General features: G+C 68.0%; 53 protein-coding genes and 3 pseudogenes (1 of these 56 cut by a window edge). 24 read left to right on the forward strand and 32 right to left on the reverse strand.

Annotated features, from left to right (window positions below):
• Window positions 1-76: 76 nt before the first annotated feature.
• The 3 genes from ABL843_RS30870 to ABL843_RS30880 are packed head-to-tail and all read left to right on the forward strand — an operon-like array spanning window position 77 to window position 2723.
• Window positions 77-412 (forward strand): hypothetical protein, encoded by a 336-nt coding sequence (locus ABL843_RS30870; RefSeq protein ID WP_354423735.1) that lies wholly within the window; start codon window positions 77-79, stop codon window positions 410-412.
• A 22-nt stretch (window positions 413-434) separates the two neighbouring features.
• On the forward strand, window positions 435-1451 hold the full coding sequence (locus ABL843_RS30875; protein WP_418118507.1) for a MerR family transcriptional regulator: 1017 nt from the start codon (window positions 435-437) through the stop codon (window positions 1449-1451).
• A 33-nt stretch (window positions 1452-1484) separates the two neighbouring features.
• Window positions 1485-2723, forward strand: coding sequence for an acyltransferase family protein (locus ABL843_RS30880; RefSeq protein WP_418118508.1), 1239 nt, complete (start codon window positions 1485-1487; stop codon window positions 2721-2723).
• Here ABL843_RS30880 and ABL843_RS30885 read toward each other — a convergent pair.
• The gene (locus ABL843_RS30885; protein ID WP_418118509.1) at window positions 2660-3547 is read right to left on the reverse strand and encodes a LysR family transcriptional regulator; all 888 of its coding nucleotides are present in this window, start codon (window positions 3545-3547) and stop codon (window positions 2660-2662) included. The two genes, ABL843_RS30880 and ABL843_RS30885, sit on opposite strands and share 64 nt — an antisense overlap.
• Before the next feature lie 81 nt (window positions 3548-3628).
• Between ABL843_RS30885 and ABL843_RS30890 the strand changes: the two genes are divergently transcribed.
• Complete coding sequence (locus ABL843_RS30890) at window positions 3629-4522, forward strand: EamA family transporter (RefSeq protein ID WP_418118510.1); 894 nt, start codon at window positions 3629-3631, stop codon at window positions 4520-4522.
• A gap of 90 nt (window positions 4523-4612) precedes the next feature.
• On the opposite strand, the gene ABL843_RS30895 is transcribed toward ABL843_RS30890, so the two are convergent.
• The 9 genes from ABL843_RS30895 to ABL843_RS30935 all read right to left on the reverse strand — a co-directional run bounded on the left by ABL843_RS30895 (window position 4613) and on the right by ABL843_RS30935 (window position 12865).
• Entirely contained in the window at window positions 4613-5287 is a 675-nt protein-coding gene (locus ABL843_RS30895; RefSeq protein WP_126021001.1) for a GntR family transcriptional regulator, read from the reverse strand.
• Window positions 5288-5313: 26 nt separating this feature from the next.
• Window positions 5314-6609 carry an FAD-dependent oxidoreductase gene (locus ABL843_RS30900; RefSeq protein ID WP_418118511.1) on the reverse strand — a complete coding sequence of 432 codons (1296 nt, stop codon included), beginning with the start codon at window positions 6607-6609 and terminating at the stop codon, window positions 5314-5316.
• On the reverse strand, window positions 6606-6857 hold the full coding sequence (locus tag ABL843_RS30905; RefSeq protein ID WP_369660322.1) for a (2Fe-2S)-binding protein: 252 nt from the start codon (window positions 6855-6857) through the stop codon (window positions 6606-6608). Before ABL843_RS30905 ends, ABL843_RS30900 begins: the two co-directional genes overlap by 4 nt.
• Window positions 6854-7957: an NAD(P)/FAD-dependent oxidoreductase gene (locus tag ABL843_RS30910; protein ID WP_418118512.1), complete on the reverse strand. Its 1104-nt coding sequence runs from the start codon at window positions 7955-7957 to the stop codon at window positions 6854-6856. Before ABL843_RS30910 ends, ABL843_RS30905 begins: the two co-directional genes overlap by 4 nt.
• A 20-nt stretch (window positions 7958-7977) precedes the next feature.
• A complete protein-coding gene (locus tag ABL843_RS30915) occupies window positions 7978-8916 on the reverse strand; it encodes a 4-hydroxyproline epimerase (protein WP_418118513.1) in 939 nt (312 codons plus the stop codon).
• Window positions 8917-8940: 24 nt separating this feature from the next.
• A complete protein-coding gene (locus ABL843_RS30920) occupies window positions 8941-10074 on the reverse strand; it encodes a branched-chain amino acid ABC transporter substrate-binding protein (protein WP_126020994.1) in 1134 nt (377 codons plus the stop codon).
• 84 nt (window positions 10075-10158) lie between these two features.
• The gene (locus ABL843_RS30925) at window positions 10159-11073 is read right to left on the reverse strand and encodes a dihydrodipicolinate synthase family protein (protein WP_369660319.1); all 915 of its coding nucleotides are present in this window, start codon (window positions 11071-11073) and stop codon (window positions 10159-10161) included.
• Window positions 11074-11240: 167 nt separating this feature from the next.
• On the reverse strand, window positions 11241-11963 hold the full coding sequence (locus ABL843_RS30930) for a glycine zipper 2TM domain-containing protein (RefSeq protein ID WP_418118514.1): 723 nt from the start codon (window positions 11961-11963) through the stop codon (window positions 11241-11243).
• Window positions 11964-12091: 128 nt separating this feature from the next.
• Window positions 12092-12865: a Crp/Fnr family transcriptional regulator gene (locus tag ABL843_RS30935; RefSeq protein WP_418118515.1), complete on the reverse strand. Its 774-nt coding sequence runs from the start codon at window positions 12863-12865 to the stop codon at window positions 12092-12094.
• Between the two features lie 111 nt (window positions 12866-12976).
• On the opposite strand from ABL843_RS30935, the gene ABL843_RS30940 reads away from it, so the two are divergent.
• Both ABL843_RS30940 and ABL843_RS30945 read left to right on the forward strand, forming a co-directional pair.
• Complete coding sequence (locus ABL843_RS30940) at window positions 12977-14974, forward strand: acetoacetate--CoA ligase (RefSeq protein WP_418118516.1); 1998 nt, start codon at window positions 12977-12979, stop codon at window positions 14972-14974.
• A 78-nt stretch (window positions 14975-15052) separates the two neighbouring features.
• Window positions 15053-16039 (forward strand): Bug family tripartite tricarboxylate transporter substrate binding protein, encoded by a 987-nt coding sequence (locus ABL843_RS30945; protein ID WP_418118517.1) that lies wholly within the window; start codon window positions 15053-15055, stop codon window positions 16037-16039.
• Here ABL843_RS30945 and ABL843_RS30950 read toward each other — a convergent pair.
• The 7 genes and pseudogenes from ABL843_RS30950 to ABL843_RS30980 form a co-directional block, all read right to left on the reverse strand.
• On the reverse strand, window positions 16023-17387 hold the full coding sequence (locus ABL843_RS30950) for a HipA domain-containing protein (RefSeq protein WP_418118518.1): 1365 nt from the start codon (window positions 17385-17387) through the stop codon (window positions 16023-16025). The two genes, ABL843_RS30945 and ABL843_RS30950, sit on opposite strands and share 17 nt — an antisense overlap.
• Window positions 17381-17839, reverse strand: a complete 459-nt coding sequence (locus ABL843_RS30955; RefSeq protein WP_418118519.1) for a helix-turn-helix domain-containing protein — start codon at window positions 17837-17839, stop codon at window positions 17381-17383. The genes ABL843_RS30950 and ABL843_RS30955 overlap by 7 nt, the downstream gene beginning before the upstream one ends.
• Window positions 17840-17935: 96 nt before the next feature.
• Window positions 17936-18916: a tripartite tricarboxylate transporter substrate-binding protein gene (locus ABL843_RS30960; protein WP_126020981.1), complete on the reverse strand. Its 981-nt coding sequence runs from the start codon at window positions 18914-18916 to the stop codon at window positions 17936-17938.
• Between the two features lie 43 nt (window positions 18917-18959).
• Complete coding sequence (locus ABL843_RS30965) at window positions 18960-20165, reverse strand: M20 aminoacylase family protein (RefSeq protein WP_184639227.1); 1206 nt, start codon at window positions 20163-20165, stop codon at window positions 18960-18962.
• Window positions 20166-20279: 114 nt separating this feature from the next.
• Window positions 20280-21134, reverse strand: a pseudogene (locus ABL843_RS30970) (pirin family protein).
• A complete protein-coding gene (locus ABL843_RS30975; protein WP_418118520.1) occupies window positions 21131-21715 on the reverse strand; it encodes an NADPH-dependent FMN reductase in 585 nt (194 codons plus the stop codon). Before ABL843_RS30975 ends, ABL843_RS30970 begins: the two are co-directional and overlap by 4 nt.
• 56 nt (window positions 21716-21771) lie before the next feature.
• On the reverse strand, window positions 21772-22155 hold the full coding sequence (locus ABL843_RS30980; RefSeq protein WP_126020973.1) for a DoxX family protein: 384 nt from the start codon (window positions 22153-22155) through the stop codon (window positions 21772-21774).
• Window positions 22156-22241: 86 nt separating this feature from the next.
• Between ABL843_RS30980 and ABL843_RS30985 the strand changes: the two genes are divergently transcribed.
• The 4 genes from ABL843_RS30985 to ABL843_RS31000 all read left to right on the forward strand — a co-directional run bounded on the left by ABL843_RS30985 (window position 22242) and on the right by ABL843_RS31000 (window position 26502).
• Entirely contained in the window at window positions 22242-23147 is a 906-nt protein-coding gene (locus ABL843_RS30985) for a LysR family transcriptional regulator (protein WP_418118521.1), read from the forward strand.
• A gap of 206 nt (window positions 23148-23353) precedes the next feature.
• The gene (locus ABL843_RS30990; protein ID WP_418118522.1) at window positions 23354-25126 is read left to right on the forward strand and encodes an NACHT domain-containing protein; all 1773 of its coding nucleotides are present in this window, start codon (window positions 23354-23356) and stop codon (window positions 25124-25126) included.
• 39 nt (window positions 25127-25165) lie between these two features.
• Window positions 25166-25642 (forward strand): FKBP-type peptidyl-prolyl cis-trans isomerase, encoded by a 477-nt coding sequence (locus ABL843_RS30995; protein ID WP_418118523.1) that lies wholly within the window; start codon window positions 25166-25168, stop codon window positions 25640-25642.
• Window positions 25643-25656: 14 nt separating this feature from the next.
• Window positions 25657-26502 carry a DUF6216 family protein gene (locus ABL843_RS31000; RefSeq protein WP_418118524.1) on the forward strand — a complete coding sequence of 282 codons (846 nt, stop codon included), beginning with the start codon at window positions 25657-25659 and terminating at the stop codon, window positions 26500-26502.
• Here the strand turns inward: ABL843_RS31000 and ABL843_RS31005 are convergent.
• From ABL843_RS31005 to ABL843_RS31020, 4 genes and pseudogenes are all read right to left on the reverse strand, one after another.
• A complete protein-coding gene (locus ABL843_RS31005; RefSeq protein WP_418118525.1) occupies window positions 26499-28079 on the reverse strand; it encodes a CHAD domain-containing protein in 1581 nt (526 codons plus the stop codon). The two genes, ABL843_RS31000 and ABL843_RS31005, sit on opposite strands and share 4 nt — an antisense overlap.
• A 349-nt stretch (window positions 28080-28428) precedes the next feature.
• A pseudogene (locus ABL843_RS31010) lies at window positions 28429-28952 on the reverse strand (NAD(P)/FAD-dependent oxidoreductase); the annotation flags it as partial.
• A gap of 31 nt (window positions 28953-28983) precedes the next feature.
• Window positions 28984-29703, reverse strand: coding sequence for a cupin domain-containing protein (locus tag ABL843_RS31015; RefSeq protein ID WP_418118526.1), 720 nt, complete (start codon window positions 29701-29703; stop codon window positions 28984-28986).
• A gap of 190 nt (window positions 29704-29893) precedes the next feature.
• A complete protein-coding gene (locus ABL843_RS31020) occupies window positions 29894-30562 on the reverse strand; it encodes a haloacid dehalogenase type II (protein ID WP_418118527.1) in 669 nt (222 codons plus the stop codon).
• A 383-nt stretch (window positions 30563-30945) separates the two neighbouring features.
• Here ABL843_RS31020 and ABL843_RS31025 point away from each other — a divergent pair, with 383 nt between their 5' ends.
• Together ABL843_RS31025 and ABL843_RS31030 are read left to right on the forward strand one after the other, a co-directional pair.
• Window positions 30946-32700, forward strand: coding sequence for a dihydroxy-acid dehydratase (locus tag ABL843_RS31025; protein WP_418118528.1), 1755 nt, complete (start codon window positions 30946-30948; stop codon window positions 32698-32700).
• 3 nt (window positions 32701-32703) lie between these two features.
• On the forward strand, window positions 32704-33630 hold the full coding sequence (locus ABL843_RS31030; RefSeq protein ID WP_418120539.1) for a 2-hydroxyacid dehydrogenase: 927 nt from the start codon (window positions 32704-32706) through the stop codon (window positions 33628-33630).
• A gap of 180 nt (window positions 33631-33810) precedes the next feature.
• On the opposite strand, the pseudogene ABL843_RS31035 reads toward ABL843_RS31030, so the two are convergent.
• Window positions 33811-34705, reverse strand: a pseudogene (locus ABL843_RS31035) (IS630 family transposase); the annotation flags it as partial.
• Between the two features lie 173 nt (window positions 34706-34878).
• Here ABL843_RS31035 and ABL843_RS31040 point away from each other — a divergent pair.
• Together ABL843_RS31040 and ABL843_RS31045 are read left to right on the forward strand one after the other, a co-directional pair.
• Window positions 34879-35295, forward strand: coding sequence for a VOC family protein (locus ABL843_RS31040; RefSeq protein ID WP_184639211.1), 417 nt, complete (start codon window positions 34879-34881; stop codon window positions 35293-35295).
• 167 nt (window positions 35296-35462) lie between these two features.
• Window positions 35463-36536 carry a pirin family protein gene (locus ABL843_RS31045; RefSeq protein WP_418118529.1) on the forward strand — a complete coding sequence of 358 codons (1074 nt, stop codon included), beginning with the start codon at window positions 35463-35465 and terminating at the stop codon, window positions 36534-36536.
• On the opposite strand, the gene ABL843_RS31050 is transcribed toward ABL843_RS31045, so the two are convergent.
• The 3 genes from ABL843_RS31050 to ABL843_RS31060 all read right to left on the reverse strand — a co-directional run bounded on the left by ABL843_RS31050 (window position 36533) and on the right by ABL843_RS31060 (window position 39127).
• Window positions 36533-36823 (reverse strand): YciI family protein, encoded by a 291-nt coding sequence (locus ABL843_RS31050; RefSeq protein ID WP_184639207.1) that lies wholly within the window; start codon window positions 36821-36823, stop codon window positions 36533-36535. The genes ABL843_RS31045 and ABL843_RS31050 overlap by 4 nt on opposite strands.
• A 117-nt stretch (window positions 36824-36940) precedes the next feature.
• Window positions 36941-37948: a tripartite tricarboxylate transporter substrate binding protein gene (locus ABL843_RS31055; RefSeq protein ID WP_418118530.1), complete on the reverse strand. Its 1008-nt coding sequence runs from the start codon at window positions 37946-37948 to the stop codon at window positions 36941-36943.
• An 87-nt stretch (window positions 37949-38035) separates the two neighbouring features.
• On the reverse strand, window positions 38036-39127 hold the full coding sequence (locus ABL843_RS31060) for a tartrate dehydrogenase (protein WP_418118531.1): 1092 nt from the start codon (window positions 39125-39127) through the stop codon (window positions 38036-38038).
• Window positions 39128-39249: 122 nt separating this feature from the next.
• Here ABL843_RS31060 and ABL843_RS31065 point away from each other — a divergent pair, with 122 nt between their 5' ends.
• The 3 genes from ABL843_RS31065 (at window position 39250) to ABL843_RS31075 (ending at window position 41683) form a co-directional block, all read left to right on the forward strand.
• Complete coding sequence (locus ABL843_RS31065) at window positions 39250-40179, forward strand: LysR family transcriptional regulator (protein WP_418118532.1); 930 nt, start codon at window positions 39250-39252, stop codon at window positions 40177-40179.
• A gap of 101 nt (window positions 40180-40280) precedes the next feature.
• On the forward strand, window positions 40281-41357 hold the full coding sequence (locus ABL843_RS31070) for a M4 family metallopeptidase (RefSeq protein ID WP_418118533.1): 1077 nt from the start codon (window positions 40281-40283) through the stop codon (window positions 41355-41357).
• Window positions 41354-41683, forward strand: a complete 330-nt coding sequence (locus ABL843_RS31075; RefSeq protein WP_418118534.1) for a protealysin inhibitor emfourin — start codon at window positions 41354-41356, stop codon at window positions 41681-41683. Before ABL843_RS31070 ends, ABL843_RS31075 begins: the two co-directional genes overlap by 4 nt.
• A gap of 7 nt (window positions 41684-41690) precedes the next feature.
• Here ABL843_RS31075 and ABL843_RS31080 read toward each other — a convergent pair whose 3' ends face one another.
• Window positions 41691-43016 carry an Nramp family divalent metal transporter gene (locus ABL843_RS31080; protein ID WP_418118535.1) on the reverse strand — a complete coding sequence of 442 codons (1326 nt, stop codon included), beginning with the start codon at window positions 43014-43016 and terminating at the stop codon, window positions 41691-41693.
• A 117-nt stretch (window positions 43017-43133) separates the two neighbouring features.
• Between ABL843_RS31080 and ABL843_RS31085 the strand changes: the two genes are divergently transcribed.
• From ABL843_RS31085 to ABL843_RS31095, 3 genes are all read left to right on the forward strand, one after another.
• A complete protein-coding gene (locus tag ABL843_RS31085; RefSeq protein WP_126020947.1) occupies window positions 43134-43442 on the forward strand; it encodes a putative quinol monooxygenase in 309 nt (102 codons plus the stop codon).
• A gap of 174 nt (window positions 43443-43616) precedes the next feature.
• Window positions 43617-44210 (forward strand): hypothetical protein, encoded by a 594-nt coding sequence (locus ABL843_RS31090; protein WP_418118536.1) that lies wholly within the window; start codon window positions 43617-43619, stop codon window positions 44208-44210.
• Window positions 44211-44235: 25 nt separating this feature from the next.
• On the forward strand, window positions 44236-44832 hold the full coding sequence (locus ABL843_RS31095) for a hypothetical protein (protein ID WP_418118537.1): 597 nt from the start codon (window positions 44236-44238) through the stop codon (window positions 44830-44832).
• A 65-nt stretch (window positions 44833-44897) separates the two neighbouring features.
• On the opposite strand, the gene gap is transcribed toward ABL843_RS31095, so the two are convergent.
• Window positions 44898-45899: a type I glyceraldehyde-3-phosphate dehydrogenase gene (gap, locus tag ABL843_RS31100; protein WP_176665341.1), complete on the reverse strand. Its 1002-nt coding sequence runs from the start codon at window positions 45897-45899 to the stop codon at window positions 44898-44900.
• A gap of 51 nt (window positions 45900-45950) precedes the next feature.
• A complete protein-coding gene (locus tag ABL843_RS31105) occupies window positions 45951-48053 on the reverse strand; it encodes a transketolase family protein (protein WP_418118538.1) in 2103 nt (700 codons plus the stop codon).
• A 144-nt stretch (window positions 48054-48197) separates the two neighbouring features.
• Between ABL843_RS31105 and speD the strand changes: the two genes are divergently transcribed.
• From speD to ABL843_RS31120, 3 genes are read left to right on the forward strand one after another with little or no spacing between them, the layout of a single operon-like run.
• Window positions 48198-48578 (forward strand): adenosylmethionine decarboxylase, encoded by a 381-nt coding sequence (gene speD, locus ABL843_RS31110; protein ID WP_019653741.1) that lies wholly within the window; start codon window positions 48198-48200, stop codon window positions 48576-48578.
• A 20-nt stretch (window positions 48579-48598) separates the two neighbouring features.
• A complete protein-coding gene (locus tag ABL843_RS31115; RefSeq protein WP_418120540.1) occupies window positions 48599-49312 on the forward strand; it encodes a nucleotidyltransferase family protein in 714 nt (237 codons plus the stop codon).
• Window positions 49309-50709 carry an aminopeptidase P N-terminal domain-containing protein gene (locus ABL843_RS31120; RefSeq protein WP_418118539.1) on the forward strand — a complete coding sequence of 467 codons (1401 nt, stop codon included), beginning with the start codon at window positions 49309-49311 and terminating at the stop codon, window positions 50707-50709. The genes ABL843_RS31115 and ABL843_RS31120 overlap by 4 nt, the downstream gene beginning before the upstream one ends.
• Here the strand turns inward: ABL843_RS31120 and ABL843_RS31125 are convergent.
• On the reverse strand, window positions 50651-51625 hold the full coding sequence (locus ABL843_RS31125) for a LysR family transcriptional regulator (RefSeq protein WP_418118540.1): 975 nt from the start codon (window positions 51623-51625) through the stop codon (window positions 50651-50653). The genes ABL843_RS31120 and ABL843_RS31125 overlap by 59 nt on opposite strands.
• 150 nt (window positions 51626-51775) lie before the next feature.
• Between ABL843_RS31125 and ABL843_RS31130 the strand changes: the two genes are divergently transcribed.
• Window positions 51776-52843, forward strand: coding sequence for an aldo/keto reductase (locus ABL843_RS31130; RefSeq protein WP_418118541.1), 1068 nt, complete (start codon window positions 51776-51778; stop codon window positions 52841-52843).
• 68 nt (window positions 52844-52911) lie between these two features.
• On the opposite strand, the gene ABL843_RS31135 is transcribed toward ABL843_RS31130, so the two are convergent.
• The 3 genes in view from ABL843_RS31135 to ABL843_RS31145 are tightly spaced (at most 5 nt apart) and all read right to left on the reverse strand, a layout consistent with a single transcriptional unit that may run on beyond the window.
• A complete protein-coding gene (locus tag ABL843_RS31135; RefSeq protein WP_418118542.1) occupies window positions 52912-53286 on the reverse strand; it encodes a DUF3325 domain-containing protein in 375 nt (124 codons plus the stop codon).
• Between the two features lie 5 nt (window positions 53287-53291).
• Window positions 53292-54971 carry a PepSY-associated TM helix domain-containing protein gene (locus ABL843_RS31140; RefSeq protein ID WP_418118543.1) on the reverse strand — a complete coding sequence of 560 codons (1680 nt, stop codon included), beginning with the start codon at window positions 54969-54971 and terminating at the stop codon, window positions 53292-53294.
• On the reverse strand, window positions 54968-55169 hold the 3' portion of the coding sequence (locus ABL843_RS31145) for a DUF3649 domain-containing protein (protein ID WP_418118544.1). The gene runs 104 nt beyond the window's last position; 202 of the gene's 306 nt are visible here — the last part of the coding sequence; the start codon falls outside the window, past its right edge — the gene reads right to left on this strand; the stop codon is at window positions 54968-54970. The genes ABL843_RS31140 and ABL843_RS31145 overlap by 4 nt, the downstream gene beginning before the upstream one ends.

Genomic DNA, 55169 nt, shown 5'->3' on the forward strand with positions numbered 1-55169 from the left:
AGCCACGACGAACGCGCCCCAGGGCGCGTTTTGTCATTGGGGCCGCCGCTGCCACCAGACTTTCCCCAGGTCCGCGATGTCCGAAGACAACCAGATCCTCATCCCGCCCTCGTTCTTCGCCGTCTACACCGACGCGCGCCAGCGCCTGAGCGAGCCCATCGGCGTGGTGCGCGAGCGCTACGAGATCTGCGAGGACCTCGCCAGCCATCTCGTGGGCCACGCGCAGATCCAGCACCACACCGAGGTGCCGGTCGAAAGCGAGATCCTGCGCCGCATCCACGCCGGACTGGCCGCGCCCGAATCGGGCGTGTCGCCGGCCGAGGCCGCGTGGGTGGTGCGGCGGCTGGCCGAACTGCTCGGCTGGGAGGATCCGGAACTGCCCGAGCCCGAGCCCGGTTCCGAAGCCGGCTGAGTCCCCGCAGGAGCGACAACCGGTGCTGCTCAAGGTCGGAGAACTCGCCCGGCACACCGGCCTCACGGTGCGCACGCTGCACCACTACGACGCCATCGGCCTGCTGGCGCCCTCGGCGCGCTCCGAGGCCGGCTACCGCCTCTACGACGCGGCTGACATCGCCCGCCTGCACGCCATCCAGGCGCTGCGGCTGCTGGGCCTGCCGCTGGCCGAGATCGGCGCGGTGCTCGACGCGGAAGGCGGCTCGATGCCCGCGATCATCGCGCGGCAGATCGAATCGCTCGACCAGCAGATCGCGCAGGCCACCGCCCTGCGCGAGCGGCTCGGCCTGCTCGAGCAGCGCCTGGCCGAAGGCGCCCAGCCCGACATGAAGGACTGGCTCGCCACGCTCGAGCAGATGACCACCTACGGCCGCTACTTCAGCCCCGCCGAGATCAGGTCGCTCATGGCCAACTGGAAGCAGGTGGCCGACCGCTGGCCGCCGCTGGTGGCCGAGGTGGCCGCGCTCATGGCGCGGGGCGCGCCGGCCGCTTCGCTGGAGGTGCAGCCGCTGGCCGCGCGCTGGATGACGCTGATGGGCCAGTGGATGGACGGCAACTACGACCTCGTCACGCGCTGGGGCGAGATGTACCGGCGCGAACCCGTGGCGCGCCGCGACGACGGGCCGTCCGCCGAGCTGGTCGACTACATCGGCGAGGCCATCGGCATCCGCATGGCCGCGCTCTTGCGCCACATGCGCACCGACGACTTCGCACGGCTGGGCCCGCCGCCCGAGGACGAGTGGCGCAGGCTCGCGGCCGAACTCGCTGCCCTGCAGGCGCGCGGCGTTCCGCCCGAAGACGAGGCCGTGCAGGCCATCGCGCGCGAATGGGTGCGCCTGTTCGACGCCTTCACCGACCACGACCCCGGCATCGGCGCCCGGCTGATGCAGGCGATGGCCGCCGAGCCGGTGCTGCAGGCCACCGCCGTCACCACGCCTGCGGTGCGTGACTACCTGCTGCGTGCGATGAACCCTGCGACGGCCCCGCGCAGCGCTTGACCCTGACGTTGCGTGAGGCTCGACAGTGGCCTCATGAACAACGCACACACCCCACTGCCGCCACATCCGCAGCCGCTCGAGCGGCTCCACGCGCTCGACAACCTCCGCGCCCTCATGATGTGGCTCGGCATCGTGCTGCACGTGGCGATCAACCACCTCACCGTCGACTCGCCGCTGCCCTGGCGCGACCCGAAGACGTCGCCGGTGGCCGACCTGCTGCTGCTGTTCATCCACAGCTTCCGAATGCCGGTGTTCTTCGTGCTGGCCGGCTTCTTCGTGGCGCTGCTGGCCGAGCGGCGCGGCGCGAACGGCATGCTGAAGAACCGCTGCCTGCGGCTCGCGCAGCCCTTCGCGATCTTCTGGCCGCCGCTGTTCGCGGCGACCACGGTGCTGGCGATGGTCTACATCCACCTGACGGTGCGCGGCGTGCCGGGCATCGACGTCGCGCTGGCACCCCCGCGGCAGGCCGGCGGCTCGCCCTTCAACACCATGCACCTGTGGTTCCTGTACCAGCTGTTCTGGCTCAGCGTGCTGGCCTGGGCCGGCATGCGGGTCCGGCGCTTCGTGCCGGCGCGGCTACGCGAGGCGCTGGCCTCCGGCTTCACCGGACTGATGGCGCGACGCTGGGGTTTCGCGGTGCTGGCGCTGCCGCTGGCCTTTGTCGGCATGCTCTATCCGTCGGGCATGGTCACGGAAAGCGGCTCGTTCCTGCCGCCATTGGCCGAATGGATGCAGAGCGGCCTCTTCTTCGTGGCCGGCTGGTACGTGCATGGCCAACAGGAGCGGCTGCTGGCGCTGTTCGCCGCGCGGTGCAAGGGCTGCGCGGCGGCGGGCCTCGCCTTCCTCGTTGCAACCGTGCTGCTGCTGGGCGCCTCGCGCGGCGGCAGCCTGCATCGTGTGCCGAACCCCGAGTTCTGGATCGCCTTCGCCTACAACGCGACCGCGTGGCTCTGGAGCATGGCGCTGATCGGCGGCTTCGTGCGCTACCTGCCGCGCCAGAACGCGGTGCTGGCCTATCTGTCGCAAAGCTCGTACTGGGTGTACCTGGTGCACATGCTGGGCACCGTGGGCTTCGGCATCCTGCTGTTCAACGCGCCGCTGGGCGCGGTCGCGAAGATGGGCCTGAACATCGCGGCCACCTCGCTGGTGGCGCTCGCGAGCTACCAGCTGCTGGTGCGCCGCACGCCCGTCGGCAGGTTGCTGAACGGTCAGCGCCCCGAAAGCCGCTCGACCAGGAAATCGACGAAGGCGCGGGTCTTCGCCGCGAGGTGACGCGAGGGGTACACGGCGTAGATCGGCGTGCGATCGGCCTCCCAGTCTTCGAGCACCGCCTCCAGCCGCCCCGAGGCCAGCTCGCCCTCGACATAGATGCGCGGGACGAGGCTCAGGCCGAAGCCCGCGAGCAGGGCGTCGCGCACGGCGATGCTGGAGCCGACCTTGTAGCGCCCGTCGATGTGCACCGACACGCTGCGGCCGGCGCGCGCGAAGGTCCATTTGTTGGCGTGGCCCGAGAGCGTGAACTGCACGCACTCGTGGTGCTTCAGGTCGCCGGGCTGGCCGGGCCGGCCGGCGATGGCGAAGTAGGCGGGGGCGCCGCACAGCACGTGGTCCATGGTCATGAGCTCGCGCGCGACGAGGCTCGAATCCTCGAGCCGGTCGCTGCCCCTTATGGCGAGGTCGTAGCCCTCGCCGATGATGTCGACGCGGGCGTCCTGCAGGTTCAGCTCCAGCCGCAGGTTCGGATGGCGGGCCATGAACTCGGGAACGGCCGGCGACAGCAGGGTGAGCGCGAAGGTCAGCGGCGCGCTCACGCGCAGCACGCCGCCGGGGCTGCTGCCCATGGGCGCCAGCGCGGCGTCGGCCTCGGCGAGTTCGTCGAGGATGCGCGACAGCCGCTCGTGGTACGCCGCGCCGGCCTCGGTCAGGCTCATCTGCCGGGTGGTGCGGTTGATGAGCCGCACCTTCAGATGCGCCTCCAGCTCCGCGATGTTCTTGCTGACGGCCGCCGCCGAAAGCCCCATCTGCCGCGCGGCGCCGGCGAAGCTGCCGCTGGAGGCGGCCGTGCGGAAGACTTTGAGGGCGGTGAGGTGGTCCATGCCTTATTGACGACTGCCGGTAAAGAATCAATTCATTATTCGGACATTCACAACCGCCGGTCAACTCACTAGATTCGAGGCATGACCAGCCGCACCACCGACATCCTCCTCACCGCCACGGCGCCCGCCATCTGGGGCAGCACCTACATCGTCACTACCGAGTTGCTGCCCGCCAACTACCCGCTGACGGTGGCGCTGCTTCGCGCGCTGCCTGCCGGCCTGCTGCTGCTCGCGATCGTGCGGCAGCTGCCCGAACGCGCATGGTGGGGCCACATCCTGCTGCTGGGCGCGCTGAATTTCTCGGTGCTGTGGGCGATGCTGTTCCTCGCGGCCTACCGGCTGCCGGGCGGGGTGGCGGCCACCATCACCTCGGTGCAGCCGCTGATGGTGGTGTTCCTGGCCAGCTTCTTCCTCGGTTCGCAGGTGCGCGCGCTGTCGGTGATGGCGGCGGTGGTCGGCATCGGCGGGGTGGCGCTGCTGGTGCTGACGCCGAACGCGGCGCTCGATGCGCTCGGCATCGCGGCCGCCATCGCCGCGGCGGTGTCGATGGCCTTCGGCACGGTGCTGAGCCGGCGCTGGCAGCCGCCGGTGTCGGCGCTGACCTTCACGGCCTGGCAGCTCACCGCCGGCGGCCTTCTGCTCCTGCCGGTGGCGCTGCTGCTGGAGCCGCCGCTGCCCGCGCTCACGCTGCACAACTGGATCGGCTTCGGCTGGCTCGGCCTGGTGGGCGCCGCGCTGACCTACATCGTGTGGTTCCGCGGCGTGGCGCGGCTGGAGCCCTCGACCATCGCGCCGCTGGCCTTCCTGAGCCCGGTGACGGCGGTGATCCTCGGCTGGGCGCTGCTCGGCCAGGCGCTCTCGACGTGGCAGGTGCTGGGCATCTTCATCGTGATCGCGAGCATCTGGCTGAGCCAGCATGCGCAGCGCGGCGCGCAGCCGCCGACGGTGCGCACCGCGCCGGCGGGCGTGCGCTGAAGGAAGGCCAGGCTGCGGCCGTGGCCCGGGCAGCTGCCCGGGGTGCCGGGGCAGCGAACGAAGTCCTTCGGCCTGCTTTTTTCTCTTTTGCTAGTTGTCGATGATCTTGCGCGCGAAGACCTCGAGGTAGTCCATCAGCCGGTTGGCGCCAGCCGTGGCGGCCGCTTCGTCGCCCGTCGCGATGCCGCGCGCCAGCTGCAGGTGCGCGTTCGCGCCCTCGACGATCTCGCCCTCGTGCTGGTAGGCGTACCAGAAGCGCCGGCACTGCACGATGGGCGGGATCACCGCGCGCACCGCCGAGTCGTTGTGGCTCGCCTGGTGGTTGACGAGATCCAGCGCGCGGTCGGCCTGCATGTAGTCGTTCAGGTCGCCGCGGCCCGCGGCCTCGACCATCGCCTCGGCGCAGCGCACGATCTCCTGGCGCTGCCGCGCGGTGGCGCGGCGCGCCGAGCAGGCGGCGATCAGCAGTTCGAGCACCCGCCGCGTCTGGATCACGTCCAGGTGGTCGGCCAGGTCGATGGCCGACACCAGCAGCCCGCGCCGGGGCTGCTGCACGATGAGGCCGATGGACACCATGCGCATCAGAGCCTCTCGCACCGGCGTGCGGCCCAGGCCGGTGCGCTCGGCGAGTTCGGCCTCGACGATCTGGCTGCCGGGCTGCAGCTGCATGGTGGACAACAGCGTCTCGATGGCGTCGTAGGCCTCGTCGGCGGCGCGGCGCTTCGGCTGGGGGCGGGGTGCGACGGTGTTCTTCGGGGAGGCCATGGTCTTGTTCTGCGGATGCGGCGGCGTCATTGTCGGGCGTCCACGCCTTCGCCCGCGAGGCCAGAGAGCGTGGCAATGCGCACCGGCGACAGCGGCGGGCGCGGCGCGGGCGGTGTCCATCCGAAGAGGAACTGCGCCGCGTCGCCGCACACGCGCCCCTGGCAGGCGCCCATGCCGCAGCGGCGGTGCAGCTTGGCGTCGGTCCAGCCGCTGCAGTCTTTCAGCGCAGAGAAGGGCACGTCCTCGCAGCGGCACACGAGCGTGTCGGGCTGGGGCAAGGTGCGGATGTCGGCATGCAGCGCGAAGCTGCGGTGCAGCTGCGCGGCGAAGGCATCCCAGCGGGCGCGTTCGCCTTCGTGGGCGGCGGCGGCACGCTCGTTGCCCACCGCCGCATGGCCGGCGATGCTGCCCTGCGCCAGCGCACGCTCGCTGCCGCCGAAGCCGGTGCACTCGCCCGCCGCGAAGATGCCGGGCACGCTGGTGGCCTGCCGCGCATCGACCTGTAGGCCCCGCGCGCTGAAGCCGTCCGAAGCCAGCGCGCAGCCGAGCATGCGGCCGAGCTGCGTGTTGGGCACGAGGCCGAAGCCGCAGGCGATGCGGTCGCAGGCGATCTCCACCTCCTTGCCGTTACCTTGGCGCAGGCGCACCGACTCGACCTGCGCGGCGCCACCCGCCGAGACCACGTGCGACGAAGTGCGATAGCAAGGGTCGGCCAGCGTGACGGCCTGTGCCGCCTTGCCGGGCCAGCGCGCGAGGCTGGCACCGAAGCGCGCGACCGAGGCGAACGAAGCCTGCTCGGCGATGCGCAGCACCCTCGCGCCCGCCGCGCGCGCGGTGGCTGCGGCGGCCAGCAGCAGAGGGCCGCTGCCCGCGATGACGATGCGCTCGCCCTCGACCGGCAGGCCGGCCTTGATGAGCGCCTGCAGGCCGCCAGCCCCGGTCACGCCGGGCAGCGTCCAGCCGGGAAAGGGCAGCAGCAGTTCGCGCGCGCCGGTGCAGAGGACGAGCTTGCCCCATCGCATGCGCACGGCGCCGTCGGCGTCTTCGAGCAGCAACTCGCCGGGCCCGGGCGCGGCGACCACGCGCGTGCCGCTGCGCACGCGGATGTTGGCGTGGCGTTCGAGCGCATCGCGCCACTTGCGCGCGGCGGGCGGCAGCCTGGCACCGGGGCCGTCGCGCCAGATCTGTCCGCCGGGCGCGGGGTTGTCGTCGATCACGACGATCGATGCGCCGCTCGGTGCGGCCGCAACAGCCGCCGCCATGCCGGCAGGGCCGGCGCCGATGACGAGCACGTCGCAGCGCTCGGGCACGACGCCGTTCATTCCAAAGTCTCCACGCGCATGCCCTCGGCGCACACCGTCTGGCACGCGAGCCTGCGCTTGCCGTCGATCAGCACACGGCACTCCTGGCACACGCCCATGCCGCAGAAGGGCGCGCGCGGCTGGCCCGTGACCGACGTGCGCGCGACGCCCATGCCGCCGGCCACGCGCAGTGCGGCGGCGACCGAGCTGCCCGCCTGCACGCGGACCGGATGGCCGTCGATGTGCAGCAGGGTGTGGCCGTTGTTCATGCGGCCTCCCGCAGGCCGCGCGGCGCATAGGGTGCGGCGTCGAAACCGGGTGCCGCGCCGGTCATCAGCGCGGCGAGCAAATGCGCGCTGCCGGGCGCGGTGGTCACGCCCAGGCCTTCGTGGCCGACGGCGAGCCAGAGCTTCTCGCGCCATGGGTGCTTGCCCAGCAACGGCAGGCCGTCGGGCGAGGCCGCGCGCATGCCGGTCCACGAACGCAGCGCGTTGAGGCTGGCGAGCCCCGGCAGGTATTCCAGGGCGCGCTGGAGCATGCGCGCCAGCATCGGCGCTTCCACGGCCGCGTCGGTGGTGTCGAACTGGCGCGAGGAGCCGATCAGCAGCTGCCCCGTGGGACGCGGCTGCACGTTGAAGGCGACCGAGTCGCCCTCGCTGTGGTGCGCACTGGTGACGTAGCCGAGCTCGACGAGCTGGTGATGCACCGTGCCCGGATAGCGGTCGGTGATGAGCAGGTGGCCCTTCTTCGGACGGATCGGCAGTTCGGGGCAGAGCGTGGTCGCCTGGATCCCGTTGGCGAGCACGACCTGCGGCGCGGCGCGACGGCTGCCGTCGGCCAGGCGCAGCGCGCCGCCGTCCTCGATGGCCTCGACCTTCGCCTGCTCGACGCGGACCGATGCCGCCTGCTGGGCGAGCAGCCAGCGCGCCGCGTTGGGTGCGTAGAGGATGCCGTCGCCCGGCACTTCGAGCGCACCGGCGAGGCCCTTGCGCAGCGCGGGCTCGGCGGCCGCGAGCTGGTGCGCGTCGAGCAGGCGGCTGTCGATGCCGTGCGCGCGAAGCCGCTGCTGCTTGCGTTCGGCCTCGGCCATCTCCTCGTCGCTGGCGGCGATCCACAGCGTGCCGCAGGGGCTGTATGCGCAGTCTTCGCTCATGCGCGGCGCGAGCTCGCGCCATTGCGCGATCGAACGGCGGCTCAGCTCGAGCTCGGCCGGGTTGTCGTCCATCGCCACGAGGTGGCCCATGCCCGCGCCGGTGGCACCGCCGATGCCCGCGTCGAGCACCAGCACCTTCGCGCCGGCTTGAGCAAGCGCATGCGCGCACGCGGCGCCGACGATGCCGGCGCCGATGACGATGACGTCCGCGTCCATTCCGCCCGCTGCGCCCGACGTCAGAGCCGGATGCCCCAGCCGAAGGGGTCGGCGTCGTCGATCAGCAGCGTCGCCTCGGCGCTGATGTGCGCGCGGCCGCGCAGCGTGGGAACGACGCGGCCTTCGCCGTCGAGCGCATAGCTGGCCTCGAAGACGCTGCCGATCACGCTGGCCTGCTTCCACACTTCGCCCGGCGCGAGCTTGCCGTCGGCCGCCAGGCAGGCGATCTTGGCGCTGGTGCCGGTGCCGCAGGGCGAGCGGTCGTAGGCGTTGCCGGGGCACAGCACGAAGTTGCGGCTGTCGGCGCCTTCGCTGTCGTCGGCGAAGAGTTCGATGTGGTCGATCTCGGCGCCGTCGGCACCGGTGATGCCCTGCGCCGCCAGGGCCTTGCGCAGGGCGGCGGTGTAGTCGGTGAGCGCGGCGAGGTTGTCGCTCGCCACGCTCTGGCCGTGCTCGCTCACCAGGAAGAACCAGTTGCCGCCCCAGGCCACGTCGCCGCGCACGGTGCCGTGGCCCGGCAGCTCGACCGCCGCCTGCCGCAGGTGCCTGTAGGCGGGCACGTTGCGCACGCTCACCGAGCCGTCTTCGTGCAGCGTGGTGGTCACGGTGCCCACGGGCGTCTCGATGCGGTGCTCGCCCACGCCGATGCGCCCCATGTGCGCGAGGCTGGCCACCAGCCCGATGGTGCCGTGGCCGCACATGCCGAGGTAGCCGGCGTTGTTGAAGAAGACGACGCCGGCTGCTGCGTCGGCCGAGACCGGCTCGCAAAGCAGCGCGCCCACCACCACGTCGCTGCCGCGCGGCTCCAGCACGGCGGCGGCGCGCCACCTGTCGTGCCGCTCGGCCAGCAGCGCGCGGCGCTCGGCCATGCTGCCCTTGCCCAGGTCGGGGAAGCCCCCGACCACCAAGCGCGTGGGCTCGCCGCCCGTGTGTGAGTCGATGACCTGGATGCGCTGCATGTGGCGTGGTCCGTTCTTTCTGCTTCAGTAGCTGGCGATGGGCACCGGCGCCGCGTTCTTGAAGGTGAACACGGTGATCGGCGCCTGCTTCATGTTGCCCTTGTCGTCGTAGGCGTAGGTCGCGGCCACGCCCTTGTAGGTGGCCTTGTAGAGCTCCGCGCCGACCTTGTCGGGGTCGATGGAGTTGGCCTTCTTCATCGACTCGCCGATGAAGAGCACCTGGTCGTAGTACGAGGCGGCGTAGGCGTCGGGATCGACGTTGAAGCGCTTCTTGAACTTCTCCTTGAAGGCCGGGCCGCTCTGCGCCTTCTCGAGGATGGAGCCGCCCTGCGCGCAGAACACCAGGTCGTTGACCGCATCGCCGCCGAGCTTGCCGGTGGCGGGGCTGCAGACGGTGTCGCCGCCCAGCAGCTTGCCGGGCACGGCGAGCTGCTTCATCTGGCGCGCCATGGGCGCGGCCTGCGGGGCGTAGCCGCCGAAGAAGATGGCCTCGGGCGCCTTGGCCTTCATGTTGGTGAGGATGGCGGTGAAGTCCACGGCCTTGTCGGTGGTGAACTCCTGGCCGACCACGGTGAGGCCCTGCTTCTTGGCCTCCTTGGTGAACTCCTCGGCGAGGCCCTGGCCGAAGGCGGTGCGGTCGTCGATCACGCCGACCTTCTTCAGCTTCATCTCCTTGGCCGCATACACGGCCATGGCGCCGCCGATCTGGTTGTCGCTCGCGATGATGCGGTAGAGGTTCTTGTAGCCGCCCTGGGTGACCTTCGGGTTGGTGCCCACGGTCGAGACCATGGTGCCGCCGTCGCTGTAGACGCGCGAAGCCGGAATGGCCACGCCCGAGCAGTACGGGCCCATGACGAACTTGACGCCGTCGTCCACGAACTTCTGCGCCACGCTCACGCCGGTCTTGGCGTCGCACTGGTCGTCTTCGGAGACCAGCTCGAACTTCAGCGTCTTGCCGCCGACCACGAGCTTCTTCGCGTTGAGCTCCTCGATGGCGAGGCGCACGCCGTTTTCATTGTCCTTGCCCGCGAAGGCGTTGGGGCCCGAGAGAGGACCGCTGTGGCCGATCTTGACCACCTGCTCCTGCGCATGCGCCTGGCCGGCGAGGGCCAGGGCTGCGAGACCGAGAAACGAAACCATGCCTGCTTTTGTCTTCATGCTTCTTCCTGCTGGGTTGGGGACGATGAAAAACACGCGGCCGGCAGCCGACCGGTAAGCCGGTGCCGGCGCACCGTCGGTTTATTACATGACCGACTGGTATTGAACAGGCCTCGTCGCGAGGGCCTTCTTCACGATGCCTTCGATGAACTCGCGCTCGGCGCCGATGAGCGGCAGGCGCGGGCGGCGCATGTGCTCGGTGCCCACGCCCACGAGCGCGTCGATGAGCTTGAGGTTCTGCACCAGCTTGGTCGACACGTCGAGGTGCAGCATGGGCGTCATCCACTGGTAGAGCTTGAGCGCCTCGGCGAACTTGCCGGCCTTCATGAGGTCGTAGAGCGCCACCGTCTCGCGCGGGAAGGCGCAGCCCACGCCGGCGAGCAGGCCGTCGCAGCCCAGCGCCAGGCCCTCGTAGGCGAGGTCGTCCACGCCGAGGAAGAGCTGGTAGCGGTCGCCCACGGTGTTGCGCAGGTCGGTGATGCGGCGGATGTCGTCGGTGCTTTCCTTGATGGCGGCGATCCATTCGCAGTCGGCCAGCTCGGCCATGTGCGCGGGCTTCAGGTCGACGCGGTAGGCCACCGGGTTGTTGTAGACCATGATGGGTTTCTGCGCCGCGTTGGCGATGGTGCGCACGTTGAGCATCGCCTCGCGCGCGTCGGCCACGTAGATCACCGAGGGCATCACCATGAAGCCGGCCACGCCGAGCCTGTTGGCGCCGTCGACGTAGCGCAGCGCCTCGCGGGTGCTGGTTTCCGAGACGTTGGCCAGCACCGGGATGCGGCCGTCGGCGGCTTCGAGCGCGATCTTCGCGACCTGCAGCTTCTCCTCCAGCGTCAGCGTGCTGGCCTCGCCGAGCGAGCCGCAGGTGACGAGGCCGTGGATGCCGTTGCGGATCTGGAAGTCGATGTGCCGGGCCGTGCCCTCGGCGTCGATGCTCTCGTCGGCATTGAACTTGGTGGTGACGGCGGGAAAGACGCCCTGCCAGCGGGGATTGCTCACTTGATCGCTCCTTCGGATGTGCGGTGGAAAACGCCGCACTCTAAATATATTAAGGATATACGGTCAAGATACTTTTCGGGCAATCGCTCTTTTGCGTCGTGTTCTTCTGTGATACGGAGGCGGCGGCGCAGGGCGCGCGGCCCTGGCCCCGCAGGAGGCCCGCCGGCTTACTTGTGGCCGTCGGCCGGGCGCAGCACGCCGCGCTGCAGCGTGACTGGCTTGCCGATCGGCGGCGCCGTCTTCGTCTCGACCGTGCGCAGCCGGCCATCGTCCATGCGCACGCCCACCTCGTAGACGGTGACGGTGCGCACGTGCTTCTCGATGGCGTTGCCGGCGAAACCGCCGCCCACAGCGCCCAGCACCGTGGTGGCGACGCGGCCGTTGCCGTGGCCGAACTGGTTGCCGACGAGGCCGCCGACAACGCCGCCCGTGACCGCCCCCACGCCCGTGGTCTTCTGCTGGCGCTGCACCGGCCGGACCGACTCGACGCGGCCGCAGACCGCGCAAGCGGGCGCGGCCGGCATGGCGGGCGCAGGCTCGGCAGCCGCAACCGTCGTCGAGTTCGCGGGACCAGGCGCCGCCTGCGGCACGGCGGCCATCGACTGCGGGGCCGTGCCGGCTGCACCAGCGTAGCCACCGACGGCAGGCGGCGGCATGGCGGGCGCGGGTGGCATGGCTTCGGGCTTGAAGTCGTCGGGCGCCGGGGCGGTCGCCGCGGCGGCCACGGGCGTGGATGCAGGCGCGGCCGTTTCCTGCCCTTGCCTGTGCAGCAGCACCCCGCCCAGCGCCGCGACCGCGATGGCCAGCACGCCGATCACGGCCCAGAGCACCTTGGGCGATCCGCCCGCGCGCATGGCCGCAGGCTGTTCGAGGGGCGACGTCGAATTCATGGAAAGTCCTTTCCGCCCCCGCGCACGGTGCGCCGGAGGCACCGCCAGAGCATGGCTTTGGAGGATGCGGAGTTCAATCCGCCGGCGTCCTACAGGCGCATAGGGCGGGGCGCCGAAGCAGCAGCGGATCAGCCCGCCCGCGCCATGCCCGCGATCGGCTCCAGCGCGAGCAGGGTCAGTTGCCCGTAGCCCACGTGCAGCCAGCCTTCGGCCTGCATGTGCTGCAGCGCGAGGTTGCAGCGCTGGCGCGAGACGCCGGCGATGGCGGCGAGTTCGTCCTGCGCGATGGGCAGGTGGATCAGCCCGAGCGGATTGTTCAGCGGATGGGCCAGCCCGCACAGCGCATTCGCCACGCGCGCGGGGCCGCGCATCAGCCGCACGTCGCCCACGTGGTCCATGAAGTAGTGCAGGCGCTCGTTGATCTGGCCGTAGATGAAGTCCTTGAAGGGCGGATGCTCCTGCAGCAGGCGGGCGAAGTCGTCCTGCGGCAGCAGCGCCACACGGCTGTCGCGCAGCGCCACGTAGTCGGCATGGCGGGGCTTGCCGCGCAGCAGCGCGCCCTCGCCGAACCAGCAGCCCGGCAGGATGCCGCCGAGCGTGGAACTGCGGCCGTCGGCGGCGAGCACCGAGGTCTTGAGCAGCCCCTCCATCAGCCCGAACCAGGCCGACGGGATCTCGCCGCGCCGCGCCAGCAGCTGGCCGCGCGACACCCGGTGCTCGCGCATGCGCTCCATCACCCGCTTGCGCAGCGGCGCGGGAAAGGGCGCGCTCCACGACGACAGGCGAAGCAGCTCGCCGATGCCGAAGCCGGCGGGCCCGTCCGCCTTCGGGCGCCGGGAAGGCGGCGGCTGCGATGCGCCCTGGCGAAGCGCGTCCGGCAGTTCGTCTGGCTTCTTTTCCAACGGGCAAACCCTTAAGTCAAATGTCTCATTTTCAACAGTATCGCTTCCGCATCGCCCGAACAATTCGGCCCGAACCGCCCGCCGGGCGGCCCTCCGGATTCCAGCCGCACGATGCACGATTCGCCCCCTTCCGACGCCCACGGCCAGCTGCTGTGGACCCCCTCGGCCGAACAGGTCCGTGCCAGCGGCCTCCATGCCTACCAGCAATGGCTGGCCGAACGCCACGGCGTGCCGGCGGGCGGCTACGAGGAGCTCTGGCAGTGGTCCGTGGACTCGCTGGAACTCTTCTGGCAATCGATCCGGGAGTATTTCGGCGTCGTGGGCGAGGGCGACACGCAACCGGTGCTCGGGCAGCGCGGGATGCCCGGTGCGCAGTGGTTTCCCGGCATGCGGCTGAACTACGCCGAGAACGTGTTCCGCAGAGTGGGCAATGACCCGGCAAGCCCGGCGATCATCGCGCGCCGGGAAGACGCGCCGCTGCGCGCCATGTCGTGGGCCGAGCTGGAGCGCGACGCCGCCGCGCTGGCCGGGCAGATGCGCGCATGGGGCATCGGCCCCGGCGACCGGGTGGCGGGCTACCTGCCCAACTGGCCGGAGACCGTCGTCGCCTTCCTGGCCTGCGCCAGCATCGGCGCCATCTGGTCGAGCTGCGCGCCGGACATGGGCCCCGGCGTGGTCCTCGACCGGCTGCGCCAGGTCGAGCCCTGCCTGCTGCTGGCGACCGACGGCTACCGCTACAACGGCAAGCACCACGACCGCAGCGCCCAGGTGAAGGAGTTGCTGGCCGAGTTGCCCAGCGTGAAGCGCGTGGTCCACGTGCCGGGCCCGGCCGACGAGGCATCGGCACCCGACTGGCGCGACCGCGTCGACTGGGCCGACGCGCTGCGCGAGGACGCGCCGCCGCGCTACGAGCGCCTGCCTTTCGACCACCCGCTGTGGATCGTCTATTCGTCGGGCACCACCGGCCTGCCCAAGGCGATGGTGCACGGCCACGGCGGCATCGTGCTCACGCACCTGAAGACCATGGCGCTGCAGCACGACCTGCGCGCAGGCGACCGGCTGCTGTTCCTCGGCAGCACCGGCTGGATCGTGTGGAACCTGCAGGTGGGCGCGCTTTTGACCGGCGCGAGCATCGTGCTGTTCGACGGCAACCCCGCCTGGCCCGACGCCGGCGCGCTGTGGCGCTTCATCGGCGAACAGGGCGTCACGCTGTTCGGCTGCGGCGCGGCCTACCTGGCCAACTGCATGAAGGACGGCCTGCGCCCGCGCAACACCGCGAACCTGGAGCGGCTGCGCGCCATCAACGCGACCGGCTCGCCGCTGCCGGTGGAGGCCTATCTGTGGGTCTACGACGCCGTCAAGCCCGACCTCTGGCTGGCATCGATCAGCGGCGGCACCGACATCGCCTCGGGCTTCGTGGCGTGCGCGCCCAGCCTGCCGGTGCACGCCGGCGAGATCCAGTGCCCCGAACTCGGCGTGGCGGCGTACGCATTCGACGACGCCGGCCGGCCCGTGATCGATGAGGTGGGCGAGCTGGTCATCACCAGGCCCATGCCCTCGATGCCGCTGTACTTCTGGAACGATCCGGAGAACCGGCGCTACCGCGAAAGCTACTTCGAGACCTTCCCCGGCGTCTGGCGCCACGGCGACTGGATCCGCTTCACGCCACGGCGCAGCGCGGTGATCTACGGGCGCTCCGACAGCACCATCAACCGGTTCGGCATCCGCATGGGCACCGCCGAGATCTACCGCGTGGTCGAGCAGCTGCTCGAGGTGCGCGACAGCGTCGTGGTCGACCTCGAATACCTGGGCCGGCCTTCGTTCATGCCGCTGTTCGTGGTGCTGCAGCCGGGCATGGCGCTCGACGCGGCCCTCATCGAGCGCATCCGCGCCGCCATCCGCACCAAGGCGTCGGCGCGCCACGTGCCCGACGACGTCGTGCAGGTGGACGAGATCCCGCGCACGCTCAGCGGCAAGAAGATGGAAGTGCCCCTGCGCAAGCTGCTGCTGGGCACGCCGGCCGACAAGGTGGCGAGCCCCGACAGCATGCAGAACCCGCGCAGCCTTGCGTTCTTCATCGACTACGCCCGCCGGCGCGCGGCGGCCTGATTCCGCGGCAGCCTCCCGGGCCGCCTTCCGTTTTCCCCAGCCCTTTCGCAAACACACAAACTCAAGGAGACACAGCACATGCAACGACGCCACTTCCTCAACGCCATGGCAGGCGCCGCCGCCACCGGCGCACTGACGCCCTTCGCCGCCCTCGCGCAGGCGCTGGAGCAGGTGAAGGTCATCTACGGCTTTCCTCCCGGCAGCGCCGGGGACAGCGTGGCGCGCCGCGTGGCCGAGAAGCTCGGCGGCACGCCCTACAGCAAGAACCCCGGCTACGTCGAGAACAAGCCCGGCGCGGGCGGGCGCATCGCACTGGAGACGCTCAAGGCCGCGCCGGCCGATGGCTCGGTGCTGGCGCTGGCACCCGTCTCGGCGCTCTCGGTGTATCCGTACATCTATCCGAAGCTCTCGTACAAGCCCGAGGACGTGACGGCCGTTTCCATCGGCGCGGTGATGTTCCACGGCCTGGCCGTGGGTCCTTCGGTCCCGGCCGAGGTCAAGACGCTGAAGGACTTCCTGGCCTGGGCCAAGGCCAACCCCGAGAAGGCCAGCTACGGCTCGCCCGGCGCCGGCTCCATGCCGCACCTGCTGGGCGCGCTGCTGGGCATGCGCGCGGGCGTCGATCTCAAGCACGTGCCCTATCGCGGCACCGTGCCCAGCATCACCGACCTGGTGGGCGGCCAGATCGCGGCGGCCATGAACCCCAGCGGCGACTACCTGCAGTACGTGAAGGCCGGCCGCATCCGCGTGCTGGCCACTTCCGGCAAGAAGCGCTCGCCTTTCCTGCCCGACGTGCCGACCTTCGCGGAGCTGGGCTACCCCGACGTGACCTCCGAGGAGTGGTTCGGCTTCTACGCGCCCGCCAGGACGCCCGCCGCCACCATCGCCACCGCCAACGCGGCCATCACCCGGGCGCTGAAGGACAAGGCCGTGATCGACGCGCTGGCCCTGGTCGGCCTGGTCGCGAACGGCGGCACGCCGCAGGACATGGCCGCCGACCAGAAGGCCGAGTACGAGCGCTGGGGGCCGCTGGTGAAGCAGATCGGGTTCACTTCGGAATCCTGAGCGCGGAGTCCTGAGCAGCCTCCCGCGAGGCGATGTCGGCGCCCGCGAGGAATCGCTTCGCCTCGCCTCGCATGCCCTGCGAGATGGCCTCCCAGGTGCGCGCGGGAAAGTCCGGCGGCAGCAGAGCCTCGACCTCGCCCAGCGCGGCGTCCACCGATGCCACCAGGTCGAGCATTGCGTTCCACACGTCGATGCCGCCGTTCTTCATCGCCAGGCCATGCCAGTGGCGGGCCTGGATGGTCTGGAACACGTAGTGCGCGTTGCTCGAGCGGATCGCCATCGCCAGGCCCGCCTTGCGCGGCTGGAACTGATTGGCGCCATCGCCGAAATACGGCCACATCGAGATGACGTCGTACAGCGGCGTCATCTCGTAGGCGTCGCCGCGCTGGAGGTGGATAGAGAAGTTCTTGGCATGCCCGTCGGTGGCCGCGAGCAGGAAGAAAGCCAGCTGCGCGAGCAGGAAGCGCGCGCCGTCTTCCGCGCTCCTGCTGCCTTGCAGCAGCTGCAGGCACTTCGACATGCCGGGCCCGCCGTGCTGCTCGTACTTCCTTTCTGACGGCAGGCCCAGGGCCTGGCAGAAATCTTCCTGCGGCAGGCGTGCGATCCAGGTACCGCCGTCCATCCACTCGCGGTCGAAGCGCTCCACGATCAGCACCGTCTGCCCGCCGAAGGTGGCCATGGAAGTCGGAGCCACCGGCAGGCCGAGGGCCAGCACGATCTGCGCGCACAGCCATTCGTTCTGCACCGAGTCGGAGGCGTCGACGCGCCTGGAGCCGCCGATCAGCCCGAGCGGCAGCTTCACGATGTGCGTGGTGGGCGTGGCGCCATGCGGCCGGCACCATGCGCCATTCCAGCGGGTCAGCGCCGTCTTTTCCTGCGCGCCGGCCAGCGAGATGCGAAACAGGTCTTCGTCGCGCATGCCTTGCGGCACGTCTTCGGACGGAACGGCCTGCAGCAGGTCGGCGATCTGCGCCTCGTCCAGCGGCTCGCAGTCGATGGCGTTCCAGCCTTGCGGCACGGCGCCTTCGGGCACGAGTTGAACGGCACCGACACAGTCGCGGCCGATGGCTTCGAGCAGGCCGAAGGCCGTGGCGTCCTTGAGCCGGAAGCGGTTGCGCAGCCGCGCGCGAATCCTGTCGTTGTCGGGCAGCAGGTTGTCGAAGTAGTTGCGGACCACCTCGCCGCGAACCTCGAGCGCGCTGTTGAGCGGGATCGACAGCGACAGCGACCGCCGCCGCGGCGATTCGAACCACGCCGGGTCATAGCGGAAGGAATGGGCGCCGCGCTCGACGATCCAGGTGCCTACGCGCTCTCCGTTCATCCAGGCGTCGAGGGCCTGCGTCACCACGACTCCCTCTTGGGCCGGACGACGAAGTTCCGGCGCGAGGTGGGCTTGACGTCCTTGCCGGGGTTCAGCGCCTGGAGCGCGCGAAGCGATTCGCCCGGCGCACCCGGCGATTCGGCTTCCAGGCGCACCAGCACCGACTGGTCGCTCATCGGCGTGGCGGTCCATGGGCCGGGCGGAAGCTTCACCGCGTCGTACAGCGCGGGTTCTTCCGCCGCCACCGGCGCAGGGCTCGGCACTGCCTCCTCGCGCAGGCAGAAGGAGGCGCCCAGCGCCGACAGCAGCTTCATCAGCTGCTCGAAGCTGACCGCGCCGGGGTTCGCCTCGATCTCCGCGATGCGGGCCTGGCTGACGCCGACGAGGGCACCGACCTGCGCCTGCGTCAGGCCGCGCTGCTTGCGCAGGGCCTTGAGGTGCGGCCGCAGCTGATCGACGAAGCGCAGGGGATAGTCCATTGCGTTTGCAGAATATCGGCCCTGGCTTGTTTTGTCAAAATATCGGCCTTGCCTTATTTTTATTGAATATAGGGTCAGGCTTGTAATTTCACGCCGTCAGTCGACCTTGGCCCCCGACGCCTTCACCACCGCCCCCATCGCATCCCAATCCGCGCGCAGCAGTTTCTGGAACTCCTCCGCGCTCTGGCTGCGCGGCTCCACGCCCAGGCGCTTGAAGCGCTCCTGGATCGCCGGGTCGGCCAGCACCTTGTTGGCTGCGGCGTTCAGGCGCTCGACCTCGGCCTTGGGCGTGCCGGCGGGGGCGAGCAGGCCGATCCACGAGTCGAAGGCGTAGCCCGGCAGCCCGCTCTCGGCCACGGTCGGCAGCTTGGGCAGGAAGGGGCTGCGCGACTGGCCGGTGGAGGCCAGCAGCTTCATGCGGGCATCGTCCTGGAAGCCGATCACGCCGATGCTCGAGGAGATCACCGCCTGCACGCGGCCAGCGAGCACCTCGTTGACGGCCTCGCCGGTCGACTTGGTGGGGATGTGCGTCATCTGCAGGCCGGCCTTCGCGAGGAAGGAGGCCATCGCCAGGTGCGTGGCGCTGCCGTTGCCGGCGGAGGCGTAGTTGTACTTGCCGGGGTTGGCCTTGACCTCCTTGATGAAGTCGGCCGTGCTCGACACGCCCATGCCGCTGGCCACCGCCAGCACATAGCCCGCGTTGCCGACGTTGGCGACGCCGACGAAGTCCTTCAGCGGGTCGTAGCTGAGCTTGCTGTAGAGAAAGCCCGCGATGTTGTGGCTCGCGGCCGCGAGGATCAGCGTGTTGCCGTCGGCCGGCGCGCGCGCCACGATGGCCGCGCCCACGGTGCCGCCCGCGCCCGCGCGGTTCTCGACGATGGCGCTGGCGTTCAGCGCGGCGCCCAGCTCGTTGTTGAAGGCGCGCGCCACCGTGTCCTGCACCGCGCCGGTGCCGAAGGGCACGACGATGTGGATCACGCGCTGCTGCGCATGCGCCGGAACGCCGATCGCCAAAGCAGCGGCGCCGGCTGCGAAAAAGGCTGCGAGAGAACGTCGGGTGAACGGGGTCGTGCTCATCTGGGTGGCCGCTTTCATCATCAACAGGAAAAGGGAATGCCGATCAGCCGCGCGCCGGCAGCCAGCGCTGCACCAGCTTCACGAAGTAGCTCGCGCCGATCGGGATGATCTCGTCGTTGAAGTCGAACGAGGTGTTGTGGATGATGCAAGGCCCGGGCCCGTGGCCGTCGAGCCGGTGGTCGCCGTCGCCGTTGCCGAGGAAGGCATAGCAGCCGGGCCGCGCGAGCAGCATGTGGGCGAAGTCTTCGGCGCCCATCACGGCGGGGAAGTCGTCGGTGACCATGTCGTCGCCCACCACCTCGCGCATCACACCGGCCGCGAAGCGCGCCTCGGCCGGGTGGTTCACGGTCGGCGGCGACGAGCGCTTGAAGAACACCTCGGCGGTGCAGCCGTGCGCCGCCGCCACGCCAGCCGCCACTTCACGCAGGCGGGCCTCGAGCTTGTCGATGGCGTCGATGGAGAAGGTGCGGATGGTGCCGCCGACGGTGGCGACGTCGGGAATCACGTTCGGTGCATCGGAGCCCTGCAGCTGCGTGACGGCGAGCAGCGCACGCTCGGTGCTCGGGATGGTGCGCGCCACGATGGTCTGCAGCTGCTGCGCGAGCGTGACCACCGCCGCCACCGGGTCGATGCCTGTGTGGGGCATCGAGGCATGGGTGCCGCGCCCACGCACGGTGATCATGTAGGTGTTGCTCGAGGCCATCAGCGCGCCTTCGTTGAGCGCGAAGCGGCCCACGTCGCCCACCGGGAAGTTGTGCAGCCCGAAGACGGCGTCGCACGGGAAGCGCTCGAACAGGCCCTCGTCGATCATCTTCTTCGCGCCGGCCTTGCCCATCTCCTCGGCGGGCTGGAAGATGAAATTCACCGTGCCGTCGAAGTCGTCGGGCCCTTGCTGCGACAGGTGCCAGGCGGCGGCCAGCAGCATGGTGGTGTGGCCGTCGTGGCCGCAGGCGTGCATGCGGCCGGGGTTGGTCGACTTGTGGGCGAACTCGTTGGCCTCGTGCAGCGGCAGCGCGTCCATGTCGGCGCGCAGGCCGATGGTGCGGCTGCCCGTGCCCTTGCGCAGCACACCGACGAGCCCCGTGCCCGCGATGCCGCGGTGCACCTCGATGCCCCACTCGGCGAGAAGCTTCGCGACCTTGTCGGAGGTGCGGTGCTCCTCGAAGCCGAGCTCGGGGTGCGCGTGGATGTCGCGCCGGATCTCGACGAAGCGGGCGGCGTTGGTGACGAAGGAATCGGCGATGTTCATGGCGGGGCTGAGGCTGGCTGCAAAACCAGCCGGATCGTTCGATGAAGGATGAAGCGAACGATTCTGGCGCAGCCGCCCGCCCGGCGCACGCCGGGTTACTTACTACCCGGCGGGCTAGGCGAGCCGCCCTTCCTGCCGCAGCTTCGCGCCGATGCGCCGGATCTCGGCCTCGCCCTGCTCGAGCGCGGCCTTGCTGGTGTGCACCGAGTAGTAGCCCATCACCAGTTCGTGCGGATGCTTCACTGCCGAGCCCAGCACGAAGGAGGTGTCGCCATAGGCCACGAAGTCGATGGCCGCGCCCGATTCCTCGAACACCGCGAGCTCGCCGGCGGCGATGGGGCCGCCGGTGTCATCGCCCGCCTCAAGGCTGCCTGCGTCGACCGCGACCTAGCCCACGGTGTGGCCGGCCGGCGGCACATAGCTCCAGCGCTCGCCGTCCTTCAGCTTCACGGCCAGGTAGTTCATCGGCGAGGGCGCCGCGACGGGGCTCTGCGCCGCGCCGTATCGGCCGAGCAGCACGCGCGCCGGGCCTTCCTGCGGCACCTGCGAGGGCGCGAGGTACATGCTCTGCGCGGGCGCGTTCTCTTCCGAGGGCGGCAGCGCCACCCACAGCTGGAAGCCGCTCACGCGCTCCACGCCGGGCGCGGGCGCGCCGGTGTGCCACACGCCGTTGCCGGCGCGCATCCACTCGACGCCGCCGCCATGCAGCGTGCCCTGCTCGCCGGTGGTGTCCTCGTACTGCGTGTCGCCTTCCATCAGCCAGGTCAGCGTGGCGATGCCCGAGTGCGGATGCAGGCCGAAGCCCTTGTGGCCGCCCGTGACGTCGAAGCCGAAGAGGTCCAGGAACACGAAGGGCTTGAGGAACTCGCCCAGGTCGCCTGGGCTCATCAGCCGCGTGATGCCGCCGTGGCGCGAACCGCGCGTACGGTAGACGATGGCGCGGGCCCGCGTTGCGACTGCGGCGGTCATACGGCCTCCCTTGCGGTCTTCAGTGCCTTCGTCCACCAGGCGATGTCGTCGAGCAGCGCCGTGGCCGCCTGCGCGAGGTGCGGGAAGTCGCCGAAGCTCTTGCCCTGCTGCCAGATGCCGAGGAATTCGACCATGCCGATGTGCACCGCATGGCGCACCGGCGCCATCTGCATCTCGACGGCCACCAGCCGCAGCTGCTCGACCGCGCGCGCAGCACCCACGCCGCCGTAGCCCACGAAGCCGATCGGCTTGCGGATGAATTCCTTGTAGGCCCAGTCGATGGCGTTCTTCAGCACCGCGCTGGGGCCGTGGTTGTACTCGGGCGTGACGACGATCAGGCCGTCGAAGCTGGCCAGCTTCGCCTGCCAGCGTTGGGCGGCCTCGTTCTTCACCGGGCCCCAGGCCGGCGCGCCGGCTTCGTCGAAAAGGGGCAGCGGGTGGTCGCGCAGGTCGACCAGCTCGAAGGCAAGGTCGGTGCGCTGCTTCGCGATCTCGTGGATCCACTGCGCGGGCTTCTCGCCGAAGCGGCGTTCGCGGGTGGAGCCGAGGATGATGCCGATGCGGGGTTGTTGTGCGGTCATGAGGTACTCCGTGGGGTCTGGAAGAAAAAAGAAGAAGAAGAAGAATGAAGGGAAGCTCAGGCGGCCGTGGCCGGTTGCGGCACGGGCCACAGCCGCCAGGCGACGAAGCCCGACAGCGCAGCCAGCACCACAGCCGGCGCCGGGTTGCCGCCGATCAGCGCGAGGTGCGTGGCCACGGCACAGACCATGGTCGCGAACAGCAGCAGGCCGCCGAGGAAGCCGGTCGCTGGCACCAGCAGCAGCACGGCGCCGCCGACCTCGACGAGGCCCGTCACGTAGCGGAACCACTGGCCGAAGCCGATGGCGTCGAACACCTGGACCATCTGCGGCGCGCCGGCCAGCTTGGCGGCTCCGGCAGCGCCGAAAGCCAGGGCCAGCAGGATGCGCACGCCCCAGACGATGCGGCGTTGCGTGGGGGAAGCGAGTGATGTGGAAGTCATGGGCAGAAGGTTAGGCACGCACCCATTGGTCGACTAGACGGTAGAGTCGGATTGCACTCGTCCACAAATTGAAGGAATCAGCCGCCATGTTCGACCTCAACGACGTCGCCGTCTTCGTCCAGGTGGTACGCCACGGCAGCTTCGCCGAGGCCGCCCGGCGGCTGGGCCTGCCGCCCAACACCGTGAGCCGGCGCATCCAGCAGCTCGAATCGCAGCTCGGCACCCGGCTGATGCAGCGCTCCACCCGCAAGCTCACGCTCACCAGCGCCGGGCAGGATTTCCACGACCGGTGCGCCGGCCTGATCGACGGCCTGGCCGCCGCCGGGCAGGCGCTGGCGGCCGGCGGCCAGGAGCCCAGCGGCCTCGTGCGGGTGGCCGCGCCGGCGGACTTCTTCGATTTCTTCCCCATGGAATGGGTGGCCGACTTCCTGGCCGAGCATCCACTTGTCAAGCTCGACTTCGTGCTCAGCGACGCGTCCGCCGACCTGATCGCCGAGCGGATCGACGTGGCCTTCCGCGGCGGCGTGCTGCGCGACTCCGGCTACGTCGGCCGGCGCCTGGCCACCCGCAGCGCCGGCCTGCTCGCGAGCCCCGCCTACCTCGCGCGGCGCGGTGAACCCCACAGCCTGCAGGATCTGGCCGGACACGACTGCGTGACACCCTCGACGCCCACCGGCCACACCACCTGGCGCCTCACCGGCCCCGACGGCGTGGAGGAAGAAGTGCAGGTCACCGGCCGCTTCACCGGCAACACCGCCCAGGCGCTGCGCAGGGCCGCGCTGGCCGGGCTGGGCATCGCGCAGCTGCCGCCCGCCATGGCCACGCGCGACGAGCAGGCCGGCCAGCTGGTGCGCGTGCTGCCGCAGTACGAGTACGCCGGCCGGGGGCTCAACGTGGTTTATCCGAGCCGCAAGCACCTGCCGCTGGCGGTGTCGGCCTTCATCGGGCTGGTGATGGGCAAGCTCGTCACGGCCTCACCGACTGTCCTTTAGGCAACCAGGATGTACGTCGACTTTGCCGAACCATCTGACTCAGTTTGAAGTCGGCCTTCTTCAGGGTTGTTACCCGATACAAAGCGAGACAACCTACCGTACAAAGACTTATTGAATCGGGGTTTCAAAACCCGCTATATCCGGCACAAGCGCATATTAAATCGATAATGAATTAATTTCAGCTAAGACATAAAAGCAAAAAACAAATGCCAGATTTCACAGTACCCATTTCGCTGCTCCGCAAGCCATTTGAAAATTTATATCTGACTGCATCCGGGAAGTTGCAGGAAAAAATTGGCCAAATTAAGACAGCCTCGAAAATTCGAGAGCTCCACAAACGCCTTTGGGAAAGTCAGCGAATAAAAACAATCTGGCACACCGATCGGCCTCTGAGCTTGAGCAGTTTTTTCTATCCTGTATCGGTCAATTACACGACCAGCTCTGGCAACAATAGAACGCAGCTTGCCTCTTTAGACGATCTACCTGACTTACACAACCTCCTTTTCGGAACTGCCGGCCAAGGAAAATCAATCCTTCTGCGTTACCTGTTGGGCAAAGAAATACGATCTGGCACGCGTGTACCGTTACTCTGCGAGCTCCGAAATGTAGGAAGCAATACTTTGGAGATGCATCTAATTACCAGGCTTGGCGCCCTTTTAGATATCAATGCAGACGCTGAATTATTTAAATTCTTTGCTGTTCAAGGAAAAATAACCTTCCTACTTGATGGTTTCGATGAGGTGGAGCCTCAATTTATTTCCACACTCATGAGTCAGCTTGAGGATTTGAGCAATAAATACAGCACATGCAGAATAGTAATTACCTCTCGACCCGACTCGGAGTGCAAACATCTCACGAACTTCCACTCCCTCGACGTCGCACCACTCTCCCTTGACGATCTTCGCCCATTTTATAAAAAAGTAACTCGAGGCGATTCGGCATTTGCAGACAAATTAGTTGCCGCAATCAATGCCTCCCCTCTACAAATCAAACAACTGGTTGTTACACCTTTGCTGGCGACACTGCTTGCAATATCTTATCGAGCGGCGCAAAAAATCCCCTTGGAATTCTCAGAATTCTATGAGGAGCTGTTTCAAATCCTCCTCATTCGGCATGATGGTTCGAAATTAGGATGGAGACGGTCGAGAAAGACAAAACTCACCGATCGAGAAATTCAACAGGCTTTCGAAGCCCTATGCTTCTCCACCCGAAAGCGCCAGCTCGCAACGATTGAAAATGAACTACTTCATACTCTCGCAGCAGCAAGTCTGTCAGCCACAAAATCTTCTGCTAACGCAGATGATTTTTTATATGACATCAGAAAAATAACGTGCTTGCTTGTGGAGGAAGGGAAGAAGACTACCTTTGTTCATTCAAGTGTTGCTGAATTCTTCGCCGCCCGCTACATAAAATCCAGACCTGAAGATGTGGCAAAGAGTTTTTACGAAAAACTCGTTGCTGACCGTTGGAGCTACTGGCAGCAAGAGTTACTTTTTCTGCAGCAAATAGACACTCATCGCGCAACGAAATACTTCCTAATACCCGACCTTCATTCCAGCCTCTCAAGCATACTCTCAGATATCTCTGAAGTTGGCATTTTGGATGTTCATAGGTATTTAGAAGGACTTGGAGTTAAAAAGAGCTTTGTTGAGCGGGATGGCACCAAACAGCCAGCATATTACACTCAGCGAAATCGGCCATCGTTAACCTACCATCAGCAAGCTCTTGACAGTAGAGCTTTTCGTCTTCTTTTTCAAAATGCAGCCACTCCTTGGAATATTGGCTTCCTGAATGATCCAACATCTACACAAAGAAGCTATCTGCAAATTTCTAGAGATAGAGGGGAGAAATTTGCAAATGAGTTTGACCAACATCTGCTAACCGCAATCAAACTGCAAATCAATATGCTACAAGAGTGGCGACAATCCATTGCAGCAGAGGAACAACTCATAGGATTCGCTAACATTGACGACATCTAATGATTTAATCCAACACTTTGGATTCAAGAAACTGTTGCAATGAAAATCGCAAAAGACACCGTCGTCACCATCAAGTACAAAGTCTCCGACGCCCAGGGCAAGCTCATCGAGGCGAGCCCCGAGCCGATGGCCTACCTGCATGGGGGCTACGAGAACACGCTGCCCAAGATCGAGGAAGCGCTCGACGGCAAGGAAAAGGGCTACCAGACCGTGCTGAACCTGGCCCCCGAAGACGCCTTCGGCCACCGCGACGAAACGCTGGTGCGCAGCATCCCCAAGTCCGACTTCCCGCCCGGCGTGAAGGTCGGCGGCCAGCTGCAGGGCCGCCTCGACGACGGCCGCGAGCACGTCTTCACCGTGATGAAGATCAAGGGCCCGGTCGTGCTGCTCGACGGCAACCATCCCTGGGCCGGCAAGGCGCTGAAGTTCAGCCTGCAGGTGACTGATGTGCGCGCGGCGCAGCCGGTGGAGATCGAGCACCGGCATGTTCATGGGGCGCACGGGCACCATCACTGAGGCAGACTGTGGCGATGGACTTCGCCACACTCCCCAGTCTTTCCAGTTTTCTGAGCATTGCAGCTCCTTCGCTCATCTGCTTGGCCTTCGTCTGGGTCATATGGCAGACGGAGTCGCTCCATGTGCTGGTGCACCGGCTCTGGCAGCTTGTTCATGGCAAGCAGGAGATCACCGATCCGGAAGTTCGCGCATTCATCGATGAGCAAACCAGCCTGATCTCGTTTCGCCTGTTCGCTGGAGTGAAGGTCAACAGCCTAGAGCAGGCCCGGCAGCTCATTCAATGGGCAAAACACAATGGCGTGCAGATGAGGGCGCTGAGCATGTGCGGTGAGCTTTTCGACGTGGAGCTTCGCCAGATCAGGCAGCACAAGCTGCCGTCGCATCTGCTCCAGGGACTGCGGCTTGCTGGCGTCGCCATCGGAATGCTGCTCTTCATCGTCAGCACGACGGCGCTCTCTCTTGATCAGGCCTTCCTGACGCTGAAAGCAACGCAGCGAACCTTCGCAGCCACTGCGACCCAGGCGAAGTCACTTCGAGCCGTCTTTCCATTCGGCCCCGAGCCGCTGCGTATCGACGACTGCTCGCAACCGGCGAGCCTCAACGCAACCCGGACATCTTTCACCGAGAACGAAGTAGGCATTCTTTGCGGCGTCCTCAAGGACAAGGACACAGCCGCGTTCATCAAAGATTCGCTGAAGGACCAGCGCTGGACCTGCGTGCTTCTGATCGCCTTCGCGATCTGGCTCTGCTGGATTTCCTTCTTAGCGTGGACCACGGGATACGTGGCGAAGCACCTGGCTGCTCGCCGGCTTGATCCCTCGCTGCCAGACTCCCAGCTGGCTCTGGACTTCGGCAACTAGCCCCGCTTCTTCCAGAACCTCGCCGCATCCTCGATCTTCGCGAGCGCCTTGCGGCAGGCCTTCGCCCCGGCCGCGTGCCGCGTGGTGAACCATCCCACCGCGAACCATGCGCGCGCGTCGCGCGCGGTGGCCTCGCGGTACAGGGCGAGCGCGACGGCCTCGTCGTTGAATTCGCCGAGCGCGTCCTGCGCGGGACGAAGGGCCTTCAGGTAGCGGCCGGCGGCGCCGCCTTCTTCCTTCTCGTCGAACAGTGGCGCCACGAACTCTGCGAGGTAGCGCAGGCGCTTGAGGCGCTTGCGCACGCGGTGCTGGCTTTCGGTGTCCAGCGATTCGAAGCGCTCGCCGTCGCGCAACACCTGCTTGTGGAGCCGCCGCAGGCGCTTTCGCAGAAGGCGGCGGGCGTCGTTGGCGCCTACCGGTGCTGATGGCGGATCGCCTTCCGCGGCAGTCTCGGGCGCCGGTTCGGCCGGCTTCGCCGCGGTGAAGCCGATCAGCGAGACGAGCACGTTCTGGAAGGCCGGGGCGCGCACGATATCGCTGGGCGAGGGCGCATCGGCTGCGGCGGCATCGTCGGCGGCCAGCGGGTCGAAGTCGGGCGCGCCGGCTTCGCGCAGGCGCGGCTGGGCCAGCTTCACGACCTGCTCGCGGTCGCGCAGTGCACCGAGGGCGCGGAAGGCGTCGACGAGCGGAGGCTCCCATTCGGCGGCTTCGGCGAGGCCGGAGGCGGGGTCGAGCGGCGCGAGTTCGCGCAGGGCGGTGCGCAGGCGGCGGATGCCGATGCGCAGCTGGTGGATCTGCTCCTCGTCGGTGCTGCCCGCGGCGATCTCGCTCGCGTTCGGCAGCATCTGCGCGAGGCACGAGGCGACTACGGCCTGCCGGATGGCCAGGCCGTCGGGGTGCTGGTCGGCGAAGCGCGGCGGCTCGGCCTTCACGGCTTCCACGGTCTCCTGCGCCGCAAGCAGCCGCGCGCCGCGTTCGGCCTTCGAGACGGTGCTGAACCACAGCCCGTGCTGTTGCGACCAGCGCCGCGCGAGCGAGACCAAGCCCTGCACGTCGCCGCGCTTGAGTTCCAGTTCGAGCTCGCACACCGGCGATTCGCGCTGCTCGGGCGTGCCGGCGTGGGCGACGACCTTGCCGACGTCCAGCGCCATCTCGACCACCGCGCCGCCGGGCCCGGTGACGCGCACGTCGCGCGTGAGCCGCACGATGTCGGTCGATTGCCGTTCGACCAATTGCGTGCCATCCGCCAGCAATTTCGCAAGCCGCTCGCCCACAGGCGTGCCCTGGTGGCGCTGGGGATCGATCTGCGGCGCCAGGCCCGTCGTGCCCAGATCGACGTTGTGCTCCAGCCGGTGCAGGGCGTTGTCACCGGTGGCCTTGACGGTCTGAACCCAGCGCCGCCCCTCCTTGCGCAGCCGCAGCACCATGCCGTCGGCGGCCAGCCGCTGGTCGGCGGTGTCGAAATAGCGGGCCTGCAGGCGGGTGCGCTCGACGGTGCCGCGCCTGAGGGCGGTCTCGACGGCCTTCAGGCGGCCGGGAGGGATGCAGAACTTGAACTCGATTTCCATGGCGACCATGATGCCCCGTTCATTTCACCTCTCGCAATCGCGGTCGCATCACCGAGTTTCCCGGTGCCCCCGGTGAACTAACTTCCGGACTGGCACGATCCCGTTCCGTACAAGTCGACGTCTGCGGCAGCAGCGGATGTCGCGGCGGGGCTGCTCGACCTGACGTTCGATGCGGCGTCGAAGCCCCGCGCCGACGCCGCTCAAGTCAAGATCATCGCGGTGACGGGTGGCCAGCGTGATCCCCGCATGCCGAATGTCCCGACACCACACTGGATGTGCAGCCCGAGTTCGACCCGCCCAAGGCGCGACGACACTTCACCGTGATCGCCTCAGACTACGTCACGCAGGTGCTCATGGCCAAGGCCCCGAAACGCTTCATGAGCGCAGCGGCCACGGCCGGCGCCGCCTTGGCAGGATCGGCAGTGCCGTCGCTGGGCGAGAACACGCCACCTCCCCAAGGGCGGCCGGTTGCACGCCCGCGCTCGGTCGCCTCGCGGCCGCTCAGCATGTGGGTCGTCACGTCTGCGGTTCTCGCAAAATCGCGCCAACTGGCCCGGCGGGAAATTTCGGCCTCATCATTGCTGAGATACGGCTGCCCGCAGCGATGAAACCCATGTCTTCACCGCTCTCGGCCGCAAATCGTTCCCACAGGTCAAGGCTCTTGCTCGCCAACGGCAGTTCGCGAGCATCGCGGTTCTGCTGCCGACACCAGCCCCAGCTGCGGCTCGATTGTTCGGCGCCGATCCTGCCCTTTTCGACCAAGACCACGGAAACGCTGCGCTTGGCCAGGTGGTAGGCGGCGAAGACGCCGATGATGCCGCCGCCGATCACGGCGGCGTCAGCCGAGGCCGGCAGAGTTACGGGAGTTTGGATGTGACGCAGCGGAGGAGACGTGGTGAATCTCGTCGCCCATTCAGGCCCGGGCGCTCTGAACGACGTAGAACTTCGCGACGCGATCGCGGCTTTCCCAACCGATCAGTGCACCCTGGGGCACGAAAACCGCATCGCCCGCGCCCGCCGACAGCACGCCGCCATCAGGCGCTGCGAACTGCACGTTGCCGTCCAGGAGATGCATGAACTCGTTCATGCGATGCGGGCGAACGATCCGGTGGTAAGGGGTCGAGTCCCAGGTGCCCGCGAGGTACTGCGCCGCGTCGTCGGCAAAGACTTTGTCGCTGCGACACTCCGGCGAGGGACTCAGTAATACTTCCGCGGGCAACGTGGCGGTGGGCTTGAAGTTGGCGTCGGCGTGCAGAGGGAAGAGGCCGCGTTTCGTCGGCCGATCGCAACCGGCCGCGCAAAACACGAAACGAACGCGAGATCCGGCTTGGATATGGAGCGAGGTACCGGAACCGATGACAGCCCCCGCTTGTGGGCCGACCACCAGCGGAGCCTCCCCGGCGACGGTCAGGGTCAGCTCACCTTCGACCACGACAATGGTTTCGATGTGGGGAAAGCTTGCGACTTCGAGCTCACCGATGAAACTGACGCGACCCGAGATCATCGAGTCCGGTCCTTCCCACGCAATCTCGCGATGCCGCGAAAAAGGATCATCCTTGCCGAACGGTGCCCTGCGGAAGACGGTTGATACGGGTGCGCCGCCGGCGCGATGCAGCACTAGGGCCACGGTCATGATTGCTCCTGCGCGTCGCGCGATGTGTTTACTGCAAAAACTGTCAATCGATTCTGTGCATCGAAATCTTCGATTCCCTGTTCACGGCCAGTACCCGACGCGCGTAGTACCCGAAGGGCGTATAGGGATTCCAGGCCGGAAGTGGATGTGCGCCTACTCGGACTCTAGTAAGCGGGTGCAGAGCACGGGTTCACAGGCCGACCAAGGCGGGCAGACCGTTAATGTCACGGATCTCCGCGAAGTTGAATGCTTCGTTGGGACGTGGCTCGTGGCCGCGGTTGACGAAGACCTTGTTCTTGATGCCTAGGCTGTCGGCCGGAAAGATGTCGTAGCGCGGATTGGCCGACACATGCAGGATGTCCTCCGGCCCGCAACCGAGCTGGTCCAGCATGTACTCGTAGGCCGCGAACCGCGGCTTGTAGGCTTGGGCATCCTGCGCGGTGTACACCTTGTGGAACGGTGCCTCGAGCTTGGCGACGTTGGAATGGATCTGCTCGTTCATCGCGTTCGACAGGATCACCAGCGGGATCTTCTTGCCCACGCGCGTCAGTGCATGCGGCACGTCGGCGTGCGGCCCCCAGGTGGGCACGGCGTTGTAGAACTTCAGAGCGTCCTCGTCGCGGTAGACAAGGCCGTGGCGCTTGCACACGCGGGACACCGCCGACTTGAGCACCTCGGCATAGGGCTTCCAGTCACCCATCACTTCGTCAAAGCGATAGTCGGCGAACTCCTTGACGAACACGCGCATCTGCTCGGGCGGCAACTGGTCGCCATAGATGTCGTACGCCACCTGGTGCATGGGGAAGTAGGTCAGCGTGCCGTAGCAGTCGAAGGTGATGTACTTGGGGCGGAAGGTCATGACGGGGTTTCCTGGAAGGGTGGATGAAAGAAGGTCGAAGCGCGGCGGGAAATGCGGGATCGAGCAGGTACGAAGCGGTCGATTTCGGTGCGTCAAATGCTACGCAGCGGGCACCAAAGATGTTGCTGTTCGGCGTGGCCGCGGCGCAGCAAAGAATGGAAATGGCGAGGTGCGCGGCTCGTTTGTGCCGCACTCGCGACGAGCCAGTGCTTCTCTGCCCGGCTTGCCACCCTGCGCACCGCCCGCATTCGGGCGGTATCCATCGGAATCTGCCAATTGCATGGCCAAGGCCGAGGCATTCGTGCCGAATGCCCCGGCGTAAACGGCAGGGCAATCGAGAGCCTCGCAACTAGCATCTCTCCAATTCTTTGGAGATCGATCCCATGAGTGACAACAAGACTTCGCAAAGCCGGCCGCTGCGTAGCGCGCGCTGGTTCCGCAAGGATGACCTGCCTGGCTTCGTGCACCGCTCCACCCTGGCCGCGGCCGGATGGAGCCGCGAAGACCTCATGACGCGACCCGTGGTGGGCATCCTCAACACCTGGTCCGACATCAATCCCTGCAACCTCAATCTGCGGGCACTCGCAGAGGAGGTGCGCACGGGCGTGCTGGAGGCCGGCGGCATCCCCTTCGAGATTCCGCTGATGTCGATCAGCGAGAACATCATCAAGCCGACCTCGTTCCCGTTTCGCAACCTGCTCGCGATGGAGGTGGAAGAAACCCTGCGCGGCTATCCCTTCGACGCGGTGGTGCTGCTCGGTGGTTGCGACAAGACGCAGCCGGCCTTGCTCATGGGGGCGGCCAGCGCCAGGACCCCCTTCGTTTTCCTGGCGAGCGGCCCCGCGACGCCGCGCTCGGCCACGGGTGGCCAGCTGGCCAACGCCACGGGGGTGTGGCGCCTGATCGACCAGTTGCGCGCCGGCGAGTCCCAATGCGACTTCGCGTCCTTCGAGCGCAGCGTCATGGGCACGGTGGGCCATTGCGCCGAGATGGGCACCGCCTCTTCGATGTCGGCGATCTGCGAAGCGCTGGGCGTTGCGCTGCCCGGCAGCAGCCTGGTGCCTGCGGCCGACCGCCGTCGCAGCCACTGCGCTCGCGAAGCAGGTCGCCGCAGCGTGCATCTGGCTTCCGAAGGCGGCCCCCGCCCGGAGGAAATCCTCGACGCGCGAGCCTTCGACAACGCTATCACGCTGCTGTGCGCGGTGGGAGGCTCGACGAACGCCATCATCCACCTGCTGGCGCTCGCCGGCCGCGTGGGCGTGCCGTTGACTCTGGACCGTTTCGACGAGATCGCGCGCCGCGTGCCGCTCATCGCGAATGTCCAGCCCGCTGGCGAGCACCTGACCGAACGGCTGATGACGGCCGGCGGCGTGCCCGCCCTGCTCAAGACGCTCAAGCCGCTACTGCACCTGGACGCGCGGACCATCGATGGGCGCACGATCGGCGAGATCATCGAAACCGCCGAGGTGCTCGACGCAGAGGTCATCCGGCCTCTGCACAATCCGGTGAAGCCCGGCGAGACCCTGGTCGTGGTGAAGGGCAATCTCGCACCGGATGGCGCCGTGATGAAGGCCTGTGCCGCCGACCCGAAGCTGTTTCGCCATCGCGGCCGCGCGGTGGTGTTCGAGAATGTGCAGACCATTGCCGACCGCATCGACGACCCCGCCCTGGGCATCGACGAGCACAGCGTGCTGATCCTGCGCAACGCCGGCCCGGTGGGCGCCGCGATGCCGGAATGGGGCATGCTGCCGCTCCCGCGCAAGCTGCTCGAGCGCGGCGTGCGTGACATGCTGCGCATCTCCGATGCGCGCATGAGCGGCACCGCCTACGGTGCGGCCTTGCTACACGTTTCCCCCGAGGCTGCGATCGGCGGTCCGCTCGCCTTGGTGCGCGATGGCGACATCATCGAGCTCGATGTCCCCGCGCGCCGGCTGCAACTCTGCGTGGCACCCGAGGAGCTCGAGCGTCGACGCAGGGAGTGGCAGCCCCCGCCGCGCGTGCATGCGCGCGGCTACCGCAAGCTCTACGACCAGCATGTGGAGCAGGCGCATCTCGGCTGCGACTTCGACTTCCTTCGCGGCGCCAATGAAGAGACGCTGCCGGAGGGATTATTCGACGGCTGGGTGGGAGGCTGGTAACCCATGAGCATCCTCTACCGCTCGGACGCACCGCGCGCTGCAGCCTGGGCGCGCTACTTCGCCCAACATGCCCCAGACCTAGACTTCCGAGTCTGGCCCAACGCCGGAAACCTTCACGAGATCGAGTATCTGATCGCCTGGCAAGCGCCGGCCGAGTTGCTCGCTTCGCTGCCCCGGCTGAAGGTGCTGTTCTCCTCGGGCGCCGGCATCGACCACGTCGACTTCACCGCCGTCCCGGCGCATATCCCCATCGTGCGTATGGTGGAGCCTGGGATCATCAACGGGATGGTGGAGTACGTGAGTCTCGCTGTCCTTGCCCTTCATCGCGATTTGTTCGACTATGTCGCAGCGAAGACCGCGCGCACCTGGAACGCGCTCGAGGTGCCGCCTGCCTCGGCCCGCACAATCGGCGTCATGGGCATGGGTGTGCTCGGACTTGCCGTACTGAAACGGCTGGCCTCGTATGGCTTCAGGTTGCGTGGATGGAACCGATCTTCGCGCCAGTTGAAGGGCGTGGAGAGTTTCGCCGGTGATGATCAGTTGCAGTCTTTTCTCGAAAGCTGCGACGTCCTGATTTGCCTCTTGCCGCTCACTCCGGCCACCAAGGGCATCCTGGATCGCAAGCTCTTTGCCGCACTGCCTTCCGGCGCGGCATTGATCAATGTCGGCCGCGGTCCGCACCTCGTGGATGCGGATCTCGTCGAGGCACTGGATTCGGGGCGGCTCTCGCGTGCGATCCTCGATGTGACCGACCCCGAGCCGCTGCCGGCGGAACATCCCTTCTGGACCCATCCGCGTGTGTTCCTGACCCCCCACGTGGCGAGCATGACTCAGCCTGAGACAGCCGCACCCATCTTGCTCGAGAACCTTCGCCGCCACCAACGCGACGAGCCGCTCCTGAACGTCGTCGACCGGTCGCGTGGCTATTGAGCGCGTGTAGACGCGATCCTGAACCGGGCTTTGCCCTCCACCCCGGCGATGCGCGCGGCGCCGCCAGGATCTACATCCCTGGGGGAGCGGCTTGTCCTGCCTCAGGATGCGCCCCAGCTCCCGCAAGTGAGCGGGCCGCAGAGCCCGGCTCTGAAACCTCTTGTGGTCTGCGCTGCGCTGGTGTCCTATCCCGCTGATACGTGAACAAAGTCGATGCAGCTTCTCAAGGATCGAGTCGGCGGTGGCGGTCCACTTGAAGGGCTGGCATTCGGTGTTGTAGGCAGCGACGAAGCGATCGATGCGTTGCACGAGTCTCAAGCGGCACGGCCTTGCCGATCTCACGCAGGAACGACAGGAACTCCTGATGCCGATGACGCGGCTTGCATGCCGCGAGCACCGCACCATTGAGCACCTTAAGAACCGCGAACAGCGTGCTCGTGCCATGGCACTTGTAGTCGTGGGTGAAGCCCTCGACATAGCCGAACCCCATCGGCAGCATGGGTTGCGTGCGCTCCAGCGCCTGGCACTGACTCTTCTCGTCCACGCAGATGAGCAACGCGTTGTCCGGTGGGCTCAGATACAGGCCGACCACATCGCGCAGCTTCTCGATGAAGAACGGGTCGTTGGACAGCTTGAATCTCTCGCTGCGGTGCGGCTGCAGGCCAAAGAGCTGGAAGTAGCGCTGCACACAGGTCTTGGAGATGCCGGTCTCGGCGGCTACCGTACGTACGCTCCAGTGCGTCCAGCCGTTGGCTGGCTTGGTGTGCAGAGTCGTCTTGATCAGATGCGCCACGCGTTCGTCGTCGATCGTGCGCGGCTGGCCCGGGCGCACGTCGTCGTACAGCCCAGCAATGCGCCGCTCGATGAACCGCGTGCGCCATTTGCCCACCGTCTGCTTGGTCATCTTCAGCCGTTCGGCAATCGCGCTATTCGGCTCGCCCTCGGCGCTGGCCAACACTAGGCGTGCGCGATTGCCCAGCGCGGCAGGCAGCGAGCGGCTGCGCGCGAACGACTGCAACTGCATTCGCTCGTCATCACTCAACACCAGCTCTGCCTTCGGCCTGCCTGTTCTCATCGCGGTCCTCCGCTTTTTCCCCGGTCCACGGCTTTGTTCCCCGTTGCCAACCGGCGTCGAAAAAAGATGTGGACGCCGTCCATTTGATTTGATATCGTTTGTGGACGGCGTACACAAGACGTCGGAAAGCACCTCCACAACCCACTTCTCTTCTTCATCGACAGGACGACACCATGGCCACCAAGCAAATCTTCGTGAACCTCCCCGTCAAGAACCTCGACAAGACCAAGGCGTTCTTCGCCGCGCTGGGCTACACCTTCAACGAGCAGTTCACCGACGCCAATGCCGCGTGCATGGTCGTCCAGAAGGACAGCATCCACGTGATGCTGCTGGTCGAGGAGTTCTTCAAGACCTTCACCACCAAGAGCATCACCGACACCGCCAAGAGCACCGAAGTGCTGCTGTGCCTGTCGTGCGAGAGCCGCGCCGAGGTCGACGAACTCGTGGCCAAGGCCAAGGCCGCCGGCGGCACCACGCCGACCGAGCCGAAGGACTACGGCTTCATGTACGGCCACGGCTTCCAGGACATCGACGGCCACCTGTGGGAGCTGGTCTACATGGACCCGAACGCCGAGATGCCGAAGCAGTAAGGCGCCGGCAGGCCGCCGGAAGAGAAGGACGACCGATGCCCATCGTTCCATACGCGCTCTTCACCGTTGCACGCAAGGCACCTACCGCAAGGCGGCGGCGCCCCGATATTCCAGGCACCGGCGCGGCATCATCGGCCGCGTCCCACCTGGAAAGGATTAGCAGCGCCATGACCGGCAACAACAGCAAGAGCCCCATCGTGCGGATCGCCCCCCTGGGCTTTCCGTGGCAGACGATCGACCCGTTTCTCTTCTGCGTCTACCACGACGACGCCTACCCCAAGGCCAACGGCCGCATGGGCCCCGAGGCCTCGCTGGCCGGCCGCCAGATCGGCCAGGACTTCAGCCGCAAGGACGGCTGGAGCATGTACCACGGCGAGACGGTGCCGGGCTTTCCCTCGCACCCGCACCGCGGCTTCGAGACCGTGACCATCGTGCGCAAGGGCCTTGTCGACCACTCCGACTCGCTGGGCGCCACCGCGCGCTTCGGCGGCGGCGACGTGCAGTGGCTCACGGCCGGCAAGGGCATCGTGCATTCGGAGATGTTCCCGCTGCTCGACGCCGCCTCGGCCAACCCGCTGGAACTGTTCCAGATCTGGCTCAACCTGCCCGCCAGGAACAAAATGGCCGAGCCGCACTTCACGATGTTCTGGTCGGAGGCCATCCCGCGCTTCGTTTCCGACAACGCGAAGGGCGGCCGCACCGAGGTCGCGGTGATCGCGGGCCGGCTCGGCGGCGGCGACGCGCAGGCCCCGATCCAGCCGCTGGCCCCTCCGCCCGACTCCTGGGCCGCACAAGCCGATGCCGACGTGGCGATCTGGACGCTGAAGATGACGCCCGGCGCGCATTGGACGCTGCCCGCCGCCGCCGGCGAAGGCACGCGGCGCATGCTGTACTTCTTCAAGGGTGCGACGGCGCTCGTCGGCGGCGAGCAGGTGCAGGGCCCGGCTGCCATCGAGCTGCGCGCGGACGTGGCCGTCGAGATCGCCAACGGCGATGCGGACACCGCGGAGTTCCTGGTGCTGCAGGGCCGCCCGATCGCCGAGCCGGTGGCGCAGTACGGTCCCTTCGTGATGAACACGCAGGCCGAGATCAGCCAGACCATGGCCGACTACCGCCGCACACAGTTCGGCGGCTGGCCCTGGAAAGACCCGGCGCCGGTGCACGGCCACGACGCGCCGCGCTTCGCCCGGCATCCCGGCGGGCGCGAGGAGCTGCCGGTGGAAGCGGCTGAGAAGATCTAGAAGGTCTTGAGGATCTCGACGCTCGGCGCCGTCATGCGCGGCACGAACTCGATGACATCGGTGCGCGCCACCCCGCCCTGCACGAAGGGGTCGCGCGCCAGCACCGCCTCCAGGCCCTCGCGGTCGCCCGAGCGCGCGAGGATCACGCCACCCTGGCGCGGCACCTGCCGGCCCGAGGCCACGAAAAGACCGCTTTCGTAGTGCTTCTTGAGCCAGACCATGTGCGCATCCATCAGCGCATCGACTTCCTCGAGCGGACGGATGTAGGTGAGGGTGACGATGAACATGGGCGGTGGCGGTGATTTCGGAAGCCCTGATCCTATGGCCTCGGCGACCCGGCCGCTGAACGCAGGTGTGCGCGTGCGTAACCGCCTGCACGCCGCCGGCCGCCATTCGCTGCGGCGCTATTCGATCGCCACGCCGCCTTCCTTCACCAGCTTCGCGAACTTGGCCGTCTCCTCGCGGATCTGCCGCGCCATTTCCTCCTGCGTGCCGCCCAGCGGCTCGGCGCCGATGGCCTGCATGCGCTGCGCGAAGTCGGGCGAATGGATGATCTTCACCATCTCGGCGTTCAGCCGCGCCACGATCTCCTTCGGCGTGGCCGCCGGCGCGAGCACGCCGAACCAGGTGCCGATGTCGAAGCCCTTGAGCCCGGCCTCCTCCAGCGTCGGCACCTCGGGCAGCACCGACGAGCGCCGCGCGGTGGTCACGGCCAGCGCGCGCAGCTTGCCGCCCTTGATGTGCTGCAGCACAGGCGTGATGGTGTCGAAGGACATCGCCACCTGCCCGCCGAGCAGGTCGGTGGTCAGCGGCCCGCTTCCCTTGTAGGGCACGTGCAGCAGCTTCGCGCCGGTGCTGGCCTGGAACTGCGTGCCGATCAGGTGCTGCGCCGTGCCGTTGCCGTTGGAGCCGTAGGCCAGCTTCTCGGGCGCGGCCTTGGCGAGCGCCACCAGTTCGGCCACGTTCTTCGCGGGCGTGTTCACGGCGTTGACGACCAGCACGTTCGGCACCATCGCCACCACGGTGATGGGCGCCAGGTCCTTCTGGAAGTCGTAGGGCAGCTTCCTGTAGACGCTGGTGGCGATGGTGTGGTGCACCGCGCCCATCAGCAGCGTGTAGCCGTCGGGCTTTGCCTTCGCCACGTAGTCGGCGCCCAGCGTGGCGCCGGCGCCGGGCTTGCTCTCGACCACGACCGGCTGGCCCAGCGACTGCGAGAGCCTGTCGGCCAGCGCGCGGGCCAGCACGTCGGTGGTGCCGCCGGCGGGAAAGGGCACGACGAGGCTGATCGGCCGCGCTGGCCAACCAGGGGTGGACTGCGCGAAGGCGAATGCGGTGGCGCCCAGCCCCAGCGCGATAGCTGCGGCCCGCAGCACGATGCGCCGGTTGCGGCGCGCGTTCACGAAAGCGTTCATGGTCTTGTCTCCGGCTCGTTGTTCTGTGATGCGCGCATCGAGGCGCGCGGATACCGTGGAATCGCCCGTCGGATGGCTGAGGCCGGATCAGGCCGCCAGCCGCAGCGGCTCGGCCGCTATGTGCGCGCACACCGCGCGCGTCACCTGCTCGGTGGTCGCGTTGCCGCCGAGGTCGCGCGTGTGCAGCGCGGGGTTGGCCGTGACGTGCTCCACCGCCGCCATCACGCGGCGCGCGGCCTCGGCCTCGCCCAGGTGCTCCAGCAGCATCACCACCGACCAGAAGGTGCCCACCGGGTTGGCGAGCCCCTTGCCCATGATGTCGAAGGCCGAGCCGTGGATGGGCTCGAACATCGACGGGTAGCGCCGCTGCGGGTCGATGTTGCCGGTGGGCGCGATTCCCAGGCTGCCCGCGAGCGCGGCCGCGAGGTCGCTGAGGATGTCGGCGTGCAGGTTGGTGGCGACGATGGTGTCGAGCGTGGCGGGCCGGTTGACCATGCGCGCGGTCATCGCGTCCACGAGCTCCTTGTCCCAGCTCACGTCGGGGAACTCCTTGGAGACCTGCAGCGCGATCTCGTCCCACATCACCATCGCGTGGCGCTGCGCGTTGCTCTTGGTGACCACCGTGAGCAGCTTGCGAGGGCGCGAGCGCGCCAGCCCGAAGGCGAAGCGCATGACGCGCTCCACGCCCGCGCGGGTCATCATGCTCACGTCGGTGGCGGCCTCGATCGGATGGCCCTGGTGCACGCGGCCGCCGACGCCGGCGTACTCGCCCTCGGAGTTCTCGCGCACGATCACCCAGTTCAGGTCTTCCGCCCTGCAGCGCTTCAGCGGCGCGTCGATACCGGGCAGGATGCGCGTGGGCCGCACGTTGGCGTACTGGTCGAAGCCCTGGCAGATCTTCAGGCGCAGGCCCCACAGCGTGATGTGGTCGGGAATGTGCGGATCGCCCGCGGAGCCGAAAAGAATCGCGTCCTTGCCGCGCAGCGCATCGAGGCCGTCGGCCGGCATCATCTCGCCGTGCGCGCGGTACCAGTCGCCGCCCCAGCCGAAGTCCTCGAAGCTGAACTTCAGCGCGCCGCCCGAGGCCTCGGCCAGCGCCTCCATCACCTGGCGGCCTGCGGGTATCACTTCCTTGCCGATGCCGTCGCCGGGAATGGTTGCAATGCTGTAGCTGCTCATCGTCGATGTCCTTCTTCGTGTGTAGGTGCTCTGTCGGGCTCCCACTGTAGGATCGGCCGCGTCGAACGATTCACGCCGGAAGTGAATCCATCGTTAACCTGAATTCAACAATCGGATCGACCATGGCAGCCCCGGTACAGCCCGCCGACCTTGGTTTCTTCTCCACGCTCGCGGCCAGCGGCAGCCTGAGCGCGGGGGCGCGCGAGCTCGGCATCAGCACGCCCGCGGTGAGCAAGCGGCTCGCGCAGATGGAGTCGCGCCTGGGCGTCACGCTGGTGAACCGCACCACGCGGCGCATGAGCCTCACGCCCGAGGGCGAGCTCTACGTGGCGCACGCGCGCCGCATCCTCGGCGAGATCGACGACATGGCGCAGCTGCTCGGCGGCGCGAAGGGCGAGCCCCAGGGGCTGCTGCGCGTGAACGCCACGCTGGGCTTCGGGCGCAGCCACGTGGCGCCGCTGATCTCGAAGTTCGCGAAGAAGCATCCGCAGGTCGAAGTGCAGCTGCAGCTCTCGGTGAACCCGCCGCCGCTGACCGATGACGCCTTCGACGTCTGCATCCGCTTCGGCGCGCCGCCCGAGGCCCGCGTGATCGCGCGGCGCATCGCATCGAACCGGCGCCTGCTGTGCGCCTCGCCGGCCTACATCGCGCGCGCCGGGCTGCCCAAGGTGCCCAACGACCTCACGCGCCATCGGTGCATCGGCATCCGACAGGGCGACGAGGGCTACGGCATCTGGCGGCTGAGCACCGGGCGCGGCAGCGCGCAGCGCACCGAGGCGGTGAAGACGCGCGGCATGCTCAGCACCAACGACGGCGAGATCGCGGTCAACTGGGCGCTCGACGGCCACGGCATCCTGATGCGCGCCGAGTGGGACATCGCGCGCTACCTGCGCAGCGGGCGCCTCGTGCAGGTGCTCGCCGCCTACCGCACGCCCGACGCCGACATCTACGCGGTGTATCCGCAGCGCCACCAGCTGTCGGCGCGCGTGCGAACTTTCGTCGACTTCATGGCCGCTGCGCTGGGCAAAGACGACATGCCGCCCAGGGCTTGAGGCTCGATCCGACAGGGGCGAGCCTGTGTTTCTGCTACGGTGTTCCGGAACCGTCGACACCCGTTCGACACCCGTGAAAGACACTTGGAGAAAGGCCTGCCATGCCCTCGCGCGACCCGCAGATGCTGCCCCCCGCCTTCGTGCCGCCGTACCTGCTGAGCCGGCTCGCCGAAAGCGCCAGCCCGCCGTTGAGCGACTGCGCCGCCAACACGCTGACCATCGACCGCGAACATCGCGCGCTGCGCGCCCTGGTGCCGCCGGCGGCGGTCTCGAACATCACCGGCACGCCGGTGCGCCCAGCGCGGCCCGATTCGCCTGAGCGCGCCATCCACGATGCGGGCCACAAGACAGATTTGCCCGGCAGGCTGGTGCGCACCGAGGGCAAGCCCGCCACCGGCGACATCACGGCCGACGAGGCCTACGAGCACCTGGGCGCCACATGGCGGCTCTACCGCGAGGTGTACGAGCGCGACTCCATCGACGGCGCGGGCATGCCGCTGACCGGCAGCGTGCATTACGGCAGGAACTACGACAACGCCTTCTGGAACGGCGCGCAGATGGTGTTCGGCGACGGCGACGGCCAGGTCATGAACCGCTTCACCATCGCGGTGGACATCATCGGCCACGAACTCACGCACGGCGTGATCGACCACGAGGCCGCGCTCGTCTACCAGGGACAGCCCGGCGCGCTGAACGAATCGATCTGCGACGTGTTCGGCGTGCTGGTGAAGCAGCACACCCTGAAGCAGACCGCGCGGCAGGCCGACTGGCTGATCGGCGCCGGGCTCTTCATGCCCAGCGTGAAGGCGAAGGCCCTGCGCTCGATGGCCGAGCCCGGCACCGCCTACGACGACCCGGTGATCGGCAAGGACCCGCAGCCCGCGCACATGAAGGACTTCGTCTCCACCCCGCAGGACAACGGCGGCGTGCACATCAACTCGGGCATTCCGAACCGCGCCTTCTACCTGGCTGCCGTTGCCGTGGAAGGACCGGCGTGGGAGGGCGTGGGCCGCGTCTGGTACGACACGCTGCGCGACAGGCGCCTGCGCGCGGACGCCGACTTCGCGGCCTTCGCCACGCTCAGCATCGAGATGGCGTCGCGTCGCTTCGGCGCGGGCAGCGCGGTGCACAAGGCCGTGGCCGATGCATGGCTGGCCACCGGAGTGACCGAGCCATGATCCGCCTGCCGCCGCTCGATGAAGCCACCGTCGTGCGCGTGACGCGCGAAGGCGGGCTGGCCTACCTGCCGGGCCTGTCCCGGCCACGCAGCTTCCAGCTCGGCGACTGCACCGACGCGCTGCGCCAGCAGATCGGCGACGCGCTGCAAAGCGCCGTACCCCATGCCGGCCAGCCCGGCGCGACGGTGAGCGGCGGCGACCAGCGCTTCTATCGGGTCGAGGTGCTGGTGCAGGGCACCGAGGAAATCTCCGTGAGCTTCGAAGTGCCGGAAGCCGAGGCGCCCGAAGCGCTGGTGCACCTGTGGAAGGACGCGGGCACGCCCTGAAGCCGGCTCAATTGCCCGTGGCCACGGAGGCGATGAGCCACACGTTGGCCGCGCCGATCACGCCGAACAGCAGCCACGCGAGCGACTTCACCACCGGCCCGTTGGCGAAGCCGCCCATCAGCGCACGGCTGCTCGTGAAGCGGATCAGCGGCCACATCGCGAACGGCAGCTGGAAGCTCAGCACCACCTGGCTGAGCACCAACATCTTGCCCACGCCGCCGTCGCCGAACCACCACACGCCCAGCCATGCCGGGCCCAGCGCCAGCGCACGCGTGATGAGCCTGCGCTGCCAGCACGGGATCTTCAGGTCGAGGAAGCCTTCCATGATGATCTGGCCCGCGATCGTGCCGGTGAAGGTCGAGCTCTGGCCCGAAGCCAGCAGCGCGATGCCGAACAGCGTGGCAGCGATGGCGCTGCCGACGATGGGCTCCAGCAGCCGGTAGGCGTCGTCGATCTCCGTCACCTCGCGGTGGCCGGTGGCGTGGAAGGCACTGGCCGCCAGCACCATGATCGCCGCGTTGACCAGCAGCGCGAGCGAGAGCGACACCACCGCGTCGAGCGTGCAGAAGCGCACCGCCTCGCGTCGCGCGGGCTCGGTGTCGGCGATCAGGCGCGTCTGCACGATGGAGGAATGCAGGTACAGGTTGTGGGGCATCACCGTCGCGCCGACGATGCCGATGGCCAGGTACAGCGCGCCCGGCTGGTGCAGCCGCTCCAGGCTGGGCCCGAAGCCCATCGCCACGCCGAACCAGTTGGGCGGCGACATCGCGAGCTCGACGACGAAGCAGGCCGCGATGGTGCCGACGAGCCCCAGCACGATGGCCTCCACGCGCCGGAAGCCCGCGCCCTGCAGGCCCAGCACCAGCAGCGTGTCGAAGGCGGTGATGCCGATGCCCACCGGAATCGACACACCGAACAGCAGGTGCAGCGCGAGCGCGCTGCCCAGCACCTCGGCGAGGTCGCAGGCCACGATGGCGAGTTCGGCGCCCAGCCAGAGCAGGCGGTTGACGCGCGGCGAGTAATGCTCGCGGCAGGCGCGCGCCAGGTCCTTGCGTGCGACGATGCCCAGCCGCACGCACAGCGTCTGCAGCAGCATGGCAGACAGGCTCGCCAGCAGCACCACGAACAGCAGCCCGTAGCCGAAGCGCGAGCCGGCCTCGATGTCGGTGGCCCAGTTGCCCGGGTCCATGTAGCCGACCGACACCAGCAGGCCCGGGCCCGCGTAGCGCATCAGCTTCTTGAAGAAAGGCAGTTCCCGCGGGACGGCCACGCTGCCCTTGACTTCGGAAGGGCAGAAGGGCGCGGTGGCCGTGCGGGGGAGCGGGAAGAACATGCAGGCGATGATAGGGACAAGGCCGCGGCGTTGTCGCGGACCTGACCGGCACTGCCGCGCCGAATCTCTTAGATTCGACCGTCGTCATTCACCACTCATCCAACCGGAGACTTTTCAATGATCCACGTCGTCGCCGTCATCACCGCCAAGCCGGGCCAGCGCGCCAGGCTGCTCGAAGCCTTCGCCGAGAACCGCGCGGCCGTGCTGGCCGAGGCAGGCTGCATCGAGTACGGCGCCACGGTCGATGCGCAGGGCATCCCCGCGTCGAAGGCCAGCTTCGGCCCCGACACCTTCGTCGTGATCGAGAAGTGGGAAACGCTGGCGCACCTGCAGGCGCACGCGGTCGCGCCGCACATGAAGGCGCACAGCGAGAAGACGAAGGAGCTCACCGCGGGCAAGCTGATCCACGTGCTCGAGCCGGTCTGAGGCCCGTCTTAGTCCGTTCGTCCTTTCCGCTCCCGTCGCGCACCTTCCGGTTTCGCGGCATCACGCATTCGCGCGCCGCGCGATGCGTGCTACCGTCGCGCCGGGAGCACGCGCCACCGATGCACCATGCATGCATCGCGGGCCTCGTGAAGATGCAGAGAGGGGACCGAACGGATGGCGATCTTTAGTTCGCAGCAGGGCTGGCGTTTGCGCAGCCTGCTCTTGCCCGGCGCGCTGGCAGCCGCCGTTCTGGCCACCGGCTGCGCGCCATTGCTGGCGCCGCCCTACGCGGCCGACTACGAGACCCTCGACAAGCTGGAGGCCACGCGGCCCGGCCCGGTGGCCCTCGCGAAGGCGCAGCCCACCGATGCGGACGACAAGGTCAACACCGTGCGCCTGCGCAGTGCCCGGCTGCTGTCGCCCAGCGGCAGCTTCGCGCAGTACCTGCAGGACGCGATGATGCGCGACCTCAGCGAGATCTCCGTCTACGACCCGAAGGCGCCCACGCGCATCGCGGCGCGCGTGCTGGCCAACGAGATCGACCTCGGCGTGATCAACGGCACCGGCCGCATGGACGTGGAGATCACCGTCACGCGCGACGCCACGCAGCGCCTGCGCAAGACCTACCGCGCCGAGACCGCCTTCGATTCGAGCTACGCGAGCATCGTCGCGGTGCCCGCCGGGCAGGCCGCGTATCCGCGCCTCGTGCGTGCGCTGCTGCGGCAGGTGTACGCCGACCCGCAGTTCGTGGCGGCCATCGGCCGTTGATCCCCAGAGGTCAGGAGGCGCTTCGATGCAGTTCCCCTTTTCTTCTTCTCTTCCGGTGGCCATGGCGCTGTCGGCACTGCTGCTGCTCGCCGGCTGCGTGCACCCGATCACCATGATCACCGAGACCGCACCGGCTCGCTCGCAGGCGCACCTCATCCCGAAGAAGGTCGCCTACGTGATGACCGATGCGGATCGAGACCTGGAAGTGATCACCCCAGGCGGCAGCGGCGACCGGGTGAGCTACTACCCGTACCGCGACCTGGAGAAGTCGATACGCGACGCGTTGCGCGCCGTCTACCGCGACGTCGTCGTTCTGCGCACCGCCGGCGACGCGAAGGCCAACGAGGCGGCGGGCGTGTCGCTGGTGTTCTCGCCGCGCATCAAGACCGATTCGAGCTCGTCCTCATGGATCAGCTGGCCGCCGACCTCGTTCACGGCCGAGGTCTCGTGCGTGGTGACCGATGCGGCAGGCGCCGAGGTCACGCGCGTGCGCGCCGTGGGCAACGGCACGGCCGAGTTCGGGGAGTTCAAGGGCGACTTCGGGTTGGCGGCGCGACGGGCTGCGACGCGGTTGACCTCGCAGCTGAGCAGCGAGCTCCGCAGGAACGAGAAGCTGCGATGACGGCGAGCAGGAGCCCAAATAAAAAACGCGCCCGAGGGCGCGTTTTTCGTCGAGGCCGTGAAGTCTTACTTCGAGACGACCTTCACCATCTCCAGGCACTTGTTCGAGTAGCCCCACTCGTTGTCGTACCAGCTCACGAGCTTCACGAAGGTGCCGTCGAGCGCGATGCCGGCTTCGGCGTCGAAGATCGAGGTGCGCGGGTCGCCGCGGAAGTCGGTGGCCACGACCTTGTCTTCGGTGTAGCCCAGCACGCCCTTGAGCGCGCCTTCGCTCTGTGCCTTCATCTCGGCGCAGATTTCCTTGTACGTAGCTTCCTTCACCAGCTCGACCGTCAGGTCGACCACCGACACGTCGGAGGTCGGCACGCGGAAGCTCATGCCGGTGAGCTTCTTGTTGAGCTCGGGAATCACCACGCCCACGGCCTTGGCCGCGCCCGTCGACGACGGGATGATGTTTTCCAGGATGCCGCGGCCGCCGCGCCAGTCCTTGTTGCTCGGGCCGTCCACGGTCTTCTGCGTGGCGGTGGCGGCGTGCACGGTGGTCATCAGGCCGCGCTTGATGCCCCACTTGTCGTTCAGCACCTTGGCCAGCGGGGCCAGGCAGTTGGTGGTGCAGCTGGCGTTGCTGATGATGGCTTCGCCGGCGTACTTCTTGTCGTTCACGCCGTAGACGAACATGGGGGTGTCGTCCTTCGACGGTGCCGACAGGATCACCTTCTTGGCGCCCGCATCGATGTGCTTCTGCGCGGTTTCCTTGGTGAGGAAGAGGCCGGTCGACTCGAGCACGATGTCAGCGCCGACTTCGTTCCACTTCAGTTGCGCGGGGTCGCGCTCCTGCGTCAGGCGGATCTTCTTGCCGTTCACGATCAGCGTATTGCCCTCGACCGTCACTTCACCCTTGAAGCGGCCATGCACCGAGTCGTACTGGAGCATGTAGGCCAGGTAGTCGGGCTCGAGCAGGTCGTTGATGGCGACGATTTCGATGTCGTTCTTGAAGTTCTGCACGGCTGCGCGCAGCACGTTGCGACCGATGCGGCCGAAGCCGTTGATACCGAGTTTGATAGCCATCTGACTTGCTCCTAAGGTTGAAAAACTGTTGTCGTGATCCGGCGAAAGGACTCAGTCGCGCAGCGCCGCTTCCACCGTGGCGGCCACGTTCTCCGCCGTGAATCCGAAGTGCTTGAACAGCACCGGCGCGGGCGCCGATTCGCCGTACGTGTCGATGCCGACGACGGCCGCGCAGCCGTACTTCCACCAGCCGCCGGTGCAGCCCATTTCCACGGCGATGCGCGGCAGCTTCTTGGGCAGCACGGCCTTCTTGTAGGCCAGGTCCTGGCGGTCGAAGGTGGTGGTCGAGGGCATCGACACCACGCGCACGGCGATCTTCTTCTCGGCCAGCAGCTTCTGGGCTGCCAGCGCGAGCGGCACTTCGGAGCCGGTGGCGATGATGACGGCCGCCGTCTTCTTGTTCTTGAGGCCGACGTTCTCGGGCTCGGAGAGCACGTAGGCGCCGCGGCTGATGTCGCCGAGCTCGCTCTTGGGCGAGTAGGCGATGTTCTGGCGGCTCAGCAGCAGCGCGGTCGGGCGCGACTGGTTCTGCAGCGCCACGGCCCAGGCCACGGCCGTCTCGGCCGTGTCCGACGGGCGCCAGACGTCGAGGTTCGGGATCAGGCGCAGCGAGGCGGCGTGCTCGATCGACTGGTGCGTGGGGCCGTCTTCGCCCAGGCCGATGGAGTCGTGCGTGAACACGTGGATCACGCGGCGCTTCATCAGCGCGGCCATGCGGATGGCGTTGCGGCTGTAGTCGCTGAAGGTGAGGAAGGTGCCGCCGTAGGGGATGTAGCCGCCGTGCAGCGCCACGCCGTTCATGATGGCGGCCATGCCGAACTCGCGCACGCCGTAGTTGATGTGGCGGCCGATGGTGCCGTGCGGCGCTTCGGCCGGGGCTTCGGGCTTGGCTTCGTCTTCAGCGCCCTGCTTGGCAGGAACGGCCGGCACGTTCATGACCACCGAGCCGGTCTTCGGATCGAAGCGCAGTGCGGCGGTGCTCTTGGTGTTGGTGAGGTTCGAGCCGGTCAGGTCGGCGCTGCCGCCGAGCATCTCGGGCAGCGCGGCGGTGAAGGCTTCGAGCGCGAGCTGGCTGGCCTTGCGGCTGGCGACGGTCTCGGCCTTGGTGTGTGCGGCAACCACGGTGTCGAACGCGACCTGGTGGAAGTCCTTGGGCAGCTCGCCCTTCATGCGGCGGGTGAACTCCGCGGCCAGCTCGGGGTAGGCGGCGGCGTAGGCGGCGAACCTGTCGTTCCACTCGGCTTCTGTCTTGGCGCCGGCTTCCTTGTGGTCCCAGTCGGCGTACACCTCGGCCGGGATCTCGAAGGCGGGGTAGGGCCAGCCGATGGCTTCGCGGGTGAGCACGGTTTCTTCCGCGCCGAGAGCCTCGCCGTGCGCCTTGGCGGTGCCGGCGCGGTTCGGGCTGCCCTTACCGATGACAGTCTTGCAGACGATCAGCGTGGGCTTCGACTCTTCCTTCCTGGCCTTGGCGATGGCCTTGGACACCGCAGCGGCGTCGTTGCCGTCGATCGGGCCGATGACGTTCCAGCCGTAGGCCTTGAAGCGCTCTTCGGTGTTGTCGATGAACCAGGGCTTGACCTGGCCGTCGATGCTGATGCCGTTGTCGTCGTACAGCGCGATCAGCTTGTTCAGGTGCCAGGCGCCGGCCAGCGCGCAGGCTTCGTGGCTGATGCCTTCCATCATGCAGCCGTCGCCCAGGAAGACGTAGGTGTGATGGTCGACCACCGTGTGGTCCTTGCGGTTGAACTCGGCCGACAGCAGCTTCTCCGCCAGCGCGAAGCCCACCGCGTTGGTGATGCCCTGGCCCAGCGGGCCGGTGGTGGTCTCGACGCCCGGGGTCACGTCCACTTCGGGGTGGCCGGCGGTCTTGCTGTGCAGCTGGCGGAAGTTCTTGAGTTCGCCGATGGGCAGGTCGTAGCCGGTCAGGTGCAGCACCGAGTACAGCAGCATCGAGGCGTGGCCGTTCGACAGCACGAAGCGGTCGCGGTCGAACCAGTGCGGGTTGGCGGGGTTGTAGCGCAGGTGATCGCCCCAGAGTGCGACGGCCATGTCGGCCATGCCCATCGGTGCGCCCGGATGTCCGGAATTTGCTTGTTGGACGGCATCCATGGCCAGTGCGCGGATTGCGTTGGCCATCAGGGCGTGGTTTGCCATGTGCGGTGGACTTTCGGAGGGAAAAGAGGGGTTGGGGTGGGGAGAACCCGCGATTTTACCGGGCGAGCCCCGGACGCTCCCGATACGGCCTGAACACCCTTCCGATGTTCTTGTGCGTCAGGCGGACTGCTAGAGTTGCCACCCATGCACGGGCTGCACCTCACCGCCGACCTCCACGACTGCCAATGCGGCCCCCAGTGGCTCACCGACCGCGACGCGCTGGGGGCCGTCTGCCTCAAGGCGGTGGCGGCCGCCGGGCTGCAGGCGGTGGGCAAGCTGATCCACGGCTTCCCGGCCACGCCGCAAGGGCCGGGCGGCGTCACGGCCACGGTGCTGCTGGCCGAATCTCACCTGTGCATCCACACCTGGCCCGAGCAGCGCGGCGTGACGCTGGACGTGTACGTCTGCAACTTCAGCGGCGACCACTCGGCCAAGGCGCATGCGCTGATGGAGTGCCTGGTGTCGCTGTTCCAGCCCCGGCACAGCGAGCGCAACGAACTGCAGCGCGGACGGGTCGCGGCGTGAGCGGCAACGCGGTGCGCGCCATGATCCTGGCCGCCGGGCGCGGCGAGCGCATGCGGCCGCTGACCGACAGCACTCCCAAGCCCCTGCTGGAGGTACACGGCAAACCCCTGATGCAATGGCCGATGGAAGCGCTGGCCGCCGGCGGATTCACGGAACTGGTCGTCAACACCGACTGGCTGGGCGCGCAGATTTCAGATCGCTTCGGTTTGAATCCCAAGCTGGCCGGGCCTTCTGCGCTATCGATTTCATACTCCGACGAGGGCCGCGACTTCGGCGGCGCGCTGGAGACGGCCGGCGGCATCGTGCGCGCGCTGCCCCTGCTGGGCGACGTGTTCTGGGTCGCGGCCGGCGACGTGTTCGCGCCCGGATTCGCCTTCACGCAGGCCTCGGTCGACCGTTTCATGGCCGGCGGCAGGCTCGCGCATCTCTGGCTGGTGCCGAACCCCGCGCACAACCCGAAGGGCGATTTCGGCCTCTCGCCGGAGGGCCTCGCGCTCAACACCGCCGCCGAGAAGTACACCTTCTCGACCATCGGCCTGTACCGGGCCGCGCTCTTCGCACCGCCCTACTGCGACATCCCGGGCGGCAACCCGGCCGGCCGCAAGGCCCCATTGGCGCCGATCCTGCGCGCCGCGATGGACAATGAACTCGTGAGCGCAGAGCTCTACACCGGCCCCTGGACCGATGTGGGAACCCCCGAACGGCTCGCCCAACTGAACACGCCAACAAGATGACCGCAGCAGACATCGCCACCACGATCTACGCCGAGCGCCGCGCGCGCCTCGCCTCGCAACTCGGCAAGGACGGCATCGCCATCATCCCGACCGCGCCCGAGCGGCCGCGCAACCGCGACACCGACTTCCTCTACCGCCACGACAGCTACTTCTATTACCTGACCGGCTTCACCGAGCCCAACGCCTGGCTGGTGCTGGCGGGCGACGGCCGCGCCACGCTGTTCTGCGCGCCCAAGGACATCGAGCGCGAGATCTGGGACGGCTACCGCCTGGGGCCCGACGCGGCGCCCGCGGCGCTGGGCGTCGACGAGGCCTTCCCGGTCACCGAACTCGACGCGAAGCTGCCCAAGCTGCTGGAGAACCGCGCCACCGTGTGGTTTCCCTTCGCCATCCACAAGGGCCTGGAAAGCCGCGTCGACGGCTGGCTGCAGTCGGTGCGCGCGCGAGTGCGTTATGGCGCGCTGTGCCCCGACGAGCAGCGCGACCTGTGCGGCCCGCTCGACGAGATGCGCCTGGTCAAGGACGCGCACGAGCAGGACATCATGCGCCGCGCCGCGCAGATCAGCGCCCGCGCGCACGTGCGCGCGATGCAGCTGTCGGCCCGCATGCTGCGCGAAGGCAAGGATGCGCGCGAGTACCACCTCGACGCCGAGCTGCTGCATGAATTCCGCCTCGGCGGCTCGCAATATCCGGCGTACTACTCCATCGTCGCGGCAGGCGCCAATGCCTGCGTGCTGCACTACCGTGCCGACGCCGCGCCCGTGCGCAAGGGCGAACTGGTGCTGATCGACGCCGGCTGCGAGCTCGACGGCTACGCCAGCGACATCACCCGCACCTTCCCCGCCGACGGCAAGTTCAGCGGCCCGCAGCGCGCGCTGTACGACCTCGTGCTCGCCAGCCAGGACGCGGCGGCTGCCGCCACCAGGGCCGGCAACCGCTTCAACGACCCGCACGACGCGGCGGTGCGGGTGCTCGCGCAGGGCATGCTCGACTTCGGCCTGCTCGATGCCAACAAGGTCGGCAGCGTCGACGACGTGATCGACAAGCGCGCCTACTTCCAGTTCTACATGCACCGCACCGGCCACTGGCTCGGCATGGACGTGCACGACTGCGGCAGCTACGTCGAGCCCACCCAGGTGGGCGAGGTGAGCGAGCGCAAGGACCCGCTGTCGAACGAAGTCATCAAGAACCGCCCCAGCCGCATCCTGCACCCCGGCATGGTGCTGACGCTGGAGCCCGGCATCTACGTGCGTCCCGCCGAGGGCGTGCCCGAGCAGTTCCACAACATCGGCATTCGCATCGAGGACGACGCGATCGTCACCGCCACCGGCTGCGAACTCATTTCGCGCGGCGTGCCGGTGAAGGCGGACGAGATCGAGGCGCTGATGCGGGCCTGACCGCCCGCTGCGACACCGGCGGCTGCGCGTGCCGCGCCTGCAGGAAGTCGATGAACACCCGCAGCTTGCGCGGCATCTGCGCGCGGCTCGGGTAGTAGAGATAGAAGCCCGGAAAGGTCGGCCACCAGGGCTCCAGCAGCGGCACGAGGCGGCCGCTGGCGAAGTCTTCGCGCACCGCGCCTTCGAACGATGTGGCAATGCCCGCGCCCGAACGCGCGGCCGCGAGCAGCAGGTCTGCGTCGTTGCTGACGAGCGGGCCTGCGAGCTCCACGTCGAGCACGCGCCCGTCCTGCGCGTACTCCCAGCGGTAGAGGCCGCCGGTGGTCAGGCGGTAGTTCAGGCAGCGGTGCTCGCGCAGGTCCTCGGGCGTGCGCGGCGGCTTGCGCCCCTTCAGGTAGCTGGGCGCCGCGTACGTCACCATGCGCAGCGGCCCGCCCACCGGCACGGCCACCACATCCTGCGCGAGGCTTTCGCCCAGGCGGATGCCGGCGTCGAAGCCGCCTTCCACCAGGTCGACCATGCGGTTGTCGCAGACGAACTCGAGCGTGATGTCCGGATAGGCGTTGGCGAACGCGCCGAAGTGCGGAAAGAAGAGCAGCTCCGCCGCCACGCGCGAGACGTTCAGGCGCAGCAGGCCTGCCGGCTTGTCGCGCGCCTCGTCGATGCCTTCGACCGCCTGCGCGAGCGCGGCCAGGCCCTGTTGCGCACCCACGAGGAACTGCTGGCCCAGCTCCGTCACGCCGACGCGGCGCGTGGTGCGGTCCAGCAGGCGCACACCGAGCTTCTGCTCCAGCGTGCGCACGGTCTGCGAAAGGGCCGATGGCGACAGGCCCAGCTCCTGCGCGGCGCGCGTGAAGCTGGCGTGGTGCGCCACGCGGGCGAAGGCGGCGATGGCGGGCAGCAGTTCGGGCGACATGGCGGCCATTATGAAGACTGGCTTCATAAAGCATTCGCTCCAACAGGCTTTTTCCAAAGCAATCGCGCAAATACCTTCCAGGTCATGGCGATGCGGCCCTCGCGTCGCCGCCTTCAACCTCGAAACGCACGCACGAAAGGAATCTGCATCATGAAGCTGGACGACTACATCACCCTCGGCCGCTCGGGCCTGCGCGTCAGCCCCATGTCGCTGGGCACCATGACCTTCGGCCAGGAATGGGGCTGGGGCGCCGACGCGGGCGAGTCGCGCCGCATGTTCGATCTCTACGTCGAGCGCGGCGGCAACCTCATCGACACCGCCAACTTCTATACCAACGGCAGCTCGGAAAAGCTGCTGGGCCAGTTCATCGCCGACCGACGCGAGTCGGTGGTGGTGGCCACCAAGTACTCGCTGAACATGCAGCCGGGCAACCCCAACGCGGGCGGCAACCACCGCCGCAACATGGTGCGCTCGGTGGAGGCCAGCCTGAAGCGGCTGGGCACCGACTACATCGACCTGCTGTACCTGCACATCTGGGACGGGCTCACGCCCTTCGAGGAAGTGATGCGCGCCTTCGACGACCTCGTGCGCGCGGGCAAGGTGCTGTACGCGGGCATCTCCGACACGCCGGCCTGGCAGATCGCGCGCATGCAGACGCTGGCCGAGCTGCGCGGCTGGGCGCCGCTGGTCGCGCTGCAGATCGAGTACAGCCTGATCGAGCGCACCGTGGAGCGCGAGTTGCTGCCGATGGCGCAGGAACTCGGCCTGGGCGTGCTGGCATGGTCGCCGCTGGGCAGCGGCGTGCTCTCGGGCAAGTACACGCGCGCCGACCTCGATCATCGCAACGCCCCGGCCTCGGGCGTGAAGGGTTCGCGCAAGGACGTGGCCGTGGGCAACGGCGCGCTCAGCGCCCGCTCGCTGGAGATCGCAGAAGCGGTGGGGCAGGTCGCACGGGAGCAGGGCCGGCCGAGCGCGCAGATCGCGCTGGCGTGGCTGCTGCAGCGCCGCGCGCCGACGGTGATGCCGATCATCGGCGCGCGCACCTTCGCGCAGTTCGAGGACAACCTCGGCGCGCTCGAGGTTCAGCTCGACGCCGATGCGCTGCAGCGCCTGGAAGCGGCCAGCGCCGTGTCGATGGGCTTCCCGCACGACTTCATGGCGCTGCCGATGACGCAGGGTGTGCTCTCGGGCGGCAGCTCGGTGCGGCGGCCCGCATGAAGCCGCGCGGCTCTATGTATCGGCGGTGGAAGGCGCGATGAGCGGGCAGGCGCTGCGCACAGCCCCGGTCACGGCGTGAGCGACGCGGACGACGGCGGCAAGAGGCTCGCCAGCAGGCTGCACAGCGCGACGGCCGTGGCCACGAACGCGATCCAGTGAAAGCGGCGCGGCGCATAGCTGAGCAGCCCCACGGTCGACCACGCAGCCGCCGTGAGCGTACCCAGCCAGAGCACCCAGCCGATCGCGCTGCCCGCCGCGCGCAGGCTGGCGCCCAGCGACACGCACAGCAGCAGCGCTCCGCCGAGCTGCAGCCAGCGTCGCCACGGGCCCGGCGTGCTGCCTCGGCCGTAGACGTCCTCGCTGTGGCGGTCCATCGCGAGGCTCAGCGCGCAGAAGCCCGCGAGCGATGCGGCGAACACGAGGGAGAGGAGGGACGAATCCATTACCGTCACGAACCCTGGCCCGACGGGGCGAGCGTCGACGACTGCTGCGGCTGTTGTGGCGATGGCGGCGGTTTCTTCTCTACCTGCTGCCTTGCAGCCATCGACTTGCGCCGCTTGCGCTCGACGATCCACACCGCGCCCGCGAACCCCAGGCCCAGCGCGATCGCGACGAGGTCGAAGCCCGCCACCGCGCTCGGTCCGGCGCGCAGGCTGACGGTCAGCGGCGCAGGACCGGTGAACGCATTGAGCACCGGCAGCAGAACGAAGAGCAACGCGCTAGCCGCGAGCTGTGCCTGCCACATGCGCAGCGTGGGCCGCAGCAGGCCGAGCACTGCGGCCGCGCCCCAGACGATGAAGAACCAGCGGATCTCCGCCTCGCCGCGCTCGGCCATGCCCACCGGCAACAGGCGGTTGGCCCAGAAGAAGGAAGCCATCGCGACGGGCAGGCCGGCGATGGCGCCGAGGTTCAGGCCGTCGACCAGCCGCAGCCCGATGCTCACGCGCCCACCCTGCTTGAGCGTCTTCGCGAACTTCTGGCGCTCCTTCACGGCCCACAGCAGAAGTCCCGTCGCCACCATCAGGCAGCCCGCGAGCCCCGAGAGGAAGAAAAGCGCGCGCAGCAGCGGATCACCGAAGCGCGCGATGTGCAGGCCATAGAGCACGCCGCGCGTTTCGGCCGCGGGCTTGGGCACGTCGCCGTAGGCGCCGATCAGCGCGCCGGTGGTGCCGTTGAAAAGCATCGATGGCTTGTCGTAGGAGAGCTGCGGCCCCTCGGCGCGGGTGAGCGCGACGACCGCGTTGGCGTCGTTGGGCTGGTGCACGGTGACGCGACCGACGGGAGCGCCGTTCCAGTGCGCGGAGGCCTGCGCCATCATCGGCGCGATGGGCGCGAGCGGGACCCTGTTGCCCGAGGCCTTGACCTGGTCGCGGCCGCCGCCGGGAAAGACCTCGGAGAAGAAGGCCTGCTCGCCGCCGCGATCCTTGTAGGCCGCCTGCGGCGCCCAGGGCATGTACATGAACATCAGCGTGACCAGGCCCGTGTACGTGATCATCAGGTGGTAGGGCAGCGCGAGCACCGCCGTCACGTTGTGCGCGTCGAGCCAGGAGCGCTGGCCCTTCTTCGGGCGGAAGGTGAAGAAGTCCTTGAAGATGCGCCTGTGCGTGACGATGCCGCTGAAGATCGCCACCAGCATGAACATCGCGCAGAAGCCGACGATCCATCGCGCCCACAGCGCGGGCATGTAGTGCAGGTCGAAATGCAGGCGGTAGAAGAACTCGCCGCCGCGCGTGGCGCGAGCGGCGGTGAGTGCCTCGCCGGTGGCGGGGTCGAGCGAGACACGGTCGAAGCGGCGGCGCGGCTTGTCGCCGGGGGCAGCAGTCGAGGCGGGCGTGGCGAGAAACAGCACGTCGGTCGACGGCTGGCGCTCGGTCGGCAGGTTGATGAACCAGCGCGGGCTGCCGGCGCCGTGCTTCTGGAGATAGGCCACCGCGCCCTCGGCCGCCTGGGCCGGCGGAACCTCCGTGCGTGCGGCTGCCGCGTGCAGCTCCGGCTTCATCCAGAACGTGATCTCGTCCTTGAAGTACGAGGCCGTGCCGGCCGCGAACACCATGAACAGCACCCAGCCGACCAGCAGGCCCGACCAGGTGTGAAGCCATGCCATCGACTGGCGGAAGCCCTCCTTCACGCGGCGCCTCCGGTGGCATGCATGAGCCACGCGAGCAGGCCCAGCACGGCCGCGGCAGCGGCGAGGCCCGCCCACGCACGCGATGCCGTACGCGCCGCGAAGACCCACATCACCGCGAACGCGAAGACGGCGAAGGAAGCGAGCAGGCCGGTCATCGTGGCCTCGCTGCGGGCCATGCCGAAGATGGCGGGCAGGCAC

This window comes from Variovorax sp. 350MFTsu5.1, from assembly GCF_048302515.1.
In the GTDB taxonomy this organism is placed as follows: Bacteria; Pseudomonadota; Gammaproteobacteria; order Burkholderiales; family Burkholderiaceae_C; genus Variovorax; species Variovorax guangxiensis.

Coding starts and splice junctions, on each gene's coding strand:
- ABL843_RS31045 (WP_418118529.1), top strand. CDS start 35,463: ATGACCGGCAACAACAGCAAGAGCCCCATCGTGCGGATCGCCCCCCTG.
- ABL843_RS31015 (WP_418118526.1), bottom strand. CDS start 29,703: ATGACCGTGGCCCTAGTGCTGCATCGCGCCGGCGGCGCACCCGTATCA.
- ABL843_RS30920 (WP_126020994.1), bottom strand. CDS start 10,074: ATGAAGACAAAAGCAGGCATGGTTTCGTTTCTCGGTCTCGCAGCCCTG.
- ABL843_RS30985 (WP_418118521.1), top strand. CDS start 22,242: ATGTTCGACCTCAACGACGTCGCCGTCTTCGTCCAGGTGGTACGCCAC.
- ABL843_RS30900 (WP_418118511.1), bottom strand. CDS start 6,609: ATGAACGGCGTCGTGCCCGAGCGCTGCGACGTGCTCGTCATCGGCGCC.
- gap (WP_176665341.1), bottom strand. CDS start 45,899: ATGGCTATCAAACTCGGTATCAACGGCTTCGGCCGCATCGGTCGCAAC.
- ABL843_RS30890 (WP_418118510.1), top strand. CDS start 3,629: ATGACCAGCCGCACCACCGACATCCTCCTCACCGCCACGGCGCCCGCC.
- ABL843_RS30870 (WP_354423735.1), top strand. CDS start 77: ATGTCCGAAGACAACCAGATCCTCATCCCGCCCTCGTTCTTCGCCGTC.
- ABL843_RS30955 (WP_418118519.1), bottom strand. CDS start 17,839: ATGGACTATCCCCTGCGCTTCGTCGATCAGCTGCGGCCGCACCTCAAG.
- ABL843_RS30895 (WP_126021001.1), bottom strand. CDS start 5,287: ATGGCCTCCCCGAAGAACACCGTCGCACCCCGCCCCCAGCCGAAGCGC.
- ABL843_RS31090 (WP_418118536.1), top strand. CDS start 43,617: ATGGCGATCTTTAGTTCGCAGCAGGGCTGGCGTTTGCGCAGCCTGCTC.
- ABL843_RS30945 (WP_418118517.1), top strand. CDS start 15,053: ATGCAACGACGCCACTTCCTCAACGCCATGGCAGGCGCCGCCGCCACC.
- ABL843_RS30975 (WP_418118520.1), bottom strand. CDS start 21,715: ATGACCGCACAACAACCCCGCATCGGCATCATCCTCGGCTCCACCCGC.
- ABL843_RS31135 (WP_418118542.1), bottom strand. CDS start 53,286: ATGGATTCGTCCCTCCTCTCCCTCGTGTTCGCCGCATCGCTCGCGGGC.
- ABL843_RS30915 (WP_418118513.1), bottom strand. CDS start 8,916: ATGCAGCGCATCCAGGTCATCGACTCACACACGGGCGGCGAGCCCACG.
- ABL843_RS31095 (WP_418118537.1), top strand. CDS start 44,236: ATGCAGTTCCCCTTTTCTTCTTCTCTTCCGGTGGCCATGGCGCTGTCG.
- ABL843_RS30960 (WP_126020981.1), bottom strand. CDS start 18,916: ATGAGCACGACCCCGTTCACCCGACGTTCTCTCGCAGCCTTTTTCGCA.
- ABL843_RS31025 (WP_418118528.1), top strand. CDS start 30,946: ATGAGTGACAACAAGACTTCGCAAAGCCGGCCGCTGCGTAGCGCGCGC.
- ABL843_RS31130 (WP_418118541.1), top strand. CDS start 51,776: ATGAAGCTGGACGACTACATCACCCTCGGCCGCTCGGGCCTGCGCGTC.
- ABL843_RS31085 (WP_126020947.1), top strand. CDS start 43,134: ATGATCCACGTCGTCGCCGTCATCACCGCCAAGCCGGGCCAGCGCGCC.
- ABL843_RS30990 (WP_418118522.1), top strand. CDS start 23,354: ATGCCAGATTTCACAGTACCCATTTCGCTGCTCCGCAAGCCATTTGAA.
- ABL843_RS30885 (WP_418118509.1), bottom strand. CDS start 3,547: ATGGACCACCTCACCGCCCTCAAAGTCTTCCGCACGGCCGCCTCCAGC.
- ABL843_RS30995 (WP_418118523.1), top strand. CDS start 25,166: ATGAAAATCGCAAAAGACACCGTCGTCACCATCAAGTACAAAGTCTCC.
- ABL843_RS30980 (WP_126020973.1), bottom strand. CDS start 22,155: ATGACTTCCACATCACTCGCTTCCCCCACGCAACGCCGCATCGTCTGG.
- ABL843_RS30965 (WP_184639227.1), bottom strand. CDS start 20,165: ATGAACATCGCCGATTCCTTCGTCACCAACGCCGCCCGCTTCGTCGAG.
- ABL843_RS31115 (WP_418120540.1), top strand. CDS start 48,599: ATGATCCTGGCCGCCGGGCGCGGCGAGCGCATGCGGCCGCTGACCGAC.
- ABL843_RS31040 (WP_184639211.1), top strand. CDS start 34,879: ATGGCCACCAAGCAAATCTTCGTGAACCTCCCCGTCAAGAACCTCGAC.
- ABL843_RS31105 (WP_418118538.1), bottom strand. CDS start 48,053: ATGGCAAACCACGCCCTGATGGCCAACGCAATCCGCGCACTGGCCATG.
- ABL843_RS31030 (WP_418120539.1), top strand. CDS start 32,704: ATGAGCATCCTCTACCGCTCGGACGCACCGCGCGCTGCAGCCTGGGCG.
- ABL843_RS30940 (WP_418118516.1), top strand. CDS start 12,977: ATGCACGATTCGCCCCCTTCCGACGCCCACGGCCAGCTGCTGTGGACC.
- ABL843_RS31080 (WP_418118535.1), bottom strand. CDS start 43,016: ATGTTCTTCCCGCTCCCCCGCACGGCCACCGCGCCCTTCTGCCCTTCC.
- ABL843_RS31075 (WP_418118534.1), top strand. CDS start 41,354: ATGATCCGCCTGCCGCCGCTCGATGAAGCCACCGTCGTGCGCGTGACG.
- ABL843_RS31020 (WP_418118527.1), bottom strand. CDS start 30,562: ATGACCTTCCGCCCCAAGTACATCACCTTCGACTGCTACGGCACGCTG.
- ABL843_RS30930 (WP_418118514.1), bottom strand. CDS start 11,963: ATGAATTCGACGTCGCCCCTCGAACAGCCTGCGGCCATGCGCGCGGGC.
- ABL843_RS31120 (WP_418118539.1), top strand. CDS start 49,309: ATGACCGCAGCAGACATCGCCACCACGATCTACGCCGAGCGCCGCGCG.
- ABL843_RS31005 (WP_418118525.1), bottom strand. CDS start 28,079: ATGGTCGCCATGGAAATCGAGTTCAAGTTCTGCATCCCTCCCGGCCGC.
- ABL843_RS31125 (WP_418118540.1), bottom strand. CDS start 51,625: ATGTCGCCCGAACTGCTGCCCGCCATCGCCGCCTTCGCCCGCGTGGCG.
- ABL843_RS31000 (WP_418118524.1), top strand. CDS start 25,657: ATGGACTTCGCCACACTCCCCAGTCTTTCCAGTTTTCTGAGCATTGCA.
- ABL843_RS30905 (WP_369660322.1), bottom strand. CDS start 6,857: ATGAACAACGGCCACACCCTGCTGCACATCGACGGCCATCCGGTCCGC.
- ABL843_RS31050 (WP_184639207.1), bottom strand. CDS start 36,823: ATGTTCATCGTCACCCTCACCTACATCCGTCCGCTCGAGGAAGTCGAT.
- speD (WP_019653741.1), top strand. CDS start 48,198: ATGCACGGGCTGCACCTCACCGCCGACCTCCACGACTGCCAATGCGGC.
- ABL843_RS31070 (WP_418118533.1), top strand. CDS start 40,281: ATGCCCTCGCGCGACCCGCAGATGCTGCCCCCCGCCTTCGTGCCGCCG.
- ABL843_RS31065 (WP_418118532.1), top strand. CDS start 39,250: ATGGCAGCCCCGGTACAGCCCGCCGACCTTGGTTTCTTCTCCACGCTC.
- ABL843_RS31055 (WP_418118530.1), bottom strand. CDS start 37,948: ATGAACGCTTTCGTGAACGCGCGCCGCAACCGGCGCATCGTGCTGCGG.
- ABL843_RS30910 (WP_418118512.1), bottom strand. CDS start 7,957: ATGGACGCGGACGTCATCGTCATCGGCGCCGGCATCGTCGGCGCCGCG.
- ABL843_RS30880 (WP_418118508.1), top strand. CDS start 1,485: ATGAACAACGCACACACCCCACTGCCGCCACATCCGCAGCCGCTCGAG.
- ABL843_RS31060 (WP_418118531.1), bottom strand. CDS start 39,127: ATGAGCAGCTACAGCATTGCAACCATTCCCGGCGACGGCATCGGCAAG.